Raw genomic sequence first — 45717 nt, 5'->3', positions numbered from 1 at the left:
AGTTAAGTTTGATAATGGATGGCGGATGTCAGCACTCGATATCTGTTTTTTGGTAAGGCAGAAATGATCGGCCAGCAACGCTGACCCATATTACAGACGCTCCACATGGTGTTTTCATCATGAAAATATCAGATATCTCTATTAAAATCATAAACTTAAATGAATATAAGCTTGGTGAAAATGCGTATTGAAAACGGGTTTTTATCAAGCTTACTATTATTTGTAAATTTGTTTCATCAGACATTACCAGAGCATGGGTTCTGATCAACCATAGTGAATTAAACGTTGATGAAATTGATAAGTAGCCATACTGTCAGTAAACCCTTGTTAGCCCTGCCAGTAGTTCATACCTTTACATTACTCGATTACGATTTGTTTAGAGTCTGCATGAGTGTTTTCCAGCCTGGTTCAGCAGCATTTTTCATTACATCTGATAGAGATTCTTTTGTTATTTCTGACTAATTATTTTTCTCATAAAAAAGCGGTCTTTCAATCAATCGGTTTAGTCGCGTTATGAATTACTACCATGACATATTGATACCTTTGAACGGAGCAGGGGATTGAGAGCGTCACGCGAGATAATAATAAGCAATAAAACCTCGCATAAGCAGCAAAAAGAAATCTGCATAATTTAATCTTTTAAATCATTTGCGCACCAGTAGGCCCATCCACTTTCTTTCCCCCTCCTTATCAAGGATTACTTGCTTTCAGATAATAATGTGATTATGCATAACGAGTTCCTTTATGAGCCGTGTTGATTATGCCGGGTAAAAGAGTACCTTATTTCAAACTAATTTATGGCTACTTTAATGCAGTAAGGAGAGAGCTCATCGGACATAATAAAACGATGTTTAAGCCTCAGAAAAGCTGAATCTGGCGTTATACTGCTGGTGTTTTCACAGTGAAAATTTAAAAAAATATCTTTACTATCAGATACATAAGTAATTTAATTCATGGTGAAAATTGCGCTCCCCTCCCGGATTATTATCTGAATAGCGCCAAATTATTACCTCAGGGCTAAAAACCTTTACACCTACAAGGTTATCAGCGGATGTCTGGTTTCATGTTTTGTTTTGTCTTGCCAGTAACCGATTGCGTTAACAGGTAATAACCTGCTTATAGCGATTCTCCATTTCATATCCGCAACTGAAAATCTGTCTGATGTCAGCCTCGATGATTTCTGAATCATGTAAGTTTTATCCCCGTTATTCACAGGCCAGATCCAATTGGTCGATCCTCAATAGATCAAATTGAGATCCTTAACAGATCCCTGCAGGCTCTGAAGCCACGTAGCACAAGGTCTGAAAGGGTGTTGGTAACCACTGTAGCGAGAAGAATAACCACTGGAGAGAGCACAATAACCACTATAGCGAGTAAACCAACCGCGCTGGCGAGTACGCAATAACCACTGTAGCGAGTAGAGCGTGCTTTATGATGTGTATAAGCCTGGTCGCTGTCATTTTTCTTATCCTGGGTAATAAAACAGTACGTTATCTGAGAAGGCTAAGGTGTTAACTGACGGACCTGCTGGTTTTTTTGGGCAAGTTTTCCACTGAATAGATCCCATAACAGATCCACATTAGATCCCTTTAAAGGTCCTGAAAGATCCCCATGCCGCCTTAGCCCTTGGTATCACTGCGATAAAGAAGGATGGCTAACCACTATAGCGAGTAAAACAACCACTGTATCGAGATAAATAACCACTATGGCAAGTAGATTAACCGCTATAGTGAGTGCTAGTATCCACTGTATTGAGTAACAGCGGCTCTCGCCTGTTCACATCACGGATCTTCCTAATGCCAAGAAAAGAACCAGATATCCTGAACATAGCTGATGCGTTTAGCGAAACAGACAAGCGTACAGGCGAAGTTGTTACTCTGACGCCCAACAGTAATAACACCGTGCAGCCGGTCGCGTTAATGCGACTCGGCTTGTTTGTTCCAACGCTGAAATCCACAGCGCGCAGTCAGAAAAACCAGATGAATGCGATGGATGTGACTCAGGATCTGAAACAGTTATCCCTGGTCAGATCGGAAGGGTATGACAACATCAAGATTCTGGGTGCCCGACTGGATATGGATAATGATTTTAAGACCTGGGTTGGGATCATTCGCGCATTCGCCACGCATGAGTGTCTGGGAGACACGGTAACGCTCTCGTTCGTAGAATTTGCAAAACTCTGCGGCATACCTTCTGCGCGCCTCTCATCGAAGCTCAGGAGCCGTCTGGACGCTTCGCTGACGCGGATTGCGTCTAACACCCTGACTTTTACCAGCAAGGGCGGAGAGAACTACACAACGCATCTGGTGCAGTCCGCCAAATACAGCGTTAAAAAGGACACGGTGACCTTACAGGCCGATCCTAAGATCTTTGAGCTTTATCAGTTCGACAGAAAGGTTCTGCTGCAGCTTAAGGCTATTAATGAGCTGGCACGCAAAGAGTCCGCTCAGGCACTTTATACGTTTATTGAAAGCCTTCCGCCCAAACCTGCGCCAATATCTATGGCGCGCCTGCGTGCACGGCTCAACCTTACGTCGCGCGTGATCACCCAGAATGCGACGGTCAGAAAGGCGATGGAGCAGCTAAAAGAGATTGGTTATCTCGACTATACCGAGACCCGCCGCGGCTCTTCTGTGTACTTCTGGGTCCATTATCGTCATCCCAAGCTGCGCCCTGCCGAACTGCCGCTCAGTAAGGCAGGCTTAATCGATGATGAGATGGACGAGTTTGACGATCTGGACAGCGACTCCACTATGATTGATGTCAATCTGCCCGAACCGGTGAGTGAGGATGATAGCAGTGAGCTTGTCATGGTATCGCGTGAGGAAAAAGAGTTACTTAATAAAATCAGGAAACAGAAAAACCGTTAGTTACCTGTTCACCACACCGCTCATGGCTGATGGATCCTGCTAACCACTATAGCGAGTAAGATTACTCGCTATAGTGGTTAATCTTTTCCCGACGGAGCATCTACATCCTGAATCGCCTGCCTGAAAAACATCCTGCTATTTGCTCTGGTTTTCCATTGCGCCTCTCTGATCAGGAGGGTGCATTAAGCTTCGCAAAAGATCGACTTCCTGCAGTAGTTAGCCAGTTCGTCCCGCGGTATCTCTGCAAACGTTGCGTTAACGCTTTAGCGTGTCAGCACTCGCTATAGTGGTTAGTCTGGTCTGGTTAACAGCATGCGGATTTACCTCCCGACGCCATATGTCGTGTTTCGCTGGCGATATTCAGCTCTTCGGCCTTACTCGCTACAGTGGTTATGGCCATTCTGAAATGACCATCTCATCTTTGTTTACCTCATTCTGCCCATAAGATTTACACGCTATAGTGGTTTTCTGATGATTTATTGGCTAATACGTTCAGATAATGATCAGATGACAGACCTGGCTGTTACAACATTCTCGCTACAGTGGTTATTTTTTGGGATAGAAGGGAGGAGATCACTCGCTATAGTGGTTAGCGGTATCGTTTTATACTGTTTGTTACTAATATTCAGTAATTTAAAGTGAGTGCTTACTATCATTATATGTCTCTCACCGTATCATGAGGATAAAAAACCAGCGCGACAGGAGAGATCAGGCAGGCACTCGCTACAGTGGTTGCGTTACAGGATGAGCAGAATGGTTTCGCTAACAAAACAAAGTTATTTTACTGAATAACAGCATAGAGCAGGGCAGGGCTATGATTCTGTTCCTGCTACATGCACATCTTCACACGACCTTTTTACTCGCTATAGTGGTTACCCCGCAGGTGAATCGTGCGAGGTGCCCTGCTAAGCACGGATATTTTCAGGCTCCTCTTTCTGAATGACTTACTCGATATAGTGGTTATCCTCTTAGGAAAGAGGTGAGCAGGCACTCGCTACAGTGGTTATCTTTGCGCTTATTCTCTGCGCGAGTTAGTTATCGTTATGATTCGGATGATTATTGCGCAACTTACTGGCTACAGTGGTTAACAGTAACGCTTCTGGCGCACGTTTACTCGCTATAGTGGATATTTGTCACATTCCCTGGCCGGATAGCGCAGTTCGGTCTCCGATTTACTTCCTATAGTGGTTAACCTGTCAGAGTTACTCGCTATAGTGGTTATCTGGGAATGCATGCCGGATACGCGTCATCAGCTCATTCAAAAGTGTCAGTATGGCGTTCAGAATGATTGCAAAAGAAGTGCTGAATGCGTGGATAAATACGGGGACGCAGGGCATGGCTGTCAATGACACCTGTTCCTGAGGGCTGGCAGGGCCATAAATGAAGAAAGCGGCCGCTCGCTGGCGCACCGCTTTAGGATTATTAGGACTGCGTACGTTACATGGCCTCGCGATATTCCGGCCAGGCGACAGCTTGCGCCTCATATCGGCCCGCAGCGGCGAACAGCGTACCCTGGAAATTGATTACACCTGCTGCTTCCAGCCACATCCACTCTTCTGCCTGTACGATCCCTGCCGCGATGACGGTGATCTCCAGCGCTGAGCAGCACTTGATGATCGCCTGCACAACCGCCTGCTTTGGCCCACTGCGATGAACGTCGCGGGTAATACCGGCATCAATACGGATACGGTCGGGCTGAATATGAGTCAGCAATGATAATCCTGCGGAGCCGTCTCCAAAATTGTCGATAGACAGGCTGATCCCGAACGCTTTCAGTGCGCGTACGGCTTCAGAGAACGCGTCCAGTTGTGAAATCACGCCGGTTTCACTCACACCAATAACGACCTGCTCCGGTACCAGCCCCGCCTGCTGAATTGCTGCCACAATGTGCTCGACGGCGTCGGGTATGACAACCAGCGTCATTGGCAGCAGACTCACGTAGAGCGTCATACCATCGGGACAAACCAGACCAGCCTGGGAAAAGGTTTTCTTCACGGTTTCCAGGTCGTCAACATAAAGCCTGTCGCCGGAAATTTCATCGGTAAGCGCCGGACGAAGGGTAACAGCTTCAATGGCGGTCACCTGACGCGCCAGCGGATCGACCACCGGACGGAAGCTTACGCCTTCTGTCTCCGGGCGGGAGTCCGGCACATGAGTGTGCTCTGAAATAAACTCCCAGTAACCTGGCGGAAGAACCTCGTAGTAGTTTTCTTTCTCACGTGACTCTACAAAAGTACGCAGGAATTGCAGTGCCCGATCATCATAGGTCAGGCGATATTTAGACGTACCTTTGTCCAGCACCGCCTGTAGCAGTGATGAGCGATCGTGTTCGCGCAGGTCAAACAGCGACATGCCCGCATTACCAAAACGTCGGGAAGGCGCATAGTCACGCATCAGTTCGACGACATTATGATGCCGCCGATCGGCACAGATTCGCTGATAAACTGCCTGAATGCCCGCTTCAGGACCTTCGAGTAACTGGAAGAAATGGGTGCCGTTGAATAACAGGATACCGGTTACATCGTGCGTGCTGTTGATTTTGCTGGCGTTATCGACCATCTCCGGAAGGGTTCTGACCGGAAAGTCATCTGAAATATGGCTGCGATAGATTATGGTAGTTAGCATGTGCAGCTCCGTTTTACGTAATTGTTGCGGACACGCTAACACTGATCAAAAAATGTTTCATCTATACTTGATTGCTGTCGCACGGACTGCAACAGAGCAGGTGGCACTAAGCGAAACGGCAAATCGGCAGATCTGCATTCAGTTAACGTAACCGTAATGACGCTGCTGGATCTGTGCCGATGAAATCATGTCATTGCATCATAAATAAGGCAGCCATCGGGGCGGCCTTGTGGTTCTCGCGGAAACGTAATCATCGGCTCAGCAGTGACATAAGCGTAATGTTCAACACAGGCATCGATGATTTTTTAGCGCGCAGGTTTAATGGCACTCACCACGCAGTTTCCAGTGAAGCCAGTGATCCAGCGCTTCTTCGTTTAATGGCTTCGAATAGAAATAGCCCTGGGCCTGATCGCAGCCATATTCTGTCAGGGATGTCACGGCGTCAGGACACTCAACGCCCTCTGCCACCACCGTATAGTCCAGCTCTTTGAGCATGGCGATGATGCTACGGGCAATAATGCGTGAAGCCGTATCTGAAGAGAGCTCACTGATCAGAGAGCGATCCAGCTTGATAACATCCAGCGGCATACGACGCAGATAGCTGATATTGCTGTAGCCTGTGCCAAAATCATCGAGTGAAATCGTGAATCCCCGTTCTCTGAGCATCTCCAGTCCGCGAAGAGCGGTGGGGCTTTCAAGGATGCGCTCTGTCTCCAGACATTCGATGCCCAGCAGCGAGGTCGGAAGCTTAGACTTCAGCATTTTGCTTTCCAGCGCGGAAGCAAATCCCTCGCATGCAAAATCGCGCACGCTGACGTTTATGGTTAATGGCAATTGAATACAGTTATTACGCAGTCGTCTGAGACGTTCAACGGCCTGGTCGATAATCCAGGCGGTCAGCACCGAGAGCAGATCGGTCTGCTCGGCCAGCGGAATAAAGGCAGCCGGTGAAAGTTCCCCTCTGCTGGGATGTCGCCAGCGGATGAGCGCTTCCAGGCCCACCGGTTTACCACTCTGCAGGCAAATCTTAGGCTGATAGACCATATAGAGCCCGATGTTATCGCGCAGAGCTGTTTTCAGATCGGTCATCAGCAGGAAATCTTCTGAGCGCTGTGTCTCCGCCTCAATATCAAAACGCTGAGAAGGCAGCCCGCGCCCGACCGCTTCATTCAGCGCGCTCACCGCGCGGCGCAACACTTCCGACGCTGACATGCTGCCGGCAACAAAGCCGGCCTCACCGGTATGAGGCGTCAGTGCAACTGACAGCCCCTCATCCATGTCTGCACTGATACCCTCCAGGCGATCGGCGACCCAGGCTGCACTTAGCCGGCTATCGGCACGAGTCAAGATGGCAAACCGCCCTGTGGCCACAGTGTAGATCATTTCACCTACCGCCGGACGCAGGCGCAGCGGCAGCAGGGTAGCCATATCCTTCAGCAGGCTTTCAACCGGATTCATTCCCATGGTGCGGGCCAGTTCATAAGCACGTGACATGTCGATGCAATCAATCAGCACCAGACGGCGTGGCGTGGTGTCGCCGGCTACGGCCAGATATTGCAAATCACGTATCAGGCGCTGGCGATTAGGCAATCCGGTCACCGGATCGCAAAAACCAGCCGAATGCCAGGCTTCAAGAAAGGACATGACCAGTGTGGAGAGCAGCGTTAATGTTGTCACCTGCTCAACGGCAAATGCATGCGGCTCGGTGTCGGTAACACAGAGCGTGCCCAGAATAATGCCGTCGCGGGTTTTCAGGGGCACACCGGCATAAAAACGAATAAAAGGTGAGCCAGTGATCAGCGGATGCGTGACAAAGCGCGCATCGTGATAGGTATCCGGCACGATCACTGCGCTGTCGCTGTCTACCACATGACGGCAGAGTGAATCCCCACGCGTCGAGCGTTGCAGATCAAAGTTATGTGACGCGCGTACGGTCTGGAATTCGTCATCCAGCACCGAGATAAAGCTTCCCGGGATACCCAGGGCCTGACTGGCTAACCGGACAAATTTTCGCAGAACGTCATCGCGACTTTCGTCAGGGTTGCGCAGTGCCTGCAAAGCACGACTTCGGCGCTCATTGTCGCCGTCTAGATTCTTGAGCATGTGTGTGTAACCTCCGCACCGGCTGATTACGGAGCGAAAAAAGAAAACTGTCCGGAGCGAAATCTGATTCGGGCGGCAGGAAATATAGCGTATTTTTTATTGTCAGCCTGATAATAAGGGAGTATGCGGCGGGTGTCTCTTAATATTTTCTTTAACGCATAAAGGGAATATTAACGATTCGAAAATTTAATCGAAGCGGTGTCTGATTATTTACCTTTTATATTTTCAGCCAGCCACTTCAGCACGTTTAAGCTTCATTTACGGGCAGAAAATCAACAAGCATTCAGGATGGTTAATATTATTTCTAAGTCGGTTTTCATGGGAAACAGCCCAGATGACGGAGGCAGGATCGTTATGCACAGGCTACTCTGCGGGATAACCTCTTCAAACACAACGTAAAAGCCGGGAAGGAACCCAGACCGGCAGAGGTGACCTGTCAGCGTGCTCCCGGCTGATGCAGGCCAATCCACCGTAATGCCGGCGTTAACACAGCGTTTCTGACAGCAATCAGCTTAACGTTTGATGCCATTCAGAGATTGAGCCGGGCGACGTGGGGGTGGGTTCTGTTCCAGCCAGTCACGAACCTGTTCGGTTCGTGCGCCGCTTTCACGGATCGCGCGTGTCAGTCTTTCCTGGGTTGTCCTCAGCTCCTGAGTCCAGTAGGTGATTTGCCACTGTTCACGAATTTCCACATGCGACAGATCGTCGGGTGAGCGACGCTGGATGGGATTTTTCATTCATTATCCTCCTCTGGTTTCAATGATGCAGCCTGAACAGGGACCTCAGGCTAAACATCCATCCTGATGAAGAAAGGGGCATTGAGGTAGCGGATTAATCCCTGAATGGTCCTTAAGTCAAATAACAGGATAATTCCTGGCGGAAGAAATAAAGCATTCTAAGGAAATAGGAAAAGCGCTGTCAGGACGAAATATGCCGTTTCGCTTACAGAAAAATTTCGCTTAATTGTTGATTCTGAAATTTGACATTTAAGCAAAATAGTCAATTATTCTCTGGTCTTTTCGCTCTGAGCGCTTTCGGGTCGCTTCGCTTTAATTGCTGGCGAAGCGCTGTGCTTTAGCGGTTTTTATCATGTTTAAGGAGTCTTTGTTTGGTTAATCGTCCCCCCAAGCCGCCTGTGGTTGTCCAGAGTAATGTGCGTGAACTTCGTCTTGCCGCTGGCCTCTCACAGCAGAGCGCCGCTGAGCGTTTTGACCTGAGCCTGAGAGTCTGGCAAACCAAAGAAGCTGCAGGTAATCCGACGCTACTTAGCCAGGGCGAATATGAACTACTGTTGTTACTGGCGGGTTGTCATCCCCATTTTGTTCTTGCGCCTCAGAGCAAAAAGTAACGGCTCAGTTAATATCCTTAAATTTGTTTCTGTGATAACAGGCCGTACCGTCACGTAAAAAAATTCTATTTAGCCACTTGAAAGCTGACAACCGATCCCTATTTTAACGGTGATCGGAAATATGATACCGGTCAGATGAACTTTTGGATGAACCTGTTCAGGAGATTATCACCATGTCAGTGCAACAGTTTTCTGTTTTCCCTTCGCTGGCTGATTCTGTCTTTTCAGACCGTTTTAGCCGTATCGATAAATTGTTCAGCCAGCTGACTGGCGACAATCCGGTGACGTCAGTTCCCGCTTATGATCTGCAGCGGGTTGAGGATAACCGTTACGCGCTGACCGTCAGCGTACCCGGCTGGAAAGAGCATGAGCTGGAAATAGAACTGCGTGGCGGACGGCTTTCCGTAGCAGGTCACCGGAATGATGCATCAGAGGAATCGTCTGGCGAGACCCGGCAGGAGAACAGCAGCTGGATCCATCGCGGCATTTCCCGGCATGATTTCCAGATGAGCTTTACTATTCCGGAGCACATGAAGGTGACCGGCGCCAGTCTGGCGGACGGTTTACTCAGCATTGATTTGATCCAGGAGATACCGGAGAGCGAGAAACCGCGCCGCATCCCGATTGCAATCGGCGGAGCACGAACGCTGGAACATCAGTAATGTGAACAGGGCGGAAGCGGCTCAGGCTGTTTCCGCCTTTTTTTAACTGCCGGCAGGGCAGAAGATCAACCGCGTCAGGCGCTGGCAGACATCGGGCAAACGGATGAGTGCACGCCAGTATTTGTTCCGGTCAGCATAATGGGCGCACCCGCCTCAAGACGGGAGTGAAATGCCGCCTTCATCGATACACTGATACCATCGCCACACCACATCAGATGATGCTCAAAACGGCGATGCGCCACGGCGGGAACACCGCGTGTGGCCGCGGCGACTTCAACCCGAAAGCCCTGTCCGTTGAGCCGTATCGCTTCCATCCAGATCTCGGTTTCATCCGTCACGCTGACCGCTTCAAGAAACAGCGGTATGGTGTTGCGTCGCCGTGCGGCCAGCGACAGGCTCTCCCACTGGCGGATTACGGCAGTATGAAAGCGCTGCTGACGCTGGGCTGCTCCTTTACTGAGGTCAGAACGCAGCCAGAGGTTGAGCGGCCGCAGATAGCGGTTAACATAATCATCGCCACAGTAGTCGGTATTCATCATCTGTAGTTCACGTTCAACATCTGCGTCCGGATTGTTCGCCAGCAGTTGCAACATATCCTCTTCCCGGCAGGCCCAGCCGCCAGGCAGCGTGACGTTGGGACAGTTAAGGGCAGCATGGATATCAAACAGCGTATGGCCTCCTGATGTCATTTCACGAACGCAGAGGGCGCGCGTAAGCTGCTGATCTGAGTAGCCAGCAGGGCCAGGCGGTGTGAGCAGCCCGGCACGGCGCCAGCGACGCAGAGTTTCAGGAAGAACACCGACGAGACCACATACGGTGTCGGTAGAGTGCTGAGGCATAGTTGATATCCGTGAAGCGTAACGCCCCCCGATCGGGGAAGATGGCCGCAGTATGCACGCCAGAAATAAATAAAGAAACAATCATTTCCATAATCTATGCCCGCGACTGGTGCGGAGATGGCGTGGAGTAAACGCACATACGGAGAAGAGCGCTGATGGGCAGGTGCCGGGCGCAGAGACGCCCGGCGATGAAGAACGCTTTACCAGTGGTACTTGTTGGAATCTTCCCACTCTTTCACTTCTTTTTCGGCACGGTCTTTCTCGTAGCCGTAGCGTTCCTGAATTTTACCGACCAGCTGATCGCGCTTCCCTTCTACAACGGTCATATCATCATCCGTAAGATCACCCCATTTTTCCTTGACCTTACCTTTGAACTGCTTCCAGTTACCGCCAATGCGATCTTCGTTCATGGTGAATCTCCCAATTCCGGTTGTTATCCAGGGACCTGATGAATATCTGTCTTGCCAGAAGGCTGTCAGATGAATTAAGCATGGCACAGCTTTTGCTTTTTGCAGCGAAGCGGTGTGAGCCGCTTCAAACTATGAGCAAAAGCGCAGGCAGGGGAATATTTTGCCGGTAAAATTACGGACGTCGTGCAGGCCAGCTCACGGCAGGCAGGGCATTAAGGGCAGGGCGGGCAAACAGAAAGCCCTGGTAATAGCGGACCCCGGCACCTTCCAGCCAGAGCCACTCTTCCATTTTCTCGACGCCTTCCGCAATGACCGTGATTTCCAGCGCATGGCAGCATTTAAGGATGGCCAGCACAATCGCCTGACGCGGGCCGCTACGGTGAATATCGGTAATGAGCTTGCGATCGATCTTAACTTTGTCGGGCTGGAAATCGGCCAGCAGCGACAGGCCTGCGAAACCGGCACCAAAATCATCAAGGGCCAGGCTGATTCCGGCTGCTTTCAGCTGCCGTACAGCAAACTGAAAGGCATCGAAGCGGGAGATGACCTCATCTTCAGTCACCTCAACCACCACCTGCTCAGGGCGCAATCCCTGTTGCCTGATCTGCTGAATGAGATGGTCAACCGCATCGTCGATCACGACCAGCGACATGGGAAGCAGGTTGACGGAAAGGGTCTGCTCCCGCAAGCCGAGATGTCTGGCCAGCTGAAACGCGTAGGTTTTGGAATGGAGATCCGCCTGGTAACGCTCGCCTTCCGGCAGCTGTAAAAAGTAGTCTGCGGGGGATGCGCCCTGAAGACCGCGTATCAGGGCTTCGCAGGAGACAATCCGGCGATTCGCTACGTCTACGATAGGCTGAAGCGCGAATTCACAGCGCTGATCCGGTGCAGGCTGCAGAGGTGGCTGGGCACTGACGGCAAGGGGCGTAGTCAGTGTCCACTCGCTGGCAGGGGCAATCCCGATAAACGTCTCTTTGTCCCTACCCTCGACAAAAGAACGCAGGAACTTCACTACCCGGTCATGTCTGATTCGCTCATCAGTCAGGGTGACCCGTTTAAGCAGGGCTTCCACGACCGTATGTTTCTGATAGTCACGTAAATCAAATAAGGCCATGCCGGCATGACCAAAGCGACGCGCAGGGGCGTAATCTCGCATCAGTTCAATCAGATTAAAATGCCGATCATCCTGGCTGATACGCTGGAAAACCGTATGGACGTTCTCAACGCTCCCTTCAAGCACCTGAAAAAAGTGCAGCCCGTCATAGAGCAGTATCCCGGTGACTTCAGCTTCAGCGTTTTTGATACTGGCGCGCTCCACCAGCGCTTTGAGCTTCTCTGGCGAGACCAAACCCGCAAGCTGGCTACGGTAAATCAGGGTGGAGAGCATAAGCAGCCTCATATGGCAGGAAGTTACTGATTAACCATATCACAGAAATATTGAGGGTTAAGGGCATAACTGCGGCCAATATATCGTTCTGCTTGCGGCATCAAACGGGCATAGGGCAGGGCAGCACATCAGGAATTAAGCGTACGCATGTCCGATGGTGTTTCAATAATAAACCGGCGAATAAGCAGAGATAAAAGAATAGCCCCCGCAAAAGCGGGGGCGAAGAGCGGACATAGCATATTATTATCACGCAACGACATCCCTGGTGAGGCGCCGGTCATTCGGTTTGTGCCTGATTATTGCGCGCTTTATGTTCTCCTTACCATGCTGAACTGGCGGAATTATTAAGCGGGTAAAATCAGTTTCTCTGATATGTCAGAAAATTGTCCTGATATTCAATCAACTGGTTTAGGCTTTTGATAACATCAGGGCAACCATTAAATTACCAGATTACAAATTCTCCTTTTTCCAGTCACATTCTTGACGTCTTCTGCAGGTTTAACCGGTACGCGTAAACATTACCGTTCTGCAGATTTACTCCGTGTCGACATCGGCGGTATCGGAAAAAGTGCCCCCTTTCGAAGGGGGCAAGGGTAGGAGTCAGATCACTCTGAAACAGAAGTGGATTTCGTTGCAGAGCCATTTAAAGATAGGGCAAAACCGCTGTTATTTCCGCTGCGGTTACTATTTTTTTAGTTAGATATCAAATAATTAAAATGCTTACAATGTAAAATAATGAGTATGATCAATCATTTAATCAGGTATGAAAACGATTACTAAGATTAGGATTAAAGTCCTGATCTGCCTGCGGTTACGGCTACAAATGGCCATAATTCAGGCATCGTGCACCAATGTGAGAGCAAACTTGACCGCCTGACGGATTAATTATACTGTTTATGCATACAGCATTATTTCAAACAGAAGCCATTGTGGAGTCAATGTGATGTCACAGGATGATGAGATTTGGTATGCATTCAGAGAGGCGATTAGACAGGATGATGCCGGTCAGTTTACCGTCAGCACCCAGGATTTTGTGGCGGAGCTGCAACAGCGCAACGCACCTCATACACTGCGAGCCGCAAATACCTGGATAGAGATGCATATCACGACCTTCAGTGATATCTCTGTTGAGCCTGGAGAGTGCCGGCTGTTTCAGATGCCTGCGGCGCACGATTAATACGCGCCGCAGAACTGAAAATAACACGATAGTGCAGGCATCTCAGCCACTCTGCTCTGGCAGATGCTGACTGAATAGCTTCAGAGCCTGGACGAATGACGACGCCTATCCGGCCGATCCTGGAAGTTAGGATTTGCAGGATAGCTCTTGTCGCAGGCCATACGTGCCAGGTTGAGCGCAACTTTACGTTTTTTAAGCTTTAACTTTGGCAGCCACTCTTTGAACTGTGCCGTCAGCGACGCTGCCTGCTGTTCAGTTGCGACGCGACAGATAAACAGCTTGCTCTTCGTTTGGCGGCTGACATCAATGGCGTAGATTTCAAAGCCAGCACTGCACTCTTCATATTCAACATCCGTAAACTGCATGTGTGGCCAAAGACCGGTTCTGGTTTCAAATGTGGCTAAATCCATGAGAACTACCTTTTTTATTGTAAGCGTTATTGCTGCGCGACAGGCTTAAGCCTGGTCGGGCCAGTGAGCATAGACCAGAATCAGCATTCCGCCAGTGAATTCCCTGATTTAATCTGGCCCTGACACAAATGGTTAAAAACTCAGAGTAGTACCCCCAGCGTATATCCCGCCATGTTTACACGTATCAGTTAATCTGATGTCACGCCCACACTTCGAATTTTCGTCCCCGGTAACGCCTGCTATTCGCAACACTGATGTTGCAGGATCTGTAGCCCTCTGCCATGGTGTTAACGTGCCTCTCAACAACCATTATCGTCAGCGATCCTGTTGAATTAGCAGGCTAATCATCAGATTCCAACGGACAGCATCTGAAGCCTGATCCTGATCATCGGATTGTGTAAGCAGGCTGGCAAAACTTTACGTTGGGATACGTTGTTAAAGGGGAAAGATGAAATGGATTATTAACTGAGAACGTCGGGAGATAGTTCACTCCGTTACAGATGCAAGGAAAAATAAAAAAATATATCCTCCACGATTGATTAAAGCCCCGCAGACCAAAGCCGATAAAAATAATCCAGTTCAAACCAGGATCACACTTATTTTCTCTCCAGGGGACGTTTATGACTATTACGCAGCGTCTGGTATTGATTTTCTCACTGCTTGCAATGTCACTGATTGCGTTGGTGATTATTTCCTTATCAGTGATTTCGGGCTTTCAATCCCGTTTTGAATATGTACAGATGAACGCGATACCCAGCATTCGTGACCTTAACAAATCGATTAGTGTCACCAATCAGTTAGGGATCGCTCTCTATCGATACCAGAGCATTACCGATGCGACCAAATTTCCTGCGGCAGAGGAACGTATTGAAAATCTGCTTCAGCAGGTTAAGTCATTGAATGATTATTATATGGCTAACGACATCTCAAACGATGAAGATAAAGCCATGACCGAGCAGGCTTATAAAAATCTGGATGATGTACGCAGCGCATTGCCAGCTTTTCTTGCCGCGTCACGCGCTCAGAATGATGCTGTTACGCTTCCGTTACTGCAAAGTGATAATGGAGTAGGTGCTGCAGCCCGTAAAATGGAAGCAGATTTTACCCGCCAGATTCAGCTGAATATTGATATTGGCGAACAGCTCAGGGTTGAGAACAAGCGCATTTATACACAGACGCTGTGGATGATGTCTGGCGGTTCGCTGCTGCTTGTTCTGCTGCTGGCCGGTTTCTCCGCTAAGGTGATCCTCGGCATTAAAAGGAGCCTGTCAGGCATCGTCAACACCATGACGCAGGTGAGCCATACGCTTGACCTGACCCATACCGCTGAAGTCAGCCGTAAAGATGAGATCGGCAAAACGGCGATGGCGTTTAACCAGTTGCTGTCACGCGTTTCCGGCACGCTGCTTTCGGTCAGTCACGCCGCACAGTCGGTCAGTGCCGGATCCACGCAAATTGCTGCAGGTAACGAAGATCTTTCCGCGCGTACTGAAGAGCAGGCGGCATCTCTTGAGCAGACAGCAGCCAGCATGGCGACCCTGAGCGAAACGGTTCGTCAGAACTCAGAAGGCGCGCATCAGGCCAGCAGCCTGGCGAATAACGCCAATCACATGTCGATCCAGAATGGCACGTCAGTGAAGCAGATGCTCAACACCATGGATGAAATCCGCGCCAGCTCCGCCAAAATTTCTGAAATCACCGGGCTGATTGAAGGCATCGCCTTCCAGACCAATATCCTGGCACTGAATGCGGCAGTCGAAGCAGCACGTGCAGGTGAACATGGTCGCGGCTTTGCTGTGGTTGCGTCTGAAGTGCGTAATCTGGCGCAGCGCTCCTCGTCTGCCGCACGTGAAATCAAAGACCTTATCTCAACGTCGGTTTCACAGGTTGAACACGGTTTAGAGCAGGCCAGCGGCGTGGGATCAAACAGTGAAAATGTCCGTCAGGCGATTCAGCAGGTAGCCGATCTGGTCAACGAAATTGCCGCGGCGACGTCTGAGCAGAGCAAGGGCATTGAGCAGGTTCATCAGGCGATTGGCCAGATGGATGAGGTGACGCAACAGAACGCCTCGCTGGTAGAAGAGGCTTCATCCGCCTCTAAATCCCTGCAGGAGCAGGCAGAGACGCTGTCAGGGCTGGTGGCGACCTTTACGCTGGAGAGTAACCAGCGTGTGGCGTCGTCGCAACAGCCCGCTGGTGTACGTCGTCCGGGATTGCCGGCGAAGCAGCCTGAGCGCCACACTATCGACCTGACTCAGGCGAACTGGGAAAGTTTCTGATAGCTGAGCAGTAAAATGATAGCCTCCATACTGTGGGGGCTTTTTTATATCCTTAATTAGCTAAATGAAACAGTGCTAAGCAAAATAAACTTTTAATGAAATCGATTTCATTATTAAAATAACCTGCTGGGATTAACTCTTTCGAGTGAGGTGAGACTATATCGATATTCAGGGGGGAATGTCTCGCCAGGGTTAATAGGATAATGAAAGTTAATTCGATACAGTGCGGATGACTGTTATCGGCGACAATAACATTAACTTGAGTTTCTTTATTTTCATAACGTTGATGCTGAAGTCAGGCTTACGACTAAAAAGGCAGGTATGTGTATTGTTATTTTATATTATTGATATTTATAGCTATTTATAGATTTGGCTTAGGTGAATGTTGCAGTAAATATCGTCATTTTATTCACTGTAAAGTAACGTATCACAATCTATACTCCTTTCTGTTGCGATATACATTTCTGATATTTTATACGAAACTCCTTCCTTTATAGCAATATTGTGCTGAATGAGGCGCCTCTGGCTATGCAAAAGAAAGGGTAAAAATAATATTACACGAGCAATTTTGTGCACTACTCACCAGCACGCCTCACACATCAGAGCGGAAAAGAATGAAAAAAATACTCGACCGGATTAATTTGCCAGCAAAATTCCTGTTACTGGGCACCTTTGCACTGGTGTTGTTTATTTTACCTACCTTTCTGTTTATTCAGACAGGTAATCAGCTTATCGATACCAAGAATGTAGAGCTATCTGGCATACCGGTTGAGAAAAAAGTCCTGAAACTCCTTAACCTGTTACAGCGTCATCGTGCAGAGAGCGCTATCGCCATCTCCCTTAACAAGCCTGATAACGCACCACGTCTGGCGCTGGTCTCGCAAATCAATACGTTATCCGGAACGATTGCTGACGATCTGCGCAAGGATGACGAGCAGGCACAACCGCTGAAATCGCTGCAGCGGGTTAATCAGGAGTGGGGTCAGCTGCAGGATGATATCAACGCTGGCAAACTCACGCTGGCAACCAGCCTGACGCGTCACGCCCATCTGATTCAGGTCTTACTGGACACCAATCAGGATGTGCTGGATTTTTATCAGCTTTCGCTGGATGCAGATTTAAATACCTACCAGCTGATCGTCAGCATCTATAGTCGCCTGCCGCTGCTGACTGAAACTCTGGGTCAGATCCGAGCCAATGGTACGTCGCTGATTGCCAGTGGAAATATTTCTGAGGCCGATCGCAGTCGTCTGGCATTCCAGCTTGATAATGGCAGAACCGCGCTGGCACAGTTCAGCAAAAATATGGACAAGGTATTCTTCATTGAGCCGGATTTGAAAACCACGTTCTCTGGTCTGGCAGAGGATGCGAATCAGCAGGCACAAGGCGCACTGCAACTGGCTGATAGTATATTTGTGAGCGGGCACGCCAGTGTGGCGCCGGTTGAATATGTACGGGTGTTTACTCAGGCGATTAACCGCTATGCGGAGCTGGGCGAGCAAACCAGTATCCGCCTGCAACAGCTGATGGAAGTACAGATTGATAAAAGGCGTCAGGCGCAGTATCTGCTGCTGGCAGGTCTGCTGGCCGTCGCTCTGCTGGCCATTTTGGTGGCGGTGATGATCACCCGCTCGGTGACCCGTCCGGTCAAAGAAGCGGTCGAAGTGGCCAGTCGCGTCGCGGCAGGCGATCTGACAGCACAGCTGACGATTTCCGGTAGTAATGAAATGGCTGAACTGCTGACTGCGTTAATGCGGATGCAGCAGCGTCTTGCCCAGCTGGTTTCGGATATCAAAGGTAACGCCGCCACCATTGCTAACTCTTCGGAAGAGATTGCCCGTGGCAATGGCGACCTTTCGTCTCGCACCGAACAGCAGGCGGCTTCATTGGCTGAAACAGCGGCCAGCATGGAACAGCTGGCATCAATTATTCAGCAGAATGCAGATAACACCCGCTTTGCCTCTGATCGCGCAGAATCAGCGACGCAGGCGGCACTGTTAAGCGGCGCGGCGATGGATTCCGTGATGCAGACCATGCACAAAATCCGCGGCAGTTCGGGTCAGATTGAAGAGATCACCTCTGTGATCGACAGCATTGCCTTCCAGACCAATATTCTGGCACTGAACGCCGCGGTTGAAGCGGCGCGCGCCGGCGAGCAGGGCAAAGGTTTTGCGGTTGTCGCATCCGAAGTGCGTGCGCTGGCACAACGCTCCGCCAGTGCAGCAAAAGAGATCAAGAGCCTGATTGAGCAGTCGGTCGGTCATGCGCAGGAAGGGATTGCGATGGCGCAGAACGCAGGCGACAAAGTGAAGCAGAGCGTCAGTGCTATTGAACAGACCTCTCAGCTGATGCGTGATATCTCTTCTTCATCTGAGGAGCAGAGCAGTGGTATTTCTCAGGTCAATATTGCAGTGAACCAGATGGATCAGGTGACGCAGCAGAACGCCGTGCTGGTAGAAGAATCGGCCTCCTCTGCTGATGAGCTTGCCGCACGCGCAGGCCAGTTGCGTACTATGGTTGCGGTGTTCCAGACGGCATAATAGTGTTAAAGCAGCCGCCACCTGTGGGCGGCTGTTTTCTCTCAACGCCTGCTACGCCTGATGATCCCGCAGACAGGCCAGATAGGTCTCTCCCGATCGAATCACTTTCTCTTTCGCCTGCTCACGAATATCCTGACCTTCAAACGCGGCATAAAGCTCCCCGAATGTCACGTCATCAAGCCGATGCAGGATGTCGCCTACTGTGGCGGCTGACAGTGGCAGCATATTCGGGTAGCTCCACATAAATGACACGCCATGCGCACCCGGCGTGACCTGCATGATATCCCCCGCCAGCATTACGCCTCCGCCTTCATCCCAGTGCAGCACGCTGCCACCAGGAAAGTGGCCGCCCAGCCGTAACAGTGTCACCGATGGCATCAGCGCCAGGGATTCACCCTCCCAGAACCGGATATGCGGGCTATCCCGGACAATCCATTGCCGATCGCGGGCGTGCAGATGCAGGGGCGCGTTAAACGCCTCTGCCCACTCCTGCATGGTGGTGTAATAGTGCGGATGTGAAATCGCGATAGCATCAATGCCGCCCAGCGCCGTGATCAGCGTAAAAGTGGCGTCATCGAGGTTAGCAATACAGTCCCAGAGCACGTTGCCGTGTGGCGTACGCAGCAGAAAGGCACGCTGATTAATGGCAAATTCAGGCACGGTTTTAAGGCTTAACAGCGCATCGCTGTGGGCCGTCCACTTATTCGCGTGGCTGGCGCGCAGCGCGTCAAACGCGATCCAGCCCTGACCCGTGGCAGGAACGTACTGACGTTCATCCTCGCAGATTTTGCAATGCTGATGAGAAGACTGGGGCGGATAAGCGGTGCCGCAGGCGGTACATAACATCGTCATGGTGATCTCCTTTGTCTTACTCAAGCTTATGCACACCTGCAAAAACCGCACTTTCCTGACGCAGTTTCGTCACACGATCACCGCTGGCGGCGTAAAGTAATCCGCGTCAGTTCCGATGGACGGCCCAGCCTGACCGCCATGCCGGGCCAGAGTGCCGTGCCGTTATTCACATAGAGCTGCATTCCGCCAACCTGATAAAGCCCGGACACAAATCCGGCATTGGGTTTAGCAAACAGCCGGTCCAGTCCGATAATCAGACCGCCATGCGTATGTCCTGAAAGCTGCACATCCACGCCCTGCGCCGCGTTCTGGCGGGCATTGCGCGGCTGATGATCCAGCAGGATCACCGGTGCGCTTTCAGGTGCCTGTGCCAGCGCGCGGGCCAGATCGGGGCCGGTCGCATTTCTGCCGGGTGCGGAGGCGTCTGGCAGGCCGGCAATTACCAGCTTTGCGGTTCCGCGCTGAATAACGGTGTGGCTGTTGAGCAGCGGCTGCAGCCCTAGTGAGGCAAGATGTGCTGTCCAGATTGCCTGATGGAAGAAATATTCGTGGTTCCCGGTAATCGCCCATACGCCGTCAGGGGCGGTCAGCGCGCGCAGTGGTGCGACGTCATGACGCCTGTGTTCCAGGCTGCCATCGATCACATCGCCCGTTATCACAATCAGATCGGCGTTAAGAGACATCGCTCGCTGAACCATCGCGGCGGTCCAGGCCGCATTAAACAACCGGGTGATATGCAGGTCGGTCAGCTGCAGCAGCTGATAGCCCTCGAACTCAGCCGGAAGATTGGGCAGGACCAGCGTCACTTCTTTGACCGGCGGCACCCGAATCGCCTGCTGCACTCCAACAGCAGCCAGCACCATCGCCAGCACCGCAGCCAGATAGCGAACACCAGGCACCAGCTCCAGCGGATGCCGCAACAGCAGCGCGATCAGCATGACTGCATCCATCAGCATCTGCAGCAGCGCCAGCAGCAGCACGGTGCTGTACGCCCAGTTAAACAGGATGATGATAATGCGGGGCATTTCTGCCGAGAAAATGCCGCCTGACGTAAAGCGGCTTACCAGCAGATATTGTGAGGCCAGCAGCACCAGTGCTGAGAGCAGGACCTTGATGGCCAGTGGCAGGGATAAGGGAATGATCACGCGCGCAATAACATACCAGCTGGGTAAGCTGAAAATCAGGTGAAACATGGCAGTCTTCCGGTAGGGCGCTAAACGTCAGCGCAGGCAAATATGAGACAATCGTTTATAGAACTGTTTTTCGCACATCAGTGTATACGATGCTGCCGTTCGGGTTACTTCGCGCGGGGTGCTTTACCGGTGATAAAAGAAGCTGAGGGCCGAAAATGTAAAAACAGCGTGACCGGAACACTGGCCACGCTGACAACATTCACTGTCTGGCAGGTCAGACTAGCGAAGCATACCTGAGGTGGTGTGCGTCTCGTCGGTTACCCGCGTCATAGCGATCGGAATACTTTTATAGGCGGGAATGCCGCTTTTCGTATCGTGGCTGTCGAGCGGAACCATCACATTGGCTTCCGGGTAGTAAGCGCCGACTGAACCTGGTGCCATATCAATAATCACGATGGTCAGGTTTTTCATCTGACGCGAGGTGGGATTACCCTCCGGATCCAGTGCCATAAGATCGACACGGTCACCCACCCGCAGTCCTCGTTTCTCTGCCTCTTCGGCATTGATAAACAGCACATCGCGGCGGCCTGTCACGCCCCGATAGCGGTCATTTAGTCCGTACAGCGTGGTGTTGTACTGGTCGTGACTGCGCAGGGTGGTGAGGACCAGATCATGGCATTTCAGCGAGCGGGGATCTTCGTTAATGCCCTGCATCACTTTAAACTGCGCACGACCGGAAGGCGTGAGCCAGACCCGTTCTGATGCGGCGTTATGGAGCCTGAAACCTCCCGGATGCTTAATCCGCTCGTTAAAGTTTTCGAACGCCGGGAACACCGCTTCAATGGCATCACGGATGCGGCTGTAATCGGCGACCATGGCTGACCAGTCAACCACGCTGTCTGGCAGGGTTGCCTTAGCCAGTGAGGCGACCAGCGCGGGTTCAGATTTAAGATGAGGTGAAGCCGGGTTCAGCGAACCGCGCGAGGCATGTACCATCGACATGGAATCTTCAACGGTTACGCTCTGCGCGCCGGTAGCCTGAACATCGGTCTCAGTCCGGCCCAGCACCGGCAGCAGATAGTTGTGCCTGCCGAGTAACAGGTGTGAGCGGTTGAGTTTGGTGGCCATATGCACGACCAGATCTAAATTACGCATGGCCGGGAACGTCACCTGGGGATCGGAGATTGCTTCTGCCAGGTTACCCCCCAGACAGAGCAGCGCTTTAGCTTTGCCATCGCGCATGGCCTTAATCGCCTCCACCGCGCCGTGACCATGCTTTTGCGGCGGCCTGAAACCAAACACCTTCTCAATACCATCCAGTAGCGACTGCGGCGGAATCTCAGTGATGCCTACAGTGCGGTCGCCCTGCACATTGGAGTGTCCACGTAACGGACAGATACCTGCGCCCGGCTTACCGATATTGCCGCGCATCAGCAGCAGGTTGGCGATTTGCTGCACGTTCTGGGTGCCATACTGGTGCTGGGTAATCCCCATGCCATAACAGATGATGGTCCGTTCGGCGCTGGCATACAGCCGGGCGATATGCTGGATCTCCTCGCGCGCCATGCCAGAGACTTTCAGGATATGCTCCCAGTCGGTGCTCTCCAGGTCGGCCTTGAGGGCATCAAAACCTTCTGTGTGCTCCCTGATAAATGCGTCATCAATGACGCCGGGTTTGCCCTGGCTCAATGCCTCCTCGTGCATAGTGAGCAGGATCTTCATCACGCCTTTGAGCATTGCCGCGTCGCCGCCAACCCGCACTTTGTAATAGGTCGACGCCAGCTCAGTAGAGCTCATTGACAGCATTTCAATCGGACTTTGCGGCGAGGTAAAGCGTTCCAGCCCGCGCTCACGCAGTGGGTTTATCGCCACGATAGTGGCCCCGCGTTTAGAGACTTCACGCAGCGTGCCGAGCATGCGCGGATGGTTGGTGCCAGGGTTATGACCGATACAGAGCACCAGATCGCAGTGGTCAAAATCCTCCAGCTCTACCGTACCTTTACCAACGCCAATCGACTCTGGTAGCCCGACGCTGGTCGGTTCGTGGCACATGTTTGAACAGTCAGGGAAGTTGTTGGTGCCATATTCGCGGGCGAACAGCTGCCACAGGAACGCCGCTTCATTGGAGGCGCGGCCCGACGTATAGAACTCCACGCTATCGGGATCGTCATAGCTGCGCAGATGCTCACCAATCTCCTGGAACGCCGTTTCCCACTCAATGGGCTGATAGGTGTCGGTAGTGGCATCGTACTTCATGGGATGGGTCAGCCGTCCTTCTCCCTCCAGATGCAGTGCGCTGCGCTCCCACAATTCAGTCACGGTATGCGCAGCAAAAAAGTCTGGCGTGGTGCGCTTGCTGGTGGCTTCCCACGAGACGGCTTTCGCCCCGTTTTCGCAGAATTCAAAAGATGAGGCGTGTTGCGGGTCTGGCCAGGCGCAGCCCGGACAGTCAAAGCCCTGCGGCTGGTTGACTTTAAACAGGGCAATCACATCCTGCTTTACTGACATCTGGCCGCGGATAGCATCGGCAACCGCCTTTAGTGCGCCCCAACCACCGGCAGCACCCCCATAAGGGGCGATGCCATTTGTGCGATTTTGCTCTTTCATAATGCTCCACATTGTCTCTATTGTTATCGGCTAAGCCTGGTACATAAAAAGGAACAGCAACGTGGATTGTGGCTATTATTCAGCAAAATTTTTTCTCAAAATGTTTCGGCAGGGATCCTGCGCTCTGTTTTTCTGGTATGAAATAAGAGGGAGGGTCAGGTAATAATAAACGAGACGGTACTGCGTTATCATCAGGGTAATTTATCAGAGACTGAAAGGTTACTATGACTGGTAATAAAACGATGGCAGGTAAATGGTTGTTATAGAAGGCTGATAATCTGATAGCGAGCCTGAAGTGTTTAATTTCTTAGGGGGAAAGTCATTACGGTTAATATTTCTACCTGTACACTAAAGCGGAAAAAATATTCACAACGGCAGTGTTGGTGTAACGGGATCCGGGCACAGGAAAATATAACAGATCGTTATTACCGCACAAATTAACAACCCGCTCTGGTATTTAAAGTATCGTTCTGCAGGTATCTGTTCACATCATGAGACAGCACCGTTGCCGGGCGTTGTTGGCCGATCAGGAGAGGTCTGTACGATCGCCTCGTGTTGTCGGATGAGAAATCACAATAAACTCCACTGGCGCATCGCTGTTATTTCTGGCCTGGTGTTTAGCGTGTGGCGGAATTTCGATTCCCTGTTGCGCACTGATATCATGCACTTCGCCCTCCAGCTCCATCGACAGTACGCCCTGAAGAACAAAGAAAAACTGCCGGGAGGAAGCATGATAGTGTCTTTTCTCACGGGTGGCGGGCGGCATTTTTTCATGAATGACTAACATATCTTTGCGGTTTATCAGATACCAGCCATCGCACCCGTCTCCCCAGACATAATGTTCTGCATTCTCTTTTGAAATCATCGTCCTGCGCCCTGATTGTTGTTGTAAGGATTCAAACCCCGGCTAACTATACAAGGCCAGGTTGTTGACGCTCAAATTTTAGTGTTGGTAATAACCTCAATGGATTTTTGGCTGTGGTGGTAACCTAATCGATCATGACCCGCCAATGGCGTGTCATAGATTGAGCGGTGCACGCCTGACAGCCTGTAACGGAGGATGAGATATGCACTGGTTTAATCAGGACAGATTTGACGTTCGCCTTGAGTGGGGGACAGCAGCAGTCCGTTACGCGGCAAAGAATGTGGAGTGTATCGTGATCGTCGATGTGATGTCTTTCTCCACCTGTGTCAGCATAGCGGTCGATAATGGCGCACAGGTTTATCCTTACCCCTGGAAGGATGCATCTGCCATCGGTTTTGCAAACAACATCGGCGCACGGCTCGCCAGCTTCGACAGATTATCTGACAGGGACGGTTTTAGTCTCTCGCCTGCGTCGATCAGGAAAATAGCAGAGGGCGAGAAACTGGTACTGCCGTCTCCCAATGGATCAGCGATTTCATTCCTGGCCCGGGATGTGGATACGGACGTCACCGTATTCAGCGGTTGCTTCAGGAACCTCTCGCAGACTGCAATGGCCTGCCGGGACTTTAAACGCATTCTGGTTATCCCCTGTGGGGAGCGCTGGCCCGATGGCACGCTTCGGCCGGCCACAGAGGACTATGCTGCAGCCGGTGGCATTATTGCGGCAATCGGGCATGACCGTTGCTCCCCGGAAGCAGCAGGTGCGGTTGCCGCCTGGCAGCAGCTGAATCTATTATCTCTTCGCGAATGCGCTTCAGCGCTGGAACTTCAACAGCGCGGATTTCAGGAGGATGTCGATCTCTGTCTGGATCTGGATAGCGCGCAGTGGGCCTGTCAGTTGCAGGGTGATTTTTATGCGGCAGGTTCGTAACGAGGCTGAGCCTGTCAGCGCATTGTTGTCCTGACAGGCTCAAAAATTAAGCGGTTACTTCTTCTTATTCAGCATCGACTTCAGATCGGCAAAGGGATTGTAGGTCGCCTCACCAACATCTTTTTGTGCATCCTCGCCTGCGACCACGCGGGTGCCATACTGGTCAGCTTCGGTGTACTTCGAGTGCTCATGGTCGTGACAATAGAGACACAACAACTCCCAGTTGCTGCCATCTTCCGGATTATTGGTGTGGTCATGATCAATATGGTGAACCGTCAGCTCGCGCAGATTTGAATAAACAAATTCGCGTGAGCAGCGCCCACACACCCACGGAAAGATTTTAAGTGCTTTCTCACGGTAGCCGCTTTCCAGCCGCGAATAGTTTTTAGGGATCAGAGCCATGGCATTGATTACCTGTTTTGCAGAGGTGTTCACGATAGTGCAGACACTATATCCCACAACGGAACCAGAGGAAAAATCATCCTGTTACGCGGGAAGGCGGGCTGACAAGCTCAAAGCGATAACCGGCAGCTACCCGCTACTAAAAACTTAACCTGTTGCCAGCGCTAGCCCTGCCTATCAGCAGGATAACGCCAGAAACATGAAGATTTACCGCTTTGCTTAAAATTCCGCGCTAAATGTAATGCCGGATGCCATAAACTGCCCAGAAAATCGCGTTGGCTCCCAGATAAATCCAGCACCCCCAGTAGGCAATGGGTTCGCGTCGGGTACGGAGTTTGGGCAGAAAGATCAGTAAATAGAGTGCAGAGGCGATAAGCGAAACGAAGTAGAAAAATTTCATTGTTCTCTCCTGATTGATATCCTTTTTTCAGGATAGTCAGGGATGACTATTTTGCTCAGTTCATCATCAGATTCGTTCCACACCGATGTTTTTAGCAATCACACCGGATATGACCCGATCAGGCCGCTACAAAATAAACTGGCGGCACCGCGTCGCGATCAGCCCGGTTGAGGAAAAGATCATGTCAGGATGTTTAACCGGATGTGACAACCTATAATCTACGCAGTTTGTTGACCTGCAGGAATGCAGGTTTTACTCCCGCCCCACAGGATGAGATCCCGCTGATGTTTTCTCGCTTTTTTATTTATCGTCCCGTGTTCGCATGGGTTGTTGCCATTTTAATTATGCTGCTTGGTGCGCTTTCCATCACCCTGTTGCCGGTTGAACAATATCCTGATGTTGCACCGCCCTCGGTAAATATCAGTGCGACTTACACCGGTGCCTCTGCGGAGACGCTGGAGAACAGCGTCACTCAGGTGATTGAGCAGCAGCTGACCGGGCTGGATAATCTGCTCTATTTTACCTCCAGCAGCAGCTCGCAGGGGAATGTGTCGGTCACCGTCACTTTCAGTCAGGGCACCGATCCGGATACCGCGCAGGTGCAGGTGCAGAACAAGGTGCAGCAGGCGCTCTCGCGTCTGCCCAGCGAGGTGCAGCAGCTTGGCGTCACCGTGACCAAATCACAGTCGAACTTCCTGCTGGTGATGGGGCTGTATGATACGACAGGTAAAAGCAACAGCACCGATATCGGCGACTGGCTGGTCAGTAATATGCAGGAGCCGCTGGCCAGGACTGAAGGCGTCGGTGACATCCAGGTGTTTGGCGGCCAGTATGCGATGCGCATCTGGCTCGATCCCTTCAAGCTAAACTCTTATGCGTTGCAGCCCTCCGACGTGTCGGCAGCAATACGCTCGCAGAACATTCAGGTTTCAGCCGGTAAAATCGGCGGCCTTCCATCACCTGACAATCAACAACTCACGGCCACGGTCAGAGCGCAGTCACGGCTGCAGACGCCGGAACAATTTCGCAACATCATTGTTAAAAGTGATAAAAGCGGCGCCATCGTGCGGGTAGGGGATGTGGCGCGGGTAGAGCTGGGCGGCGAATCTTATGACATGACCACCCGACTCAACGGGCATCCTGCGGCGGGTGTCGGCGTAATGCTGGCACCGGGTGCGAATGCGCTGGCCACGGCGACGCTGGTCAAAAACAAAGTTGAAGAGTATCGCCACTCGATGCCGCAGGGCTACGAAGTGGCCTATGCGCTCGACAGCACCGACTTCATCAAAATCTCCGTTGAGGATTTGGTGATCACCCTGATTGAAGCCATCGCGCTGGTGGTGGTGGTGATGTACCTGTTCCTGCAAAACATCCGCGCGACGCTGATCCCGGCGCTGGCGGTGCCGGTCGTGCTGCTCGGCACCTTTGGTGTACTGGCGCTGTGCGGCTATACCATCAATACCCTGACGCTGTTTGCGATGGTACTGGCTATCGGGCTACTGGTGGATGATGCGATCGTGGTTGTGGAAAACGTCGAGCGCATTATGCATGACGAAGGTTTGCCGGCGCGTGAGGCAACGGAAAAGTCGATGAAGGAGATCTCCGGTGCGCTGGTGGCTATCGCGCTGGTGCTTTCCGCTGTCTTTCTGCCTATGGCCTTTTTTGCCGGATCAACCGGCGTGATCTATCGGCAGTTCTCTGTCACTATCATAGCCGCCATGACCTTCTCTGTGGTGGTGGCGCTAACCCTGACGCCTGCGCTGTGTGGCATGCTGCTGCGGCCAACAGCACCCCATCGCAAAGGCTTCTTTGGCGGGTTTAACCGCTTTTATGCTGCCACCGAGCGTCAGTATCGTCATAAAGTGGTGAAAACGTTGCGTCGTCCGCTAATCATGGTGTCACTCTACGCCGCAATGGGCGTGGTGCTGTTTGTGATGTTCACCCGACTGCCAGGCAGCTTCCTGCCGACCGAAGATCAGGGCAGCATTATGCTTCAGGCGACGTTGCCTGCGGGCGCAACCGCCAGCCGCACAGAGGCCGTTAATCAGCAGATTGTTGACTGGTTCCTGACGGAAGAGAAACAGAACATTGATGTGGTCTTCACCATCAACGGCTTTAACTTCAGCGGTGCGGCGCAGAATGCCGGTATGGCGTTTATCAAACTTAAAAACTGGGACCAGCGACCCGGCAGTGAGAACTCTGCCGAAGCGATTGCCGGACGCGCCACCTATGCGCTTGCGTCGATTCGGGATGCGCAGATCTTTGCACTGACACCGCCGTCGGTGCCGGGGCTGGGACAGAATAATGGCTTCACCTATGAGCTGCTGGCCAGCGGTGGCACCACGCGTGAGCAACTGGGTAACCTCCGCGATCAGCTGTTGCAGAGCGCCGCGCAAAGCCCGGAACTGATCGGCGTGCGGGCGAATATCCTGCCACAGACTCCGCAGCTGCAGATTGATATCGATACCAGTAAAGCGGTGGCGCTGGGACTTCAGCTGGATGATGTTACCGACACGCTGACCAGCGCCTGGGGCGGAGCTTACATCAATGACTTTATTGATCGTGGCCGGGTGAAACGCGTTTATCTGCAGGGCGATGGTCAGTATCGCTCCGCGCCGTCGGATCTGGATAAGTGGTACATCCGTAACAGTGAAGGCAGCATGACGCCGTTCTCAGCGTTTGCTTCGACCCGCTGGACCATGGGACCGGAAAGTCTTAACCGCTACAACGGCTCTGCCTCGTATGAAATTCAGGGTCAGAACGCCGAAGGGTTCAGCTCCGGTGATGCCATGAACACCATTGAGCGGCTGGCCAATGAACTACCGGCAGGCACGACGGGCGCGTGGAGCGGACTCTCGCTGCAGGAGAAGCAGGCGGGCGGGCAGTCGACCACGCTTTATGCGATCTCGATTCTGGTGGTTTTCCTCTGCCTGGCTGCGCTGTATGAAAGCTGGTCGGTGCCATTCTCCGTACTGTTAGCGGTGCCACTCGGTGTATTGGGTACGGTGCTTGCCGTGGCGCTGCGCGGATTAAGCAACGATATCTACTTCCAGGTGGCGTTGCTGACTACGGTCGGGCTGACTTCCAAGAACGCGATATTGATTATCGAATTTGCCGAGGATGCAGTGCGTCGGGGCAGTTCGCTGAGTGCTGCAGCGTTACTGGCGGCACGCACCCGTCTGCGACCGATTATGATGACCTCACTGGCCTTTATCGCCGGGGTGATACCGCTGGCGTTGGCGACCGGTGCCGGTGCTAACAGCCGCATCGCCATCGGCACCGGTATCATTGGCGGCACGCTGGCAGGTACCGTGCTGGCATTATTCTTCGTTCCGCTATTCTTTGTGCTGGTGAAGCACTATCTGACCCGGCATCGTGACGCAAAATAATGCTCTCAGCTCGTCTGTCCGACAGGACTGGCGGGCTGAAATCACGGCTCCTCCGGTAAAACGTGCCGTCAGATCCGCTATCCGGGTCGCGCATACCAGAGAGGTGAAAAAGCGTAAAAGTATTTTATGGCAGAGACAGATGAGGGGCGAAAATCGTCGTGGGTTCACTCAGGAGAGATGCCACTCCATGGCGTAAAACGTCCTAAAGCGCTTTATTCAGAATTACTTAGAAGGACGGCGACTAATCTTGCCTCCTTTCCGACCGGCTTCCCTGGCTTTCTCATGATCATTTTTGAAATTGCCCCCACTGACTTTGCCTCCTGCACTGCCAGCTTCACTCGCACGTTCCGGATCGTTGGCAAAATTACCGGCACCACCTCTGTATTTCTGTTGTGTCATAGGAAGACCTCATATCAATGTTCCATTAGATAAAAAGGACTAGCTAGTCACACCAGGAAGCATAGTCGCCCGCTTCGTTTATGCAAATGCACAGCGTCAAGGCCTTGATAAGGCAGAGATTAAATTTCTTCTGCCGGTTAGCCACAGCAGGGCAATGACTGATGAGCTACGCTTAAAGGCCTGACGAAAAAGGAGAATGCTATGAGCGACGCGACATTAATCGACACGCTTGAGTTTGGTTCTGACGAGCAGAAGCAGAAATATGAAATCTACGGCGATGATGCACAGACGCCCACTTTTGCTGTGATCTCACGACAGCAGGGCGATAGCTGGCAGAAACTGGAGGAGAAAATCACTTTTGCTGCGCAGGATGAACAGCAGGAAGCGATGGGATCAATGGGCTACGGCTCCGGCGATACGCTGCCCGATCTACGCGATTTGACTGCCGAAGCGCGGGAGCGTTGCGAACGGCACTGGCAGGAGCAGAGTGCATAATGAGCAGAGAGCTGCTCATTTTTAGCAGTGAAGGCGTCCGTTTAAGAGAGACGCCAGGAGGCCGCAGAATAAACCTCTGAGTGCTCTCTTTTTCCGACAGCCACCACATAAGCGACCCAGCGCATTAACGATCATCCAAGTGTGACCCGTACAGGCTCAGGGTTCCTCAGGCGTTCTTTAACGCTGTCTGCTAACGTTGCATCTTCGTCACTGAGTAACGTCTGCTTAAAGGGAAGACGTTCATTATCTGCGATATATTCAGCCATGAGGCGCAGCGCATCAGATGGCGTTACACCCATTTTTTCGGGCGCAGCATAGGATGGTGTTTTCAGATCATCATCGATTCGAATGTTAATTGTGCCCAGGGTCAGCCCTTTTGTATTTACATTTGACATTACAATTAGCGTATTGGTGAGTCTGCATCGCAAACAGCAGACATCAGTTACCAGCATAGCTTTACATCTGCCCGCCAGACTCTCGTCCTGTATTATTTTATGCTACGAAAATGTAACAAACTCATCCATTAAACCAACTGCAGCAATCGTTAAAGGTTTTCCCGCTGGTGGCGATAACTCAATGGCGTTGAGCGCGCCAGTCAATGATGAATCCGGCACTCAGCGACGAGTTCTGAACGCGAACGGACCTGCATTTAGCCCTCCTTTTATACACATCAGACAATGCGAATTAAGCGCAAGTTACTCACATAAAAGCGAAAATAATAATATGTCGATCATTAAGACGATCAAAAGACGCCTGCCTGTTGCCCGTCTTAGGCGTAGCAGCCAGCCAGCGAATGGCACCTGGGATTGTCGTGCGTTGCCAGATTCACTCTCTTCCATTGGTTTAAGCTCGCGCGCGGGCGGGATCCTGATGACGTTTGTTCCACCAGAAGCCGATTTTCAGCGGGTCAGTCAGGCCTGGCAGCGCTTTAACACCCCCGATCTGACGGTGCTGACGCTCTCTTCCAACGGTGCGCTGAGCAGCAGTCGATCACAAAGTACCTACTGTGAGGGGAATGGCCCGGAAGGAAGCTATCTCTGGCTGCCCGACACGCTGATCGCCAGTCATGAGACACACATTGTCGACCTGCATGTCGCCGACACACAGACCGCCAGCCAGCGTATCACCGCCATCCAGCAGGAGCTGGCACGGTTGCAGGTGCGGATGCCGCTTTCGGCGGATCGTACTTTCGCCATGATTTACTGCGATGGATTGTCAGCGTCAGAAGGCTTTCTGATGCAGGCCTGGTACAACTGTGGGCGTTTTCCCTGCCTGGCGATTGGTGGTTCAGCGGGCGGCAAAATCACCTTTGATGGCACCTGGATTGGTGCGGGTGGGAGGGTACTGCAGGGCAAGGCTGTCATCGTGTTCTGCCAGATGGCAGCAGGAAAATCCTTTGCGCCGTTTAAAAGCCAGAACTTCACGCCACGCGAGCAGAGCTGGCTGATTGCTGAAGCCGATCCGATTGCGCGCACCGTCACTTCTGTATTTAACCGTCAGGGTCAGCAGCAGCCGTTTGTCGCGTCGCTGTGTGAACATCTCAACTGCACCGAAGCGCAGTTGACCGAGCGGCTAAAGGGGTTAACTTTCGGCGTTAAAGTCGGTGGGGAGTACTTCATTCGCTCGATCGCCAAAATTGAATCGGGTGGCGTGCACTTTTTCTGTGACCTTGAGTTTGGCGATCGGCTGTTCCTGATGGAAGAAAAAGACTTTAAACAGGCGACACAGCAGGAGTGGCAGGCTTTTACTGCCCGGCATGGCAAACCGGCCGCAATACTCATGAACGACTGTATCCTGCGTCGTGTAGGTAATGCTGACAAACTGCACAATGCCCACTTCTTCAAAGGGATTGCCGCGGCCGGCTTTTCCAGCTTTGGTGAAATCCTGGGCGTGCCAATCAATCAGACGCTTTCGGCGCTGGTGTTTTTCAATCATGACGTCAAAGCGATGAGCCAGTTTCCGGTGGAGTATGCCGGTTACGCTGCCCATTACGCGCAGCGCGCGTTGCGCCGCTGGGAAGCGCTGAACAGCATTCAGACACGGGTGCTGGATCGGGTGATCAACTATCAGCAGGCGCTGACGCCGCTGATGGAGGCGCTACCGGTACTGGAAACGGCGACTCACAGCCAGGGCGAAACGCTGAGTCTGGCAGAAAGCAGTATCCGTAACATCAGCAACATCGCCACTGAGAGTCAGCAGGCGCAGGGCCGGCTGGATGAAGGGCTTGACGATCTGGAAAAAATATCGAATGGCATCAATGAGATTACGCATGGCATCAGCAATATAGCTTTCCAGACTAACATTCTGGCGCTGAATGCCGCTGTCGAAGCAGCACGTGCAGGCGAGGCTGGCCGCGGCTTCGCCGTAGTAGCAGGCGAAGTTCGTCGTCTGGCACATTCGTCGAAAGAGCAGGCTGAAGCCACGGCGAGTAACATCGGCGAGGCGGTTACCACCATCTCACGGATCCGGCTGGTGGCCAATGACTCGGCACAGACGGCGGCACAGATGGCTGAGCGCAGCATCAGCGCGGCCGATACGCTGGCAGCCATGAATCAGCAGACCCGACATGAGCGCGCCGACATTGCGAAGCATCTCGGCAGCCTGCGTGAACTGACGCAGGGAATGGACGCGATGCAGGAAGCGGTCGCGCAGCTCAAAGTGTTACAAACGCTTTCCGGGGCGCAGGTTAAAGGCTGATTTATCAACATAAAAGACAAAAAAGTGCGGTGTAAGCGTAACGGCCAGGCAAGGCAGGCTTTCAGTTGTTACACTTGTCGGTGATTAACCACGCAGAGGTACTAATGAAAATCAAAAGTTATGCAGCCATGCAGGCTGGCCAGGCCCTTGAACTCTATGAGTACGATGCCGCCGAGCTGGCAGCCGAAGAAGTCGAAGTCCAGGTGGAATATTGTGGCGTCTGCCACTCAGATCTGTCGATGATCGATAACGAATGGGGCATCTCTCAGTTCCCGGTGATTGCAGGACATGAAGTGATTGGCCGGGTTTCAGCCCTGGGCGAAGCGGCTAAAAGCAAAGGTCTCTCAATCGGCCAGCGTGTAGGAATTGGCTGGACAGCCAAAAGCTGTCAGCACTGCGATGCCTGTATCAACGGCGAGCAGGTTAACTGTCAGCAGGGCAGCATCCCGACCATCATGAACAAGGGTGGTTTTGCCGAGAAGCTGCGCGCCGACTGGCAATGGGTTATCCCGCTGCCGGAAAAACTGGATGCGGCCAGCGCCGGTCCGCTGCTGTGCGGCGGTATTACCGTATTTAAACCCCTGCTGATGAGCAACATCACTGCGACCAGCCGTGTTGGCGTGATTGGTATTGGCGGTCTGGGCCATATCGCGATTAAACTCCTGCACGCGATGGGTGCCGAAGTCGTGGCCTTCAGCTCAACGCCGGATAAGAAGCAGTCGATTCTGGATATGGGTGCGGATGAAGTGGTTAACAGCCGTGATCCTGAAGCCCTGAAGAAGCAGGCGGGTCGTTTTGATCTGATCCTGAGCACCGTGGCAGTCGACCTGGACTGGAAACCTTATTTCGCCGCGCTGGCACCTCAGGGTAAATTCCACACTGTGGGTGCCGTAATGAAGCCGATTGAAGTCAGTGCTTTTGATCTGATCCTGGGCGACAAAGCGGTAACCGGTTCATCAACCGGCTCACCAGGCCAGCTGCGCTCGCTGTTGCGACTCGCATCGCGTGCGGATATTGCGCCACAGGTTGAATTCTTCCCGATGTCAGACATCAATAAAGCGCTGGATCACGTCCGCGCCGGTAAAGCCAATTACCGCGTGGTTCTTAAAGCCGATTTCTGATGCGAATCTGAAATGAATATGCCGCAGCCTGCTGCGGCATTTTTTTTGTCCTCATGTTGTCAGCCCTGCTCCTGATAATTTGTTTCACAATCAGGTCATGCCCTTTCTTCCATCAAGCTCGGACTCCCGTCAGCGATACATTCAAAACTGGCCCGAATCCATCGAACACTGTCCTGTGAGCCTGTCACGGGCAGGTCAGAGCATGCGGTAAAGTGAACTTATCGCAGCCTGTAAGCCTGGCTGATATCAAAACAGACCGTTTATGGAGCACACAATGAAGCTGACCCAGATTCGTAATGCCACACTGCTGCTGGAGTATGCAGGCAATAAATTCATGATCGATCCGATGCTGGCTGATAAAGAAGCGTGGCCAGGCTTTACCGGTAACGCCCGTCCCCATCTGCGCAATCCCATGGTTGAGCTGCCTCTCCCGGTTGAGGCGCTGCTGGAGGTAGATGCAGTGATTGTCACCCACACACATATGGACCATTGGGACGAGGCTGCGCAGCAGCTTATACCGAAGACGATGATGATCTATAGCCAGAATGAAAGTGATGCAGCGCTGATTCGTTCGCAGGGTTTTGCACATGTTCGGGTGCTGCAGGATGAAAATTCGTTTGTCGACGGCCTGACAATCCACAAAACAGAGGGTCAGCATGGCAGCAATGCGTTGTACGCCGACAAAACAATGGGCGATATTCTGGGTGATGCCTGTGGTCTGGTGTTTACCCATCCGTCAGAAAAAACGCTCTACATTGCCGGGGATACCGTCTGGGTTAAGCCTTATGTCAGAACGCTGCAACGTTTTCAGCCGCAGGTCGTGGTAATCAATGCCGGCAATGCGACTAACGATCTCTATGGCCCGATTATCATGGGAAAAGAGGATACGCTGCGTACGCTCAATATTCTGCCTGAAGCGACACTGGTAACTTCGCACATGGAAGCGATCAACCATTGTCTGCTGACACGCGCTGAACTGCGAGCTTACACCCAGGAACAGGATATTGCTGACCAGGTAGTGATCCCGGAAGATGGTGAAACGATGATGTTCTGAGCATCGTGGCATTAAACCGGCCCAGTTGCGCGGTTCATTCTTAATCATACATTTTCACACAATAAGGGGGGGAAGATGGCTGCTCTGAGAGTTGCTGTGCTGGCAACAGCCGGTTTTAGTCCATTTCATTTTTCAGTTCCCTGCATTCTGTTCGGCTCTGCTCTGCCGCAGCAGGATCTGTTTCATATTGATATCTGTGCAGAAAAATCAGGCCCGGTGATCTCAGAGATGGGGCTGTCAATCATGGTGGCGCATGGGCTAACCCTGCTTGATCAGGCAGATATCGTTATCGTGCCATACTGGCACAATCCGGACGAAAAACCGTCACAGGCGCTGCTTGATAAGCTGATGGCTACCTGGCAGCGTGGCGCGGAGGTCGTCGGACTTTGTCTGGGGACTTACGTACTGGCTTATGCAGGCCTGCTTGATCAGCATCGGGCTGCTACCCACTGGGAATTTGAGCGTGACTTCAGCGAACGCTTTCCGCAGGTTCTGCTCGACAGCAATGCCCTTTATACCCGGGACGATCGTCTTATCACCTCTGCCGGCACTGCGGCGGGTATCGACTGCTGTCTGGACATCATCCGTCAGCACTATGGCAGCGCCGTAGCGAATCGGGTGGCCAGACGTATGGTGGTGCCGCCTTACCGTGAAGGCGGACAGGCGCAATTTATTGAGCGGCCAGTTCCGGCGTCCACGCGAGACGGTAAGATCAATGCACTGCTGGCATTCCTGCGAGAGAATCTGCATCAGCCGCAGGATTTGGACTCACTCGCGCACACACTCAGCATGAGCCGGCGAACGCTGACGCGCCATTTTCATAAGGCGACGGGGATGTCACTGGGCGATTGGCTGACGGCTGAGCGTCTGCAGCGTAGCCAGCAGTTACTGGAAACCACCGGCATCAGCATTGAATGTGTAGCAGCAAAGGCAGGCTTTGATTCACCTGTCTCATTCCGGCAGCGTTTCAAATCCCGGTTTGGCGTCTCTCCCAGCGAGTGGCGCCGGACGTTTCGTGGTCCACAGAAGAGGGTGAACGACGAGAAAGTGGCAAAAGATAACGCATGATCAAGTCGGGATGGCTATCGGCATTCCGGGATTTTAATGCCGGAATAGTGTCACACAGTAGCGGTCACTATTCCGGCAGAAATGTTGCGATTAAAGCAGGAAATCATCCAGCGACTGACCATTTTCAATCGCCGCTTTAATGACGGAGGGCGTTCGACCCTGACCGGTCCAGTAACGGACCAGGCCATTTTCATCGGTGTAACGGTATTTGGCCGGACGTTTCGCGCGTTTCTTTGTACCGGTTTCGGAAGGCGATGCGCTATTTACCAGCTCCGCTGGGTTAATGCCTTCTTCCAGCAACAGCTCCTGGTAAAACGCCAGCTTCTCCGCTTTTTCACGGGCTTCTGCTGCCCGCGCGTTTTCCTCATCACGACGCTCATTTACTACGGTCTCTAATTTCTGGCGCAACTCTTCGAGCATATCCAGAGCCATATTGCGCGCCTCTGCACGAAGCGTGCGGATATTATTCAGGCTGCTCAGGTTCTTATTCATAAATTTCCTCAAATATCCAGGCTAATCAATAAAGTGCAAATTATTCAGCCGGCAAGGGTAACATTTACGTGCCTGCGAATTGAAGCTTAAATGTGGATTTATTCGCTAGTAATGCTGCACTATGAACACTGATTGAGCCAGTTAAGGTGAGGATTTAAGCGAATTCTGCTGTTTTAATGCAGGTTGTCATTATCGAAGCGGGATTGCGGGATTGCGGGATTTGCATTTTTGCTTTTGATTAACTGTGCTTAAATCAGTCAACCGGGTTTATTAAGGACAGGCATGAAGTTTCGCCGTAAAAATGATGGTCCTGCGCCAGAAATTTCACCGCTGCTGAGAAGCATAATGCTTTCAGGTGTATTACTCACTGTGGCGGTAATTGGATTAAATGTGTGGACGCTGCGGGAAGACTGGAATGAAACCGTCCGTAAAGCTGAGGATACGGCCGTGAATCTCTCACTTTCGCAGGCGCGGCAGGCTGACGATACGTTTCTGCAAACCGAACTTTCATTGCGCGAAGTACAACGTGAGCTTGAAAAGCAGCTCGCCACCACCGGTGCAGAGGGTAAGGCATTGAGTCAGACGATGCATCTCTTGCAGAGCCATCTGCCGCAACTTCACGGTCTGTTCTACTATGATGAGCGGGGCCGGTGGATAGCGACCTCGATGAGCAGGATACCGCCAGGTGTTGATAATTCCGACCGTGAGTATTTCGATTATCATCGTGCCAGCCCGCGCAATAACCTGCATATCGGCCCGGTCATTCGCAGCCGCACCACGCACGAACTGGTAATTCCGGTTACCCTGCGGGTCAACGATGCTTACAACGGTTTTAAGGGTGTATTGCTCGCCACCGTTAAAGTGGACTACTTTCGCCGTTTCTACAGCTACTACGAACTCAGTGATGGCGATGTGCTGGTGCTGATGCTGGCAGACAGTACGGTGCTTTACGCCCGGCCGATGCCCGATAGCTACATCGGCAAAAATCTTTCAGTGAGTCCGCTGTTCCTGAAGATCCTGGCCAATTCGGATAAAGGAAGCGGTCAATGGACGGCTGCGCTTGATGGTAAAAAGCGCATCTTCGGTTTTGTCCGCTCACAGCGATATCCGCTGGTGGTAGCCGCGGGCTACGATAAGCGTGCCCTCTTTAACTACTGGCTTAAGAGCTGGGTACAGGATCTGATTCTGAGTCTGGCTCTGCTACTTGTTATTCTTTTACTGGGTGCGTTTGTGCTGCGTCAGGTGCGCCATACGCTGCGTTATCAGCGTGAGCTGACACGATTACGCGATGAACTGACAGCAGCGAATCGCTCCCTGGAAAATCAGGCACAGAGTGACGGGCTGACAGGGGTTGCTAACCGTCGCCATTTCGACCACATGCTGACAGAAAGCCTGCTGAATGCGGAGCTGAGTGGCATGCCCGTGTCACTGATTCTGTTTGATATCGACTATTTTAAACGTTACAACGACACTTACGGTCATGTAGCCGGTGACGACTGTCTGAAAAAAGTGGCCACCGTTCTGAAACACGCCGCCCGGCGCAAAAACGAACTCACAGCCCGCTATGGCGGCGAAGAGTTTGCCATCATTTTGTCTGAACAACCGCTGTCCGCTGCGCTGGACCTGGCGGAGTCCATCATCGCAGCCGTCAATCTGCTCACTATTCCGCATATGACCACTGAGCTGCCGCAAAAGCACATTACCCTGAGTGCAGGCTGTGCCATGTATCTGGCTACTGATTCACAGCAGGGGAAACAGGCGCTGATAGAGCGTGCGGATGAGGCCTTGTATCGTGCGAAACGGGCAGGGCGCAACCGGGTGATGTGTGAAAAGCGCCCGGCTCAGCACGCGTGATCAAATTCTGAACTGCACCTGTGGCACGGTAATCGCTCAACCTCAACAGGGAGCGATCATGTCAGACGATACCGGTTTCACTCATCTTGCTTTACAGGTATGTGATTTAGAAAAAAGCGTAGATTTTTATCATCGTTATGCCGGGATGCAGGTAATACATCAGCGAGCACCGGGTATTGCGGAAGCGCAAAAAGTCGCATGGCTGTCTGACCTGACCCGACCTTTTGCTCTGGTACTGGTGCAATCTGATAACAGTAACGATACGCCACTGGGGCCTTTTGGTCATATTGGCGTAGCCTGCGGCAGTCGCGAAGAGATAGATGAAAAAGTGGCAATTGCGCGGCGCGAAGGTGTATTGCGACGCGATGCGCAGCAATCTGAAATACCCGTTGGTTACTGGGCATTTTTTGCCGATCCTGATGGTAATACGCTTGAACTTTCATTTGGTCAGCAGATCGGGTTGGCAATCATCAGGGCCCGTAAGTCCCCGTCGGTTGTGAATAGATAAAACGGCTCAGGTAAGTGAATAAAACCTTTTATCTGCAACGCGATTACGCAGAGCATTTCGGTTATTACATTCAGGATAGTGTCTGTGCATGATTGTGTATGAAGGAGGATTCGCGGCGCATGAAAGGCAGGAAAAGTAGGTGTTGTTGATTGATATGTTCTGTCTGTTGATGATAAAAAACCGCCTGGGTAATGCCAGGCGGTTATCATCCAGGCATTCTGAATTAGATCAGAAAATCGTCCAGCGATTTACCTGCATCGATGGCTGATTTAATAGCCGATGGGGTACGGCCCTGACCTGTCCACTGCTTAACGTCACCATTCTCGTCGGTATACTGATATTTAGCCGGACGAGGCGCACGTTTTTTCTTCTCAGCAGGCGCAGTGGGCATACCATTTAACAGTTCGTTAGGATCGATACCTTCCTGCAACAATAATTCACGATATTTTGCCAGTTTCTCAGCTTTTTCACGATTAGCCGCTTCAGAAGCCTGAGCTTCTTCACGTCGCTCACTGACCACAACAGACAGTTTTTCCAGCATTTCTTCCAGGGCAGCAAGGTCAAGCTCGCGAGCATTTGCGCGGAGGGTACGGATATTATTCAAGCTGTTGAGAGTGTCACTCATCAAAGTCACCATAGTCATGTTCAGATAATAAAAATACAGAGCGGGTTCACGCTGATGCTTTTCGTCAGACCTGCTTTTTTAAAATGCTTGCCTTCGAAGAATCATAATACAGAACCAATAGTTCAACTTTAACATATTAATCTGTTTCTGAGAGAGTTGAAACTCTATTGAACGCATGCTCGTTAAACAAAAGTAAATTTACGCCATTTTTTTACTTACTTCACTCAAAATGGCTAAAACCCGTATCATCTGAGAAGCAGAGTAATTTAGCGGGGCTATGGATTAATCGTGCTGATTTTTCTGTAGTGGCAGCGGAGTCGCTTCGCTATTCGCATGCTCGTCCTGATAAAGAGGATAACGTTAGCTGCAAAGCTCACACGAAGTTACCGTACAGGGCAATGCTGCTGTGCATAATTTCGCTGTAAAGATCCCGCTATAAATTATTTCGCTCGTTTATTTACTGAAAAGCTGATTCAGCCTCACAGTGGTAAGTTCATGATAATAATTTAATTTTCCTATGAATTTCTCTGTTTTCAGAAACGTAACATAACGCATAGCAGCGCTGCAAAATTGTCTGCCGGTTGGTTTAAATATGCGTGAAATGTGCTGTGCACTCAAACTGCTGGGTAGCGGTTGAGCAGAATCATTGCCTGTCCCTTACCATTAAACTGATTATTTACGGTAATAATTACCCTTTGTTCATTCAGAGTCTGCAACTAATAACCTCATGGCATACTGTGGATTCAGGCCTGTGTGCCATTTTATCCAGGATTATTGCTTAAGACGCATTAAACTCAGCGCCTGGTTGAACAACTTCGACCAGGATTGATAAGTGGTTTGACAACGTGTTCTCGTCTCAAGTCCACCACGTAACGTATAGCAGAACAGAGTAATAATCGGCCCGGTGAGTGCGTGTATGAACGACGCTGTACTGTTGCCTGGTGTAATTAACCCTGTGGATTCTCATTTAAGCAGGGTTCATTCTTAGGTTACAGAGAGTAACGCAAGTTTAAATAGTTGCTAATGATAAGTTCGCACTATCAATCCGTTCTGGGGCTGAGCGGGTAAGGTCAGGCATCAGCATCATCTGATCTGAACGCGGTATACATGTTGCTAATGCAAACATGGGGAGGAATAACCTCAGTAAGCTACACTGAACAACACATGCGTTAACGTCAGCGCGATGATTACTTCTGCAGAGGTCTGAAGTGTTTAAGGGCAATAAAAAATCATTACCGGTTCGTTACTGTAAAACGTGTAACAAACCGATGTCATGGCGTAAAAAGTGGGAGAAGTGCTGGAATGAGGTTTTGTATTGCTCAGAGCGTTGCCGGCGTCAGCGTTCTGCGCAGCATAAAGATGATGCAGAAATAAACGCTGAGCGGAACAAGTAAAACTCAAAGGAACAGGCCAGGTTTTGACCTGGCCTCACAGACCTCTATTGCTGAACCTCAATCTGTTGCCAGCCTTTTTTAAACATGCAATCTTTCACCAGTATCTCGCGCTGACTTTCATTGGCGTCACTGGTGGAGTAGTCGGTATCAGTCGTCTTATCTTTACTGTCTTTCGAGGTGTATTTACCACTGACGATATTATCAGGCGGTAAATCCCGCAGTGCCTGAGCCTGACAGGCTGTTTCTGCGATGGTTTCCTGCTGCTCAGATGCATCGGGTTTGACCCATTTATATTGCACACATCCGGTCAGACAAAGAGTGAACAACATCAGCATCAAAGGTTTCATCATCTGTTCCTCAGCGACACCCGCCAGCCTTGAGGCGAGTTATTCAGTAAGGAAGCCAGTCTGGTCAACTGAACGTGCTTCCTCACCTGCAAAAATAAATTTTCAGCCGACATTAAAATGTCAGACCGCCACCAATGTACGGTCCATCGATCAGCGTATGACCTGGACGTCCATCTTTGCCATCGACACCCGCGTAGCGGTAGCCCACTTTTAAGACCAGTGGGCCTAAAGGTGACCAGCTGACGCCAGCGTTTGCTTCCACAAAATTCTTAACGCTGTTGGTCAGCTGTTCCGGCGCGGAATACCCCTCACCATAAATCGCAAAATCGGCAGGCAGATTGATTTTCACACCGCCGCCGACAGGAAATGCGACGCCGTTATCCCCTTTTTTGCCACCGATGTAGGTAGCTTTAACGCCAGCGGTCAGCATCACCGGACCCATTTCCAGGTTATAGCCGGTACCCGCCTGACCAATCTGCACACCATCTGCCGTATTTTTGATCCACTGGCTGTCCAGATAGAGTCCGCCGGAAGAACGGCCAATTTCAGCATCCAGCGCAGAGGTGTTTTTACCTTGTTCAGCATTCAGGCCAATGGCCATTGCAGATGAAGAAACACACAGCAGCAAACCAAGGCTAATTAGGGAAATTTTCATTGCTCATTTTTTCCACATCAGGAGTTTTCAGGGAATCAATCAATATCGTTGTTTAAAGCGATTTACTTTTGCACCATTTCTTTAACGTCATGCTGCTGCAACTGATGCATGTTTCCGTCCGCATCTTTATAGGAGAGCATGCCCGTTTCTTTATCTCTGACGGGTTTACCATGGGTGGTTATCATGTGGCCGTCATTGGTGGAGATGACATAATTGCCTGAGCAGGCGGAAATGGACATAACTGAAACCATCATCACGAAAGCGAAGGCAAATTTTCTGCCATAATTGAAAGATGTCATTTTACTTTCCACTCGTTGTTCTTTAAGAAGATGCGGCATTATTAGCTGTGTTTGTTAAACGACATGATAACAATCAAAGAGTACCGACCCGAATGCTCAAAAAAATGATCTGGATCATTTCCATAGTTTGCTCAGAAGAGGATTAATTATTGCACATTGTTTAAAAACTAAGGTGTTTAAATAAACGCATTGCACTTTTCTGGTTCCCAAAAGTGATATGCATGAAGAATCCTATCAAGTGCTAACCAATAATTTAACAATAGCGACTTAATGACATGATAATTTAATGTTTCAAATTTTATGTTGTGGCTATTTTCCTTTTCGCTATATTGAACCGGCAATATCATTCTGATTAGTGTAATTTAACAAGGATTTAATATAGCTATGAAAAAAACAATTATCGCTTTTGTTCTGGTTGCTTCACCATTAACCGTGTTCGCTGCAACTGATTCCTGCAAAGATCAACTCGCAGATATTTCAGCTAAAAGCGAAATCGCTAAAATACATGGAAATAGTGCAGAAATTGCACGGCTCAATATTGCGCGTAACAAAATTGAAACCTATTGTACTGATGAGCGTCAGGCAACGCGTGCCTCTCATGATGTCAGTAAACGTGAGATGAAAGTCAAAAAAGCGGAACTTGAACTTCAGGAAGCACAGCAGGAACTGGCTGAGGCCAGAGTCGATGGACGTAGTGATAAAATCAGAAAAAAAATGACAAAGGTAGAAGAGAAGAAGCTGAAGCTTGAATCTGCAAAAATGGATTTAAAAGAAGCTGAGGCAGATGCTCAGAGACTGAACTGATATCCCACTATTTTCAGGCTCACTATGTGAGCCTGAAAACGTTTTGATGATCTCTGCCTCTTTCGTTATTAGTCACAACACCGTTTTTATAAGTGTCGCAATGCTATAAAAGACAGTTAGCTGCTTGTTCAGATGAGCAGTCAGTACCTGTCGCCACTCCCTATCTCCGTGGCACCAGAAAATCCCTCCCTGCAATCGGGGCGTGTATAATCAGCGTTACAGGTTTAAGTTAACTAGCTGAAATAAGACATAAAAAAAACCACTCAATCGAGTGGTTATAAACATTACAAAATACTTCATGAGCAAAGCTGCGATACAGAATAATTTAATACCGGGATATATCTATGCCAGAAAATGATAACTATCAACCTGCAGGCGAGCTAAGTAATTTGTGCGGAAATAGGTAGATATTAATTATCAGTATTGCCATATTGAAAACAGTGTTAAAGAGGTTATTTCCAACAAGAGGGTTTTAATTTATTGTTATACTTTGTTGATTGTTAACATAGATTCAACTTTGATTATTTTTTTAATGGTTTTATGGTGCGAGCGCCTTACTGATGACATTTTCAAAACACGTGCAGACAATAAAACTTCTTAAGATCCCGTTAAGATCTGGGATGTAAATTACCCTGGAAATTTAACGGAGATAAAAATATGAAAAAGATTATGTTGGCGGTGTTATTAGCAGGAATGAGTCTGGGTGTTTCTGCGCAGGAAGGATTTATTAATCCGGCAGGGCAGGGGTCTTCACAGGGCGGCTTTAAAGGCCCGACTCCGGGTGTCGCTTCAGTGGCACAGGCTAAAACACTACGTGACGACGCATGGGTCGTTCTTGAAGGCAATATCATCCGACAGGTTGGTCATGAACTTTATGAATTTAAAGATGCCACTGGAACGATTTACGTCGATATCGACGACAAGCGCTGGATGGGACAATCATTGTCACCCGCTGACAAAGTCCGCATAGAAGGCGAAGTCGATAAAGACTGGAACAGCGTTGAAATTGATGTGAAAACGGTCCGTGTTCTGAAGTAACCTGTATTTACCACTGATATGGCAGTGACCTGAAGCCGGGCCACTGTCATTTTTATATGCACGTTCCCGGTTGGGTATTCCAGAGTAAGCAATAAATATTCACGAAGCCTGTCCGGCAGGATAGCGATGACAAAAACGTCAAGGTTTAACATCGGATGAGACGGTGCATTCACAACTTATAAAAATGGTACTGAATCAGTCCTGAAGCAGATATAGATTAGTTACAACACACTTGTTTGCGGATATCTGAACAGGCGATCTTCCTATGAAATGTGCATGTTTTTGGCCAAATCTAAGCGAGCCGTTCTGAAAGCCCGAGTGCTCATTGACAAGCCGTCGGGCACGGCCCGAAGGGCCGTAATTGTTCTTTACAGTAAACCTGAATGATGTAACTAAAATTCTTCGTTATCTTCTTTTCGGAATTTCAAAATGGGGGACCATAGCGCCTGGATGAAATGAGAGGCAGATACTTTACACCCGGATTCGCTCAGGCAGGTACTATTGTACACAATGTCGTTATGATATGTTTGTCATACCTGAACTCTGAAGCCGCTCTGTAAACTGAGACATGTTTTACATGACAACCAGCTGGTCTGATAGTCCCTCACAGGTGAGTATTAAAGATAAAAAAGGTTTCTGAATCAGGATAGTTTCAGAAACCTTTTATCGATCACCGTTACGTCCGGCGAAGTAACCGTGTTAGCTGCTTCACATCAGCCGATCTGGAAAGCCATAAAGAGACCGTTGTTGAACCATGTTACTTTTTCACCCGCGCCATTAAGCATCCATCCAGCCTCACCAATGGATGAGTTATTCCAGTCTTTATTCTCTGTTGCACTGGCAAACCCCAGAGCATTGATACTTTTAGCGGCACGGTCATAGTTAAAGTAGCCCTGCGAATTCAGACCCGCATCATTCCACAAGCCAAGAAGTTTCGAGTAACCGATGTCAGCGCCACTTACGGTGATCACTTCTGAGATATACAATTCACGCATTTTAACATCCTTTTATGTCTGTATAATTTAACTGGTAACGCAGGGGAATTTTAGCAAGAAAGTACTGAGATTGTAGCTGACCTGAATGTCAATTATCATTATCAAAAGAAATTTAAAATAAATCGTAAATGGATTTTTTTTGATTGATTTGATAAGAGAAAGCATGCCTTTATGCAAGACCCGTCAGAATTGACATGTAATAATTTTATTTTTTCATCTTATGAAAACAAGATTTTTTGCGTACACAATTGCTGATTTAGTAAAATAAACTATATTGCGCGTCGTGATTTTTCCATTATTGCTTTACCTAAGCAACGAAACCAGTGATTATTTTTCCATAAGAATCATAACGTTTAGCGATTCACGTGCCTCCAGACGAGCCTGGAGGCTAATCTTTTTATAATGAATCTATATTTCACTTATTTAATTCGGATGGTTTTGATGTAATAGCAGAATTTTTTCATGTCAGTATTAACAGAACCCCAAAAATATTAATCCTTTTTTACGACAGAAATTCTGCGTATTTAAAAAATTTTTACTGATTAAAACAGTGTATGCCGCCACACGAAAGTTTGAGCAAAAAGACATCATGAAAGATATTCAGTCAGGCCAGGATAAAGGGGCAGAACAGCATCGCTCGCGA

The 45717-nt window shown here is 50.5% G+C and carries 39 protein-coding genes; 18 read left to right on the top strand and 21 right to left on the bottom strand.

Going from position 1 to position 45717, the window contains the following annotated elements:
- Positions 1 to 1796 precede the first annotated feature (1796 nt).
- Complete coding sequence (locus tag AC6I8J_RS21945) at positions 1797 to 2870, top strand: RepB family plasmid replication initiator protein (protein WP_222925685.1); 1074 nt, start codon at positions 1797 to 1799, stop codon at positions 2868 to 2870.
- Between the two features lie 1437 nt (positions 2871 to 4307).
- Here AC6I8J_RS21945 and AC6I8J_RS21940 read toward each other — a convergent pair.
- From AC6I8J_RS21940 to AC6I8J_RS21930, 3 genes are all read right to left on the bottom strand, one after another.
- Complete coding sequence (locus AC6I8J_RS21940; protein ID WP_222925686.1) at positions 4308 to 5495, bottom strand: diguanylate phosphodiesterase; 1188 nt, start codon at positions 5493 to 5495, stop codon at positions 4308 to 4310.
- 318 nt (positions 5496 to 5813) lie between these two features.
- The gene (locus AC6I8J_RS21935; protein WP_161736649.1) at positions 5814 to 7598 is read right to left on the bottom strand and encodes a putative bifunctional diguanylate cyclase/phosphodiesterase; all 1785 of its coding nucleotides are present in this window, start codon (positions 7596 to 7598) and stop codon (positions 5814 to 5816) included.
- A 512-nt stretch (positions 7599 to 8110) separates the two neighbouring features.
- Positions 8111 to 8335, bottom strand: a complete 225-nt coding sequence (locus tag AC6I8J_RS21930; protein ID WP_013356498.1) for a DUF3606 domain-containing protein — start codon at positions 8333 to 8335, stop codon at positions 8111 to 8113.
- Between the two features lie 371 nt (positions 8336 to 8706).
- Between AC6I8J_RS21930 and AC6I8J_RS21925 the strand changes: the two genes are divergently transcribed.
- Both AC6I8J_RS21925 and AC6I8J_RS21920 read left to right on the top strand, forming a co-directional pair.
- Positions 8707 to 8946, top strand: coding sequence for a transcriptional regulator (locus AC6I8J_RS21925; RefSeq protein WP_161736648.1), 240 nt, complete (start codon positions 8707 to 8709; stop codon positions 8944 to 8946).
- A 173-nt stretch (positions 8947 to 9119) separates the two neighbouring features.
- Positions 9120 to 9608: an Hsp20 family protein gene (locus AC6I8J_RS21920; RefSeq protein ID WP_497825882.1), complete on the top strand. Its 489-nt coding sequence runs from the start codon at positions 9120 to 9122 to the stop codon at positions 9606 to 9608.
- A gap of 74 nt (positions 9609 to 9682) precedes the next feature.
- On the opposite strand, the gene AC6I8J_RS21915 is transcribed toward AC6I8J_RS21920, so the two are convergent.
- The 3 genes from AC6I8J_RS21915 to AC6I8J_RS21905 all read right to left on the bottom strand — a co-directional run bounded on the left by AC6I8J_RS21915 (position 9683) and on the right by AC6I8J_RS21905 (position 12244).
- Positions 9683 to 10447 carry a MerR family transcriptional regulator gene (locus tag AC6I8J_RS21915; RefSeq protein WP_161736646.1) on the bottom strand — a complete coding sequence of 255 codons (765 nt, stop codon included), beginning with the start codon at positions 10445 to 10447 and terminating at the stop codon, positions 9683 to 9685.
- 200 nt (positions 10448 to 10647) lie between these two features.
- Positions 10648 to 10857 (bottom strand): CsbD family protein, encoded by a 210-nt coding sequence (locus AC6I8J_RS21910; RefSeq protein WP_010256969.1) that lies wholly within the window; start codon positions 10855 to 10857, stop codon positions 10648 to 10650.
- A gap of 172 nt (positions 10858 to 11029) precedes the next feature.
- On the bottom strand, positions 11030 to 12244 hold the full coding sequence (locus tag AC6I8J_RS21905; RefSeq protein ID WP_222925688.1) for a diguanylate phosphodiesterase: 1215 nt from the start codon (positions 12242 to 12244) through the stop codon (positions 11030 to 11032).
- Positions 12245 to 13187: 943 nt separating this feature from the next.
- On the opposite strand from AC6I8J_RS21905, the gene AC6I8J_RS21900 reads away from it, so the two are divergent.
- Positions 13188 to 13421: a DNA polymerase V subunit gene (locus AC6I8J_RS21900; protein WP_161736644.1), complete on the top strand. Its 234-nt coding sequence runs from the start codon at positions 13188 to 13190 to the stop codon at positions 13419 to 13421.
- 80 nt (positions 13422 to 13501) lie between these two features.
- Here AC6I8J_RS21900 and AC6I8J_RS21895 read toward each other — a convergent pair whose 3' ends face one another.
- On the bottom strand, positions 13502 to 13831 hold the full coding sequence (locus tag AC6I8J_RS21895; protein WP_260059729.1) for a hypothetical protein: 330 nt from the start codon (positions 13829 to 13831) through the stop codon (positions 13502 to 13504).
- Between the two features lie 620 nt (positions 13832 to 14451).
- On the opposite strand from AC6I8J_RS21895, the gene AC6I8J_RS21890 reads away from it, so the two are divergent.
- The gene (locus tag AC6I8J_RS21890; RefSeq protein WP_161736642.1) at positions 14452 to 16110 is read left to right on the top strand and encodes a methyl-accepting chemotaxis protein; all 1659 of its coding nucleotides are present in this window, start codon (positions 14452 to 14454) and stop codon (positions 16108 to 16110) included.
- Positions 16111 to 16724: 614 nt separating this feature from the next.
- Positions 16725 to 18650, top strand: coding sequence for a methyl-accepting chemotaxis protein (locus tag AC6I8J_RS21885; RefSeq protein ID WP_497825881.1), 1926 nt, complete (start codon positions 16725 to 16727; stop codon positions 18648 to 18650).
- A 51-nt stretch (positions 18651 to 18701) separates the two neighbouring features.
- Here AC6I8J_RS21885 and AC6I8J_RS21880 read toward each other — a convergent pair whose 3' ends face one another.
- The 4 genes from AC6I8J_RS21880 to AC6I8J_RS21865 form a co-directional block, all read right to left on the bottom strand.
- Positions 18702 to 19502, bottom strand: coding sequence for an MBL fold metallo-hydrolase (locus tag AC6I8J_RS21880; RefSeq protein ID WP_497825880.1), 801 nt, complete (start codon positions 19500 to 19502; stop codon positions 18702 to 18704).
- A gap of 77 nt (positions 19503 to 19579) precedes the next feature.
- Entirely contained in the window at positions 19580 to 20695 is a 1116-nt protein-coding gene (locus AC6I8J_RS21875; RefSeq protein WP_161736676.1) for a metallophosphoesterase, read from the bottom strand.
- 219 nt (positions 20696 to 20914) lie between these two features.
- The gene (locus AC6I8J_RS21870; RefSeq protein WP_161736675.1) at positions 20915 to 23242 is read right to left on the bottom strand and encodes an FdhF/YdeP family oxidoreductase; all 2328 of its coding nucleotides are present in this window, start codon (positions 23240 to 23242) and stop codon (positions 20915 to 20917) included.
- 526 nt (positions 23243 to 23768) lie between these two features.
- A complete protein-coding gene (locus AC6I8J_RS21865) occupies positions 23769 to 24107 on the bottom strand; it encodes a cupin domain-containing protein (protein WP_161736674.1) in 339 nt (112 codons plus the stop codon).
- A 202-nt stretch (positions 24108 to 24309) separates the two neighbouring features.
- Between AC6I8J_RS21865 and AC6I8J_RS21860 the strand changes: the two genes are divergently transcribed.
- Complete coding sequence (locus tag AC6I8J_RS21860) at positions 24310 to 25038, top strand: 2-phosphosulfolactate phosphatase (RefSeq protein ID WP_285088903.1); 729 nt, start codon at positions 24310 to 24312, stop codon at positions 25036 to 25038.
- A gap of 54 nt (positions 25039 to 25092) precedes the next feature.
- On the opposite strand, the gene yajD is transcribed toward AC6I8J_RS21860, so the two are convergent.
- Together yajD and AC6I8J_RS21850 are read right to left on the bottom strand one after the other, a co-directional pair.
- Positions 25093 to 25440, bottom strand: coding sequence for an HNH nuclease YajD (gene yajD / locus AC6I8J_RS21855; RefSeq protein ID WP_497825879.1), 348 nt, complete (start codon positions 25438 to 25440; stop codon positions 25093 to 25095).
- Between the two features lie 232 nt (positions 25441 to 25672).
- On the bottom strand, positions 25673 to 25840 hold the full coding sequence (locus AC6I8J_RS21850) for a hypothetical protein (protein ID WP_190285975.1): 168 nt from the start codon (positions 25838 to 25840) through the stop codon (positions 25673 to 25675).
- A 284-nt stretch (positions 25841 to 26124) separates the two neighbouring features.
- Here AC6I8J_RS21850 and AC6I8J_RS21845 point away from each other — a divergent pair, with 284 nt between their 5' ends.
- A complete protein-coding gene (locus AC6I8J_RS21845; RefSeq protein ID WP_497825878.1) occupies positions 26125 to 29229 on the top strand; it encodes an efflux RND transporter permease subunit in 3105 nt (1034 codons plus the stop codon).
- Between the two features lie 222 nt (positions 29230 to 29451).
- On the opposite strand, the gene AC6I8J_RS21840 is transcribed toward AC6I8J_RS21845, so the two are convergent.
- A complete protein-coding gene (locus tag AC6I8J_RS21840; protein ID WP_009093122.1) occupies positions 29452 to 29628 on the bottom strand; it encodes a con-10 family general stress protein in 177 nt (58 codons plus the stop codon).
- 201 nt (positions 29629 to 29829) lie between these two features.
- Between AC6I8J_RS21840 and AC6I8J_RS21835 the strand changes: the two genes are divergently transcribed.
- Positions 29830 to 30123 (top strand): hypothetical protein, encoded by a 294-nt coding sequence (locus AC6I8J_RS21835; RefSeq protein ID WP_161736671.1) that lies wholly within the window; start codon positions 29830 to 29832, stop codon positions 30121 to 30123.
- 131 nt (positions 30124 to 30254) lie between these two features.
- Here AC6I8J_RS21835 and AC6I8J_RS21830 read toward each other — a convergent pair whose 3' ends face one another.
- Positions 30255 to 30488, bottom strand: a complete 234-nt coding sequence (locus AC6I8J_RS21830) for a type II toxin-antitoxin system RelB/DinJ family antitoxin (RefSeq protein ID WP_497825885.1) — start codon at positions 30486 to 30488, stop codon at positions 30255 to 30257.
- A 358-nt stretch (positions 30489 to 30846) separates the two neighbouring features.
- On the opposite strand from AC6I8J_RS21830, the gene AC6I8J_RS21825 reads away from it, so the two are divergent.
- From AC6I8J_RS21825 to AC6I8J_RS21810, 4 genes are all read left to right on the top strand, one after another.
- Entirely contained in the window at positions 30847 to 32820 is a 1974-nt protein-coding gene (locus tag AC6I8J_RS21825) for a methyl-accepting chemotaxis protein (protein ID WP_222925694.1), read from the top strand.
- Between the two features lie 104 nt (positions 32821 to 32924).
- A complete protein-coding gene (gene ahr, locus AC6I8J_RS21820; protein WP_107320469.1) occupies positions 32925 to 33941 on the top strand; it encodes an NADPH-dependent aldehyde reductase Ahr in 1017 nt (338 codons plus the stop codon).
- Between the two features lie 274 nt (positions 33942 to 34215).
- The gene (locus AC6I8J_RS21815) at positions 34216 to 34995 is read left to right on the top strand and encodes an MBL fold metallo-hydrolase (protein WP_260059746.1); all 780 of its coding nucleotides are present in this window, start codon (positions 34216 to 34218) and stop codon (positions 34993 to 34995) included.
- 75 nt (positions 34996 to 35070) lie between these two features.
- Complete coding sequence (locus tag AC6I8J_RS21810) at positions 35071 to 36063, top strand: GlxA family transcriptional regulator (RefSeq protein ID WP_253418494.1); 993 nt, start codon at positions 35071 to 35073, stop codon at positions 36061 to 36063.
- Between the two features lie 90 nt (positions 36064 to 36153).
- On the opposite strand, the gene AC6I8J_RS21805 is transcribed toward AC6I8J_RS21810, so the two are convergent.
- Positions 36154 to 36555 (bottom strand): H-NS family histone-like protein, encoded by a 402-nt coding sequence (locus AC6I8J_RS21805; protein ID WP_497825877.1) that lies wholly within the window; start codon positions 36553 to 36555, stop codon positions 36154 to 36156.
- A 282-nt stretch (positions 36556 to 36837) separates the two neighbouring features.
- Here AC6I8J_RS21805 and AC6I8J_RS21800 point away from each other — a divergent pair, with 282 nt between their 5' ends.
- A complete protein-coding gene (locus tag AC6I8J_RS21800; RefSeq protein ID WP_161736737.1) occupies positions 36838 to 38409 on the top strand; it encodes a sensor domain-containing diguanylate cyclase in 1572 nt (523 codons plus the stop codon).
- A gap of 55 nt (positions 38410 to 38464) precedes the next feature.
- Complete coding sequence (locus AC6I8J_RS21795; RefSeq protein WP_262390935.1) at positions 38465 to 38917, top strand: VOC family protein; 453 nt, start codon at positions 38465 to 38467, stop codon at positions 38915 to 38917.
- Between the two features lie 223 nt (positions 38918 to 39140).
- On the opposite strand, the gene AC6I8J_RS21790 is transcribed toward AC6I8J_RS21795, so the two are convergent.
- Positions 39141 to 39542, bottom strand: a complete 402-nt coding sequence (locus tag AC6I8J_RS21790; protein WP_098049800.1) for an H-NS family histone-like protein — start codon at positions 39540 to 39542, stop codon at positions 39141 to 39143.
- A 1208-nt stretch (positions 39543 to 40750) separates the two neighbouring features.
- On the opposite strand from AC6I8J_RS21790, the gene AC6I8J_RS21785 reads away from it, so the two are divergent.
- Complete coding sequence (locus AC6I8J_RS21785) at positions 40751 to 40936, top strand: DUF2256 domain-containing protein (RefSeq protein ID WP_135911148.1); 186 nt, start codon at positions 40751 to 40753, stop codon at positions 40934 to 40936.
- Between the two features lie 44 nt (positions 40937 to 40980).
- Here AC6I8J_RS21785 and AC6I8J_RS21780 read toward each other — a convergent pair whose 3' ends face one another.
- The 3 genes from AC6I8J_RS21780 to AC6I8J_RS21770 form a co-directional block, all read right to left on the bottom strand.
- Entirely contained in the window at positions 40981 to 41286 is a 306-nt protein-coding gene (locus AC6I8J_RS21780) for a hypothetical protein (protein ID WP_371876259.1), read from the bottom strand.
- Positions 41287 to 41395: 109 nt separating this feature from the next.
- Positions 41396 to 41938, bottom strand: coding sequence for a YfaZ family outer membrane protein (locus AC6I8J_RS21775; protein WP_222925698.1), 543 nt, complete (start codon positions 41936 to 41938; stop codon positions 41396 to 41398).
- Between the two features lie 62 nt (positions 41939 to 42000).
- The gene (locus tag AC6I8J_RS21770; protein WP_161736740.1) at positions 42001 to 42237 is read right to left on the bottom strand and encodes a YgdI/YgdR family lipoprotein; all 237 of its coding nucleotides are present in this window, start codon (positions 42235 to 42237) and stop codon (positions 42001 to 42003) included.
- Positions 42238 to 42621: 384 nt separating this feature from the next.
- Between AC6I8J_RS21770 and AC6I8J_RS21765 the strand changes: the two genes are divergently transcribed.
- The gene (locus AC6I8J_RS21765) at positions 42622 to 43041 is read left to right on the top strand and encodes a DUF1090 family protein (RefSeq protein ID WP_253418486.1); all 420 of its coding nucleotides are present in this window, start codon (positions 42622 to 42624) and stop codon (positions 43039 to 43041) included.
- Positions 43042 to 43698: 657 nt separating this feature from the next.
- Complete coding sequence (locus tag AC6I8J_RS21760) at positions 43699 to 44079, top strand: YgiW/YdeI family stress tolerance OB fold protein (RefSeq protein ID WP_222925699.1); 381 nt, start codon at positions 43699 to 43701, stop codon at positions 44077 to 44079.
- A gap of 713 nt (positions 44080 to 44792) precedes the next feature.
- Here AC6I8J_RS21760 and AC6I8J_RS21755 read toward each other — a convergent pair.
- Positions 44793 to 45074 carry a hypothetical protein gene (locus AC6I8J_RS21755; RefSeq protein WP_161736743.1) on the bottom strand — a complete coding sequence of 94 codons (282 nt, stop codon included), beginning with the start codon at positions 45072 to 45074 and terminating at the stop codon, positions 44793 to 44795.
- Positions 45075 to 45717: the final 643 nt, after the last annotated feature.

This window comes from Pantoea sp. X-Soil-ISGK-355, assembly GCF_059730805.1.
Note: the sequence above shows the minus strand (reverse complement) of the source record. Positions and strands in the feature narration are given on the sequence as shown.

Coding starts and splice junctions, on each gene's coding strand:
- AC6I8J_RS21945 (WP_222925685.1), top strand. CDS start 1,797: ATGCCAAGAAAAGAACCAGATATCCTGAACATAGCTGATGCGTTTAGC.
- AC6I8J_RS21940 (WP_222925686.1), bottom strand. CDS start 5,495: ATGCTAACTACCATAATCTATCGCAGCCATATTTCAGATGACTTTCCG.
- AC6I8J_RS21935 (WP_161736649.1), bottom strand. CDS start 7,598: ATGCTCAAGAATCTAGACGGCGACAATGAGCGCCGAAGTCGTGCTTTG.
- AC6I8J_RS21930 (WP_013356498.1), bottom strand. CDS start 8,335: ATGAAAAATCCCATCCAGCGTCGCTCACCCGACGATCTGTCGCATGTG.
- AC6I8J_RS21920 (WP_497825882.1), top strand. CDS start 9,120: ATGTCAGTGCAACAGTTTTCTGTTTTCCCTTCGCTGGCTGATTCTGTC.
- AC6I8J_RS21915 (WP_161736646.1), bottom strand. CDS start 10,447: ATGCCTCAGCACTCTACCGACACCGTATGTGGTCTCGTCGGTGTTCTT.
- AC6I8J_RS21910 (WP_010256969.1), bottom strand. CDS start 10,857: ATGAACGAAGATCGCATTGGCGGTAACTGGAAGCAGTTCAAAGGTAAG.
- AC6I8J_RS21905 (WP_222925688.1), bottom strand. CDS start 12,244: ATGCTCTCCACCCTGATTTACCGTAGCCAGCTTGCGGGTTTGGTCTCG.
- AC6I8J_RS21900 (WP_161736644.1), top strand. CDS start 13,188: ATGTCACAGGATGATGAGATTTGGTATGCATTCAGAGAGGCGATTAGA.
- AC6I8J_RS21895 (WP_260059729.1), bottom strand. CDS start 13,831: ATGGATTTAGCCACATTTGAAACCAGAACCGGTCTTTGGCCACACATG.
- AC6I8J_RS21890 (WP_161736642.1), top strand. CDS start 14,452: ATGACTATTACGCAGCGTCTGGTATTGATTTTCTCACTGCTTGCAATG.
- AC6I8J_RS21885 (WP_497825881.1), top strand. CDS start 16,725: ATGAAAAAAATACTCGACCGGATTAATTTGCCAGCAAAATTCCTGTTA.
- AC6I8J_RS21880 (WP_497825880.1), bottom strand. CDS start 19,502: ATGACGATGTTATGTACCGCCTGCGGCACCGCTTATCCGCCCCAGTCT.
- AC6I8J_RS21875 (WP_161736676.1), bottom strand. CDS start 20,695: ATGTTTCACCTGATTTTCAGCTTACCCAGCTGGTATGTTATTGCGCGC.
- AC6I8J_RS21870 (WP_161736675.1), bottom strand. CDS start 23,242: ATGAAAGAGCAAAATCGCACAAATGGCATCGCCCCTTATGGGGGTGCT.
- AC6I8J_RS21865 (WP_161736674.1), bottom strand. CDS start 24,107: ATGATTTCAAAAGAGAATGCAGAACATTATGTCTGGGGAGACGGGTGC.
- AC6I8J_RS21860 (WP_285088903.1), top strand. CDS start 24,310: ATGCACTGGTTTAATCAGGACAGATTTGACGTTCGCCTTGAGTGGGGG.
- yajD (WP_497825879.1), bottom strand. CDS start 25,440: ATGGCTCTGATCCCTAAAAACTATTCGCGGCTGGAAAGCGGCTACCGT.
- AC6I8J_RS21850 (WP_190285975.1), bottom strand. CDS start 25,840: ATGAAATTTTTCTACTTCGTTTCGCTTATCGCCTCTGCACTCTATTTA.
- AC6I8J_RS21845 (WP_497825878.1), top strand. CDS start 26,125: ATGTTTTCTCGCTTTTTTATTTATCGTCCCGTGTTCGCATGGGTTGTT.
- AC6I8J_RS21840 (WP_009093122.1), bottom strand. CDS start 29,628: ATGACACAACAGAAATACAGAGGTGGTGCCGGTAATTTTGCCAACGAT.
- AC6I8J_RS21835 (WP_161736671.1), top strand. CDS start 29,830: ATGAGCGACGCGACATTAATCGACACGCTTGAGTTTGGTTCTGACGAG.
- AC6I8J_RS21825 (WP_222925694.1), top strand. CDS start 30,847: ATGTCGATCATTAAGACGATCAAAAGACGCCTGCCTGTTGCCCGTCTT.
- ahr (WP_107320469.1), top strand. CDS start 32,925: ATGAAAATCAAAAGTTATGCAGCCATGCAGGCTGGCCAGGCCCTTGAA.
- AC6I8J_RS21815 (WP_260059746.1), top strand. CDS start 34,216: ATGAAGCTGACCCAGATTCGTAATGCCACACTGCTGCTGGAGTATGCA.
- AC6I8J_RS21810 (WP_253418494.1), top strand. CDS start 35,071: ATGGCTGCTCTGAGAGTTGCTGTGCTGGCAACAGCCGGTTTTAGTCCA.
- AC6I8J_RS21805 (WP_497825877.1), bottom strand. CDS start 36,555: ATGAATAAGAACCTGAGCAGCCTGAATAATATCCGCACGCTTCGTGCA.
- AC6I8J_RS21800 (WP_161736737.1), top strand. CDS start 36,838: ATGAAGTTTCGCCGTAAAAATGATGGTCCTGCGCCAGAAATTTCACCG.
- AC6I8J_RS21790 (WP_098049800.1), bottom strand. CDS start 39,542: ATGAGTGACACTCTCAACAGCTTGAATAATATCCGTACCCTCCGCGCA.
- AC6I8J_RS21780 (WP_371876259.1), bottom strand. CDS start 41,286: ATGATGAAACCTTTGATGCTGATGTTGTTCACTCTTTGTCTGACCGGA.
- AC6I8J_RS21775 (WP_222925698.1), bottom strand. CDS start 41,938: ATGAAAATTTCCCTAATTAGCCTTGGTTTGCTGCTGTGTGTTTCTTCA.
- AC6I8J_RS21770 (WP_161736740.1), bottom strand. CDS start 42,237: ATGACATCTTTCAATTATGGCAGAAAATTTGCCTTCGCTTTCGTGATG.
- AC6I8J_RS21765 (WP_253418486.1), top strand. CDS start 42,622: ATGAAAAAAACAATTATCGCTTTTGTTCTGGTTGCTTCACCATTAACC.
- AC6I8J_RS21760 (WP_222925699.1), top strand. CDS start 43,699: ATGAAAAAGATTATGTTGGCGGTGTTATTAGCAGGAATGAGTCTGGGT.
- AC6I8J_RS21755 (WP_161736743.1), bottom strand. CDS start 45,074: ATGCGTGAATTGTATATCTCAGAAGTGATCACCGTAAGTGGCGCTGAC.